This window comes from Haloferax larsenii (genome assembly GCF_024730625.1).
Lineage (GTDB): Archaea > Halobacteriota > Halobacteria > Halobacteriales > Haloferacaceae > Haloferax > Haloferax larsenii.
This window is the reverse complement of sequence record NZ_CP078063.1, coordinates 1,962,369-2,016,879: the sequence shown is the minus strand read 5'-3', so window position 1 is coordinate 2,016,879 and position 54,511 is coordinate 1,962,369. Positions and strand designations below refer to the sequence as shown.

The 54,511-nt window shown below is 64.2% G+C and carries 61 protein-coding genes and 2 tRNA genes (1 of these 63 running past the window's edge); 38 read left to right on the top strand and 25 right to left on the bottom strand.

What is annotated here, in order from left to right; genetic code table 11:
- Positions 1-255 precede the first annotated feature (255 nt).
- Positions 256-327, bottom strand: a tRNA-Ala gene (locus KU306_RS10510).
- A 293-nt stretch (positions 328-620) separates the two neighbouring features.
- Positions 621-692, bottom strand: a tRNA-Ala gene (locus KU306_RS10505).
- Between the two features lie 223 nt (positions 693-915).
- On the opposite strand from KU306_RS10505, the gene KU306_RS10500 reads away from it, so the two are divergent.
- The 4 genes from KU306_RS10500 to KU306_RS10485 are packed head-to-tail and all read left to right on the top strand — an operon-like array spanning position 916 to position 3,385.
- Positions 916-1,383 carry a 30S ribosomal protein S15 gene (locus tag KU306_RS10500; RefSeq protein WP_007539461.1) on the top strand — a complete coding sequence of 156 codons (468 nt, stop codon included), beginning with the start codon at positions 916-918 and terminating at the stop codon, positions 1,381-1,383.
- A gap of 4 nt (positions 1,384-1,387) precedes the next feature.
- The gene (locus tag KU306_RS10495; RefSeq protein ID WP_258301903.1) at positions 1,388-2,509 is read left to right on the top strand and encodes an exonuclease; all 1,122 of its coding nucleotides are present in this window, start codon (positions 1,388-1,390) and stop codon (positions 2,507-2,509) included.
- Positions 2,506-2,748 (top strand): KEOPS complex subunit Pcc1, encoded by a 243-nt coding sequence (locus KU306_RS10490; protein WP_007539457.1) that lies wholly within the window; start codon positions 2,506-2,508, stop codon positions 2,746-2,748. The genes KU306_RS10495 and KU306_RS10490 overlap by 4 nt, the downstream gene beginning before the upstream one ends.
- Positions 2,741-3,385 carry a 30S ribosomal protein S3ae gene (locus KU306_RS10485; protein WP_007539455.1) on the top strand — a complete coding sequence of 215 codons (645 nt, stop codon included), beginning with the start codon at positions 2,741-2,743 and terminating at the stop codon, positions 3,383-3,385. The genes KU306_RS10490 and KU306_RS10485 overlap by 8 nt, the downstream gene beginning before the upstream one ends.
- An 87-nt stretch (positions 3,386-3,472) precedes the next feature.
- Here the strand turns inward: KU306_RS10485 and KU306_RS10480 are convergent, their stop codons facing one another.
- Positions 3,473-3,919 (bottom strand): cupredoxin domain-containing protein, encoded by a 447-nt coding sequence (locus KU306_RS10480; RefSeq protein ID WP_258301902.1) that lies wholly within the window; start codon positions 3,917-3,919, stop codon positions 3,473-3,475.
- A gap of 132 nt (positions 3,920-4,051) precedes the next feature.
- On the opposite strand from KU306_RS10480, the gene KU306_RS10475 reads away from it, so the two are divergent.
- Positions 4,052-4,723: a protein sorting system archaetidylserine synthase gene (locus tag KU306_RS10475; protein WP_049918557.1), complete on the top strand. Its 672-nt coding sequence runs from the start codon at positions 4,052-4,054 to the stop codon at positions 4,721-4,723.
- 21 nt (positions 4,724-4,744) lie between these two features.
- Here KU306_RS10475 and KU306_RS10470 read toward each other — a convergent pair whose 3' ends face one another.
- On the bottom strand, positions 4,745-5,020 hold the full coding sequence (locus KU306_RS10470) for a DUF7111 family protein (protein WP_007539450.1): 276 nt from the start codon (positions 5,018-5,020) through the stop codon (positions 4,745-4,747).
- Positions 5,021-5,145: 125 nt separating this feature from the next.
- On the opposite strand from KU306_RS10470, the gene KU306_RS10465 reads away from it, so the two are divergent.
- On the top strand, positions 5,146-5,460 hold the full coding sequence (locus KU306_RS10465; RefSeq protein WP_258301901.1) for a DNA-binding protein: 315 nt from the start codon (positions 5,146-5,148) through the stop codon (positions 5,458-5,460).
- 6 nt (positions 5,461-5,466) lie between these two features.
- Here KU306_RS10465 and KU306_RS10460 read toward each other — a convergent pair whose 3' ends face one another.
- Positions 5,467-6,609: an acyl-CoA dehydrogenase gene (locus tag KU306_RS10460; protein WP_007539445.1), complete on the bottom strand. Its 1,143-nt coding sequence runs from the start codon at positions 6,607-6,609 to the stop codon at positions 5,467-5,469.
- Positions 6,610-6,712: 103 nt separating this feature from the next.
- On the opposite strand from KU306_RS10460, the gene KU306_RS10455 reads away from it, so the two are divergent.
- From KU306_RS10455 to KU306_RS10445, 3 genes are all read left to right on the top strand, one after another.
- Positions 6,713-7,789 carry a phytoene/squalene synthase family protein gene (locus KU306_RS10455; RefSeq protein ID WP_007539442.1) on the top strand — a complete coding sequence of 359 codons (1,077 nt, stop codon included), beginning with the start codon at positions 6,713-6,715 and terminating at the stop codon, positions 7,787-7,789.
- A gap of 239 nt (positions 7,790-8,028) precedes the next feature.
- Positions 8,029-8,865 carry a cytochrome c oxidase subunit 3 gene (locus KU306_RS10450; protein ID WP_007539440.1) on the top strand — a complete coding sequence of 279 codons (837 nt, stop codon included), beginning with the start codon at positions 8,029-8,031 and terminating at the stop codon, positions 8,863-8,865.
- 142 nt (positions 8,866-9,007) lie between these two features.
- Positions 9,008-9,622: a class I SAM-dependent methyltransferase gene (locus KU306_RS10445; protein ID WP_258301900.1), complete on the top strand. Its 615-nt coding sequence runs from the start codon at positions 9,008-9,010 to the stop codon at positions 9,620-9,622.
- 62 nt (positions 9,623-9,684) lie between these two features.
- Here KU306_RS10445 and KU306_RS10440 read toward each other — a convergent pair whose 3' ends face one another.
- Positions 9,685-11,343, bottom strand: coding sequence for a potassium channel family protein (locus KU306_RS10440; protein ID WP_007539435.1), 1,659 nt, complete (start codon positions 11,341-11,343; stop codon positions 9,685-9,687).
- A gap of 53 nt (positions 11,344-11,396) precedes the next feature.
- On the opposite strand from KU306_RS10440, the gene KU306_RS10435 reads away from it, so the two are divergent.
- From KU306_RS10435 to KU306_RS10420, 4 genes are all read left to right on the top strand, one after another.
- Positions 11,397-11,732: a hypothetical protein gene (locus tag KU306_RS10435; protein WP_258301899.1), complete on the top strand. Its 336-nt coding sequence runs from the start codon at positions 11,397-11,399 to the stop codon at positions 11,730-11,732.
- Between the two features lie 73 nt (positions 11,733-11,805).
- A complete protein-coding gene (locus KU306_RS10430; protein WP_258301898.1) occupies positions 11,806-14,226 on the top strand; it encodes a penicillin acylase family protein in 2,421 nt (806 codons plus the stop codon).
- The gene (locus KU306_RS10425; RefSeq protein ID WP_258301897.1) at positions 14,223-14,564 is read left to right on the top strand and encodes a hypothetical protein; all 342 of its coding nucleotides are present in this window, start codon (positions 14,223-14,225) and stop codon (positions 14,562-14,564) included. The genes KU306_RS10430 and KU306_RS10425 overlap by 4 nt, the downstream gene beginning before the upstream one ends.
- 53 nt (positions 14,565-14,617) lie before the next feature.
- Complete coding sequence (locus KU306_RS10420) at positions 14,618-15,520, top strand: CDP-alcohol phosphatidyltransferase family protein (protein WP_258301896.1); 903 nt, start codon at positions 14,618-14,620, stop codon at positions 15,518-15,520.
- 23 nt (positions 15,521-15,543) lie between these two features.
- Here the strand turns inward: KU306_RS10420 and KU306_RS10415 are convergent, their stop codons facing one another.
- Complete coding sequence (locus KU306_RS10415; RefSeq protein WP_258301895.1) at positions 15,544-16,449, bottom strand: SAM-dependent methyltransferase; 906 nt, start codon at positions 16,447-16,449, stop codon at positions 15,544-15,546.
- Positions 16,450-16,525: 76 nt separating this feature from the next.
- Positions 16,526-17,254 (bottom strand): DUF547 domain-containing protein, encoded by a 729-nt coding sequence (locus tag KU306_RS10410; RefSeq protein WP_258301894.1) that lies wholly within the window; start codon positions 17,252-17,254, stop codon positions 16,526-16,528.
- A 108-nt stretch (positions 17,255-17,362) separates the two neighbouring features.
- Here KU306_RS10410 and KU306_RS10405 point away from each other — a divergent pair, with 108 nt between their 5' ends.
- Positions 17,363-19,564, top strand: a complete 2,202-nt coding sequence (locus tag KU306_RS10405; protein WP_258301893.1) for a DUF7527 domain-containing protein — start codon at positions 17,363-17,365, stop codon at positions 19,562-19,564.
- A gap of 246 nt (positions 19,565-19,810) precedes the next feature.
- On the opposite strand, the gene KU306_RS10400 is transcribed toward KU306_RS10405, so the two are convergent.
- Complete coding sequence (locus KU306_RS10400) at positions 19,811-20,116, bottom strand: hypothetical protein (protein WP_007539411.1); 306 nt, start codon at positions 20,114-20,116, stop codon at positions 19,811-19,813.
- 255 nt (positions 20,117-20,371) lie between these two features.
- Here KU306_RS10400 and KU306_RS10395 point away from each other — a divergent pair, with 255 nt between their 5' ends.
- The 3 genes from KU306_RS10395 to KU306_RS10385 all read left to right on the top strand — a co-directional run bounded on the left by KU306_RS10395 (position 20,372) and on the right by KU306_RS10385 (position 22,668).
- Positions 20,372-21,703, top strand: a complete 1,332-nt coding sequence (locus tag KU306_RS10395; protein ID WP_007539409.1) for an adenylosuccinate synthase — start codon at positions 20,372-20,374, stop codon at positions 21,701-21,703.
- A gap of 136 nt (positions 21,704-21,839) precedes the next feature.
- Positions 21,840-22,025, top strand: a complete 186-nt coding sequence (locus tag KU306_RS10390; RefSeq protein WP_013035425.1) for a methytransferase partner Trm112 — start codon at positions 21,840-21,842, stop codon at positions 22,023-22,025.
- Between the two features lie 61 nt (positions 22,026-22,086).
- Positions 22,087-22,668, top strand: coding sequence for a DUF7524 family protein (locus KU306_RS10385; RefSeq protein ID WP_007539407.1), 582 nt, complete (start codon positions 22,087-22,089; stop codon positions 22,666-22,668).
- 22 nt (positions 22,669-22,690) lie between these two features.
- On the opposite strand, the gene KU306_RS10380 is transcribed toward KU306_RS10385, so the two are convergent.
- Both KU306_RS10380 and KU306_RS10375 read right to left on the bottom strand, forming a co-directional pair.
- Complete coding sequence (locus KU306_RS10380) at positions 22,691-23,788, bottom strand: DR2241 family protein (protein WP_258301892.1); 1,098 nt, start codon at positions 23,786-23,788, stop codon at positions 22,691-22,693.
- Positions 23,789-23,790: 2 nt separating this feature from the next.
- Positions 23,791-24,669 carry a CbiX/SirB N-terminal domain-containing protein gene (locus KU306_RS10375; RefSeq protein ID WP_258301891.1) on the bottom strand — a complete coding sequence of 293 codons (879 nt, stop codon included), beginning with the start codon at positions 24,667-24,669 and terminating at the stop codon, positions 23,791-23,793.
- A 166-nt stretch (positions 24,670-24,835) separates the two neighbouring features.
- Here KU306_RS10375 and KU306_RS10370 point away from each other — a divergent pair, with 166 nt between their 5' ends.
- The 3 genes from KU306_RS10370 (at position 24,836) to cysS (ending at position 28,714) form a co-directional block, all read left to right on the top strand.
- The gene (locus tag KU306_RS10370; protein ID WP_007539401.1) at positions 24,836-25,330 is read left to right on the top strand and encodes a DUF7523 family protein; all 495 of its coding nucleotides are present in this window, start codon (positions 24,836-24,838) and stop codon (positions 25,328-25,330) included.
- 66 nt (positions 25,331-25,396) lie between these two features.
- Positions 25,397-27,166 carry a globin-coupled sensor protein gene (locus KU306_RS10365; RefSeq protein ID WP_007539399.1) on the top strand — a complete coding sequence of 590 codons (1,770 nt, stop codon included), beginning with the start codon at positions 25,397-25,399 and terminating at the stop codon, positions 27,164-27,166.
- A gap of 63 nt (positions 27,167-27,229) precedes the next feature.
- Positions 27,230-28,714: a cysteine--tRNA ligase gene (cysS, locus tag KU306_RS10360; RefSeq protein ID WP_258301890.1), complete on the top strand. Its 1,485-nt coding sequence runs from the start codon at positions 27,230-27,232 to the stop codon at positions 28,712-28,714.
- Between the two features lie 82 nt (positions 28,715-28,796).
- On the opposite strand, the gene KU306_RS10355 is transcribed toward cysS, so the two are convergent.
- Together KU306_RS10355 and KU306_RS10350 are read right to left on the bottom strand one after the other, a co-directional pair.
- On the bottom strand, positions 28,797-30,839 hold the full coding sequence (locus tag KU306_RS10355; RefSeq protein WP_258301889.1) for a histidine kinase N-terminal 7TM domain-containing protein: 2,043 nt from the start codon (positions 30,837-30,839) through the stop codon (positions 28,797-28,799).
- Between the two features lie 59 nt (positions 30,840-30,898).
- Entirely contained in the window at positions 30,899-31,183 is a 285-nt protein-coding gene (locus KU306_RS10350; RefSeq protein ID WP_007539392.1) for a DUF357 domain-containing protein, read from the bottom strand.
- Positions 31,184-31,327: 144 nt separating this feature from the next.
- Here KU306_RS10350 and KU306_RS10345 point away from each other — a divergent pair, with 144 nt between their 5' ends.
- Positions 31,328-32,377 carry an NAD(P)/FAD-dependent oxidoreductase gene (locus KU306_RS10345; RefSeq protein ID WP_007539390.1) on the top strand — a complete coding sequence of 350 codons (1,050 nt, stop codon included), beginning with the start codon at positions 31,328-31,330 and terminating at the stop codon, positions 32,375-32,377.
- Positions 32,378-32,391: 14 nt separating this feature from the next.
- Here KU306_RS10345 and KU306_RS10340 read toward each other — a convergent pair whose 3' ends face one another.
- From KU306_RS10340 to KU306_RS10330, 3 genes are read right to left on the bottom strand one after another with little or no spacing between them, the layout of a single operon-like run.
- The gene (locus tag KU306_RS10340) at positions 32,392-32,637 is read right to left on the bottom strand and encodes a hypothetical protein (protein WP_007539389.1); all 246 of its coding nucleotides are present in this window, start codon (positions 32,635-32,637) and stop codon (positions 32,392-32,394) included.
- A gap of 57 nt (positions 32,638-32,694) precedes the next feature.
- A complete protein-coding gene (locus tag KU306_RS10335; protein WP_258301888.1) occupies positions 32,695-33,891 on the bottom strand; it encodes a TIGR04347 family pseudo-SAM/SPASM protein in 1,197 nt (398 codons plus the stop codon).
- Complete coding sequence (locus KU306_RS10330; RefSeq protein WP_258301887.1) at positions 33,888-34,175, bottom strand: Htur_1727 family rSAM-partnered candidate RiPP; 288 nt, start codon at positions 34,173-34,175, stop codon at positions 33,888-33,890. The genes KU306_RS10335 and KU306_RS10330 overlap by 4 nt, the downstream gene beginning before the upstream one ends.
- Positions 34,176-34,275: 100 nt before the next feature.
- Between KU306_RS10330 and KU306_RS10325 the strand changes: the two genes are divergently transcribed.
- The gene (locus KU306_RS10325) at positions 34,276-34,800 is read left to right on the top strand and encodes a halocyanin domain-containing protein (RefSeq protein ID WP_258301886.1); all 525 of its coding nucleotides are present in this window, start codon (positions 34,276-34,278) and stop codon (positions 34,798-34,800) included.
- 4 nt (positions 34,801-34,804) lie between these two features.
- On the opposite strand, the gene KU306_RS19055 is transcribed toward KU306_RS10325, so the two are convergent.
- Entirely contained in the window at positions 34,805-34,939 is a 135-nt protein-coding gene (locus KU306_RS19055; RefSeq protein WP_425499523.1) for a DUF7560 family zinc ribbon protein, read from the bottom strand.
- Positions 34,940-35,011: 72 nt separating this feature from the next.
- Positions 35,012-35,653, bottom strand: coding sequence for a helix-turn-helix domain-containing protein (locus KU306_RS10320; RefSeq protein WP_007539380.1), 642 nt, complete (start codon positions 35,651-35,653; stop codon positions 35,012-35,014).
- A gap of 164 nt (positions 35,654-35,817) precedes the next feature.
- Between KU306_RS10320 and KU306_RS10315 the strand changes: the two genes are divergently transcribed.
- Positions 35,818-36,165, top strand: a complete 348-nt coding sequence (locus KU306_RS10315; protein WP_258301885.1) for an ArsR/SmtB family transcription factor — start codon at positions 35,818-35,820, stop codon at positions 36,163-36,165.
- Positions 36,165-36,365, top strand: coding sequence for a DUF7511 domain-containing protein (locus KU306_RS10310; protein WP_258301884.1), 201 nt, complete (start codon positions 36,165-36,167; stop codon positions 36,363-36,365). Before KU306_RS10315 ends, KU306_RS10310 begins: the two co-directional genes overlap by 1 nt.
- 12 nt (positions 36,366-36,377) lie before the next feature.
- On the opposite strand, the gene KU306_RS10305 is transcribed toward KU306_RS10310, so the two are convergent.
- The 4 genes from KU306_RS10305 to btuC all read right to left on the bottom strand — a co-directional run bounded on the left by KU306_RS10305 (position 36,378) and on the right by btuC (position 40,926).
- On the bottom strand, positions 36,378-37,055 hold the full coding sequence (locus tag KU306_RS10305) for an RNA ligase partner protein (protein ID WP_007539374.1): 678 nt from the start codon (positions 37,053-37,055) through the stop codon (positions 36,378-36,380).
- Positions 37,056-37,097: 42 nt separating this feature from the next.
- Positions 37,098-38,267: a tubulin/FtsZ family protein gene (locus tag KU306_RS10300; RefSeq protein ID WP_007539372.1), complete on the bottom strand. Its 1,170-nt coding sequence runs from the start codon at positions 38,265-38,267 to the stop codon at positions 37,098-37,100.
- A gap of 134 nt (positions 38,268-38,401) precedes the next feature.
- A complete protein-coding gene (locus tag KU306_RS10295; protein WP_258301883.1) occupies positions 38,402-39,835 on the bottom strand; it encodes a heme ABC transporter ATP-binding protein in 1,434 nt (477 codons plus the stop codon).
- Entirely contained in the window at positions 39,832-40,926 is a 1,095-nt protein-coding gene (gene btuC, locus KU306_RS10290; protein WP_007539369.1) for a vitamin B12 ABC transporter permease BtuC, read from the bottom strand. The genes KU306_RS10295 and btuC overlap by 4 nt, the downstream gene beginning before the upstream one ends.
- Positions 40,927-40,986: 60 nt before the next feature.
- Between btuC and KU306_RS10285 the strand changes: the two genes are divergently transcribed.
- Positions 40,987-42,087 (top strand): PGF-CTERM-anchored ABC transporter substrate-binding protein, encoded by a 1,101-nt coding sequence (locus KU306_RS10285; protein ID WP_007539367.1) that lies wholly within the window; start codon positions 40,987-40,989, stop codon positions 42,085-42,087.
- A 57-nt stretch (positions 42,088-42,144) separates the two neighbouring features.
- On the opposite strand, the gene KU306_RS10280 is transcribed toward KU306_RS10285, so the two are convergent.
- Positions 42,145-43,206 (bottom strand): hypothetical protein, encoded by a 1,062-nt coding sequence (locus KU306_RS10280; protein ID WP_258301882.1) that lies wholly within the window; start codon positions 43,204-43,206, stop codon positions 42,145-42,147.
- A 115-nt stretch (positions 43,207-43,321) separates the two neighbouring features.
- Between KU306_RS10280 and srp19 the strand changes: the two genes are divergently transcribed.
- From srp19 to KU306_RS10265, 3 genes are all read left to right on the top strand, one after another.
- Complete coding sequence (srp19, locus tag KU306_RS10275) at positions 43,322-43,600, top strand: signal recognition particle subunit SRP19 (RefSeq protein ID WP_007539360.1); 279 nt, start codon at positions 43,322-43,324, stop codon at positions 43,598-43,600.
- Positions 43,600-43,824: an H/ACA ribonucleoprotein complex subunit GAR1 gene (locus KU306_RS10270; RefSeq protein WP_007539359.1), complete on the top strand. Its 225-nt coding sequence runs from the start codon at positions 43,600-43,602 to the stop codon at positions 43,822-43,824. Before srp19 ends, KU306_RS10270 begins: the two co-directional genes overlap by 1 nt.
- A gap of 100 nt (positions 43,825-43,924) precedes the next feature.
- Entirely contained in the window at positions 43,925-44,932 is a 1,008-nt protein-coding gene (locus KU306_RS10265) for a presenilin family intramembrane aspartyl protease PSH (RefSeq protein WP_007539356.1), read from the top strand.
- A 29-nt stretch (positions 44,933-44,961) separates the two neighbouring features.
- Here the strand turns inward: KU306_RS10265 and KU306_RS10260 are convergent, their stop codons facing one another.
- Entirely contained in the window at positions 44,962-45,444 is a 483-nt protein-coding gene (locus KU306_RS10260) for a PUA domain-containing protein (protein ID WP_007539354.1), read from the bottom strand.
- Positions 45,445-45,563: 119 nt separating this feature from the next.
- On the opposite strand from KU306_RS10260, the gene KU306_RS10255 reads away from it, so the two are divergent.
- Together KU306_RS10255 and KU306_RS10250 are read left to right on the top strand one after the other, a co-directional pair.
- Entirely contained in the window at positions 45,564-45,731 is a 168-nt protein-coding gene (locus KU306_RS10255; protein WP_169317595.1) for a hypothetical protein, read from the top strand.
- 110 nt (positions 45,732-45,841) lie between these two features.
- Entirely contained in the window at positions 45,842-46,735 is an 894-nt protein-coding gene (locus KU306_RS10250; RefSeq protein ID WP_258301881.1) for a DUF7847 domain-containing protein, read from the top strand.
- Here the strand turns inward: KU306_RS10250 and KU306_RS10245 are convergent, their stop codons facing one another.
- On the bottom strand, positions 46,736-47,233 hold the full coding sequence (locus tag KU306_RS10245; RefSeq protein ID WP_007539350.1) for a LabA-like NYN domain-containing protein: 498 nt from the start codon (positions 47,231-47,233) through the stop codon (positions 46,736-46,738).
- 417 nt (positions 47,234-47,650) lie between these two features.
- Here KU306_RS10245 and dapA point away from each other — a divergent pair, with 417 nt between their 5' ends.
- The 8 genes from dapA to KU306_RS10205 all read left to right on the top strand — a co-directional run.
- Complete coding sequence (gene dapA / locus KU306_RS10240; protein WP_258301880.1) at positions 47,651-48,568, top strand: 4-hydroxy-tetrahydrodipicolinate synthase; 918 nt, start codon at positions 47,651-47,653, stop codon at positions 48,566-48,568.
- Entirely contained in the window at positions 48,565-49,326 is a 762-nt protein-coding gene (gene dapB, locus KU306_RS10235) for a 4-hydroxy-tetrahydrodipicolinate reductase (protein ID WP_258301879.1), read from the top strand. The genes dapA and dapB overlap by 4 nt, the downstream gene beginning before the upstream one ends.
- Entirely contained in the window at positions 49,323-50,165 is an 843-nt protein-coding gene (locus tag KU306_RS10230; RefSeq protein ID WP_258301878.1) for a 2,3,4,5-tetrahydropyridine-2,6-dicarboxylate N-succinyltransferase, read from the top strand. The genes dapB and KU306_RS10230 overlap by 4 nt, the downstream gene beginning before the upstream one ends.
- Positions 50,162-51,409 (top strand): diaminopimelate decarboxylase, encoded by a 1,248-nt coding sequence (lysA, locus tag KU306_RS10225; RefSeq protein ID WP_258301877.1) that lies wholly within the window; start codon positions 50,162-50,164, stop codon positions 51,407-51,409. Before KU306_RS10230 ends, lysA begins: the two co-directional genes overlap by 4 nt.
- A 16-nt stretch (positions 51,410-51,425) precedes the next feature.
- Positions 51,426-52,292: a diaminopimelate epimerase gene (gene dapF, locus KU306_RS10220; protein WP_007539324.1), complete on the top strand. Its 867-nt coding sequence runs from the start codon at positions 51,426-51,428 to the stop codon at positions 52,290-52,292.
- The gene (locus tag KU306_RS10215; RefSeq protein WP_258301876.1) at positions 52,289-53,380 is read left to right on the top strand and encodes a M20 family metallopeptidase; all 1,092 of its coding nucleotides are present in this window, start codon (positions 52,289-52,291) and stop codon (positions 53,378-53,380) included. Before dapF ends, KU306_RS10215 begins: the two co-directional genes overlap by 4 nt.
- 50 nt (positions 53,381-53,430) lie before the next feature.
- The gene (locus KU306_RS10210) at positions 53,431-54,000 is read left to right on the top strand and encodes a BGTF surface domain-containing protein (protein ID WP_258301875.1); all 570 of its coding nucleotides are present in this window, start codon (positions 53,431-53,433) and stop codon (positions 53,998-54,000) included.
- A gap of 104 nt (positions 54,001-54,104) precedes the next feature.
- On the top strand, positions 54,105-54,511 hold the 5' portion of the coding sequence (locus tag KU306_RS10205) for an RNase P subunit p30 family protein (protein ID WP_007539318.1). It continues 289 nt past the right edge of the window; the window shows 407 of its 696 coding nt (coding positions 1-407); the start codon lies at positions 54,105-54,107; its stop codon lies off the right edge, out of view.

Sequence of the window (54,511 nt, the reverse complement as noted above, 5' to 3'; positions counted from 1 at the left end):
CAGACGCAGCGAACGTGACGTCGGCGAGTCCACGAACGACTGAAGGGAGTGAAACGACCGAAAGGAAGTGAGTGGACTCGCCGGGACTGAGCAAACCGTCGGTTTGCGAAGGTCGTGAACGGAGTTCACGGGATTTGAACCCGGAGAAAGACGTGCTCGCTCACTTCGTTCGCTGTGCGCGACTTTCAGGGCTTCAAATCCACGCGTCCGCAAAGCGGACGCTCGGCTCGTCAATTTCTTCACTTTGTTCAGAAATGGACTCGCCGGGATTTGAACCCGGGGCCTCTCCCATGCCAAGGGAGTGATCTACCCCTGATCTACGAGCCCGCTAACGCATCTTCTCATTTCCCGGTCGAATAAATAAGGGCTTCGAATCGTCGGACGGCTGCGAGACACTGGCGTAGTCGCAACCGAACCACCGAACCACAGACACACGCCGCTGCGGCGTGTGTTTCGGGAGAACCGGACTGGGCAATGCCCAGTCGGAGCGAGTGAGACTACGGCGACCACTCGTCTCTCGCTCAAAATGGACTCGCCGGGAGTCCCGCGAGCGGACGCGAGTGGGACGTCGGCGAGTCCACGAACGACTGGAGGGAGTGAAACGACCGAAAGGAAGTGAGTGGACTCGCCGGGATTTGAACCCGGGGCCTCTCCCATGCCAAGGGAGTGATCTACCCCTGATCTACGAGCCCGCACTCCCTCGTAGCCGCCACCTGTTTAGAAGCCCTTCGATTCGGTCGCGCAGCGAGTCGAAACCGTTTAAGTCTCGGCACGAGGAGTGGCGCATGGGAATCCAGCACGGCCGTAAATCTGACTCGCCCGATTTGGGCTTGGGATTGCGGTAGTGCCCCAGCAGTCGCGAGTGCGACTGCGGGGTACTCGTTTCTGCGGTCAGTGCGGTTCCAACCCGCAACAATGGCACGAATGCACACCCGCCGACGCGGCTCGTCCGGTTCGGACAAGCCCGTGGCAGACGAAGCACCGGAGTGGAGTGACGTCGACGCAGCAGACATCGAAGCACGCGTCGTCGAACTTGCCGAACAGGGGAAGGACCCGAGCCAGATTGGTCTCGCCCTTCGTGACGAAGGCGTCAAGGGCGTCCCGATTCCGGACGTCAAACTCGCCACCGGCAAGAAAGTAACCACCATCCTCGAGGAGAACGACGCCGACCCCGAACTCCCCGAGGACCTCAAGAACCTGATGGAGCGCGCCGTCCGTCTCCGTGACCACATGGAGACCAACCGTCAGGACAAGTCCAACCGTCGCGCACTCCAGAACACGGAGTCCAAGATTCGCCGTCTGGTCGACTACTACCGCGGCAACAAGCTCGACGAGGACTTCACGTACAACTACGACGTCGCCGTCGAACTCCTCGAGAAGTAACTAGATGTCCATGAGTCCCGCCGAACAGACGCCTGCTGCCGACGCTGCCGCAGCACTCCGCGAGGCGACGTTCGTTCGCCTCCGGACCCATGCCAGCGGTGCTGCCGTCGCCGCCGCGGGCGTCCTCGGGCGGGCACTCAGGACACTCGACGTCCCCTTCCGTATCCGGGCGACCGACACCCCCGAACCGACCGCAAACGACGACGTTGCGGTTGCAGTGGGGCTGTCGGCACCCAATCGTGACTTCGAACTCGACCCGCGAGACGCCGTCGCCGTCACTCGCGAACTCGGCGTCGACCCCGACCCGGTGGTCGCGCTGGCTGGCTTCCACGCCGCCGGTGTGTCCCCGGAGGACGATTCCGAGCTCGCAGACGCGGCGGCCGACGCGGGCATCGAGTCGCGCCCCGGCGTGGCCGTCCCGACGGGCGACCTCGCAAACGGGCTCGCGCACTCGACGCTGGTTCACGCACCATTCTCGGCCGACCGAGAGGCAGCACAGGCGATGCTCGCCGAACTGTCGCTTCCGGCCGAACTCGACGCGGACGCCCACCGCCGGGTCGCTTCCCTCGTCGCTCTCGAAGCGACGGATGGCGAGGCGACACCGCGCGCGACGACCGCCGTCGAGCGCATCCTACAGCCGCGTGCAACTCCAGACGGGCCATTCGAAACTGTCGGCGGCTTCGCCGACGTGCTCGATGCGACCGTCAAGGAAGCACCGGGTGTCGCCGTCGCACTCGCACTCGGACACGACGTGCACGACGCGGCGCTGGATGCGTGGCGTGACCACGCGCAAGCGACCCACGCGGCGCTCCGCGAGACATCCACAGGGCGCTACGAGAGCCTCTACGTGCTCTCGTGTGACCTATCGTCTCCGGGGCGACTCGCAACCGTCGCACGCCTCGCCCGCGACTTCCGGTCACCGGAACCCACCGTGCTTGCGGTCGGAACCGGTGCTGCGGCGCTCGTCTCGACCAGTCCAGCCGGACTGGCCGACGAACTCGCTGCGGCAGCGACCGAACTGGGCGATGCGTCCGCGACAGGGTCGAAGCAGGAAGCAACGATGACAGTCGACCCTTCGGTCGACCCCGCGGATGTCGTCGCGGCCGTCAGGGAGGTGCGCCGATGACCCGGCGTGCGACCCTGCGGACCAGCCACGACGACCCCGCGGTCATCGCCGCGGCGCTCGACCCCGATAACACGGATTCGATGCACACGACAGTCGAAGGGGACGAACTCGTCACGACAATCGAACGCGACTCGACCGGCGGACTCCAGTCCACGGTCGACGATTACGTCGTCAACGTAACGGTCGCAGAGACCGTTATCGACGCTACACGAACGCACACAGACACTAACCATGAGTGAACGATCAGTCTCCAAGCAGAAGCGCGGAAAGCGATGGTACACCGTCATCGCTCCCGAGAATTTCGACCGTAAGGAACTCGGCGAGACGATGGCCGACGAACCCGAGAAGGTCTACGGACGCACCGTCGAAGTCACCCTCGGCGAACTCAACAACGACCAGGGTGCGAACAACGTCAAGCTCACCTTCCAGGTGAGCGATGTCGGCAGCGACGCTGCCTACACCGAGTTCACGCAGCAGGAACTCACCCGAGACTACCTCCGTAGTCTCGTCCGCCGTGGTGCCTCGAAAATCGAGGCCAACGTCACGGCCCTGACGAAGGACGACTACCGCGTGCAGGTCCAGCCTGTCGCCTTCACCACGAAGAAGGCAGACCGCAGTCAGGAACACGAGATTCGTCGCATCATGACGAAGCTCACGCGCGAGGCCATCACCGAGCGCACCTTCGACGACCTCATCGACGGCGTCACCGGTGGCCGTCTCTCGTCCGCCATCTACGGCGAGGCGAAGCAGATTTACCCGCTGCGCCGCGTCGAGGTCAAGAAGACCTCCCTCGAAGCCCACCCCGAAGAGGTCGAGGCCGAGGAGGAAGCCGCTGTCAGCGTCGACGAAGAAGACATCGCCGTCGACGAAGAGTAAGCAGCGCGACTCAATTTCGACTTTTTCAGGACGCTCGTCGTCAGAGAGCGGCGCGACCGGGGAAAATCAGGCAGAACGTTCGAGTGGTTACTCTTCGACGACGACAGTCCCAACCATCCCGGCTTGTTCGTGCGGGATACAGAGATACTCGTACTCGCCGGGGACGTCGAAGGTGTAGGCGTACTCGTCGCCGCTGTCGATGAGGCCGCCGAGCGAGTTCGAGTACGCCGTGCGCGCCGTCTCCTCGTCCTCGAAGCCACCGCTGGCGAAGAAATCGGCTCCGTCGGGGAGGACGGACTCGTAGGCAGTGACCGTGTGGCCGCGCGAACTCGTGTTTCGCCACACGACTTCGTCGCCGACTTCGATGGTCACCGTCGGCGGGTCGAACGCGACAGCGGTCATTCCGACGTCGAAGTCGCCGTCAGACGCCAGCGACGTCGCGCACCCGGCGAGGCTGGTCGTCGTTGCCGCGCCGACCGCAGCGAGAAACCCGCGTCGCGTCCGCAACCCGGTCGAAGACCCTTCGTCTGGCATGGCCGAGTCTCGGGACGCGACGGATAAATGTCGCATGGTTCGGCTCGCGAACGACGCGGCGAAGAAAGCAAACTCGGGCGGGGCCGCGAGAGGAACGTAAAAGGGAAAGGCCCGGTCCGCAATCGCAACGGTATGAAACCCCGATTCGTCGGCCGGTTGGGTGCTGCCGACGTAGTTACCGCCGGCAACGCGGCGCTCGGGTTCGTCGCGGCGGTGTTGACCGCCGTGGACGTCCGTCTCGCCGCCAAGGCCATCCTCTTGGCCGCGATGGCCGACGGTCTCGATGGGGTCGTCGCCCGACGATATGGGGGAACTGACGCGGGTCCGTACCTCGACTCGCTCGCCGACGTGGCCTCCTTCGGCGTCGCTCCGGCATTGCTCGTCGTCTCCGTCGTGCGCGAGATGTGGGGGTTCGACCGCCTCCGTGTCGTCGCCGGAGTCGCCATCGCCGCGCTGTTCGTCGCGGCCGCGGTGATTCGGCTGGCGCTCTACACAGCCTACGACAGCGACAGTGACGAGACAGTAGGCGTACCGACGACGCTCGCGGCGACCATCCTCTCTGCCGGTGTGCTCGTCGGCTTCGTCGACCCGATGTTGCTCGTCGCGCTCTCGGCAATCATGGCGGCGCTCATGCTCTCCGATGTGGTGTACCCCGACCTGCACGCACAAGACGCCCTCGTGATGGGTATCGTGCAGGGGCTCGCAATCGTTCTCACTGGACGGCTGGGAGAAGGGTTCGCGTTCGGGTTGTTGTTCTTGGCGCTCGGCTATCTGTTCTTGGGACCGCGGTTTTACTGGGGCTGAAGCGGGTCGCGTTCGCCCTGATTACATTCCCATGCTGGCTGCGTCCTCGGGAACTGGGAGGTCGTGTGGTGAGACGCCGAGGAGTTCTGCGGCGTGGTCGAGCGCCATATCGAATCCGTAGTAGCGTTCTAATTCGTCGCCATCGACGGTCGGCCGCACTTTGAGCATGGCGTAGCCGTCGATGTTTTGTGCGATTGCGGCGGTTCGCCCGTCGCGGTCGAATTCGAGGACGCGTTCGGAGTCGGTGACGTAGTACCGCGCGGAGATGCCGTTTGCCGTAGCCTCCTGTTCGCTCATAGTCGCCGCTAGGAAGCGGGTGGTGTCTAAAGTACCGATTCTCTCGGAGGCGACGTACACCGAAGCCCGACGAGCCGCGTGGTGTGGAACGAAAGTGACGTGTGTCTCTTCTTCGTGGAGTGGATATGTGGTTTCAGAGCGGCCGCCGCCGTGACCTCTGTGCGATTCTCTACGACGCGGGGGAACTCAGAGGCCAGAAGCTCAAGACGCGGTTGGAGCGCTACTACGACGTCCGAATCGACCCGCAATCGTTCTACGGGACGCTCCAGGCGCTCGTCGATGCCGGGCATCTCGAACGGCGGACCGAGGGGATATACGACGTGTACGGACTCACCGACGCGGGAGCGAGTCGCGTCGAATCGTACTACGCGTGGCTCACCGAGCGCGTAGAAAGCCGTGAAGATTCGACGGCCGACCCGGGTGAGCGAATCGCCGACTGACGACGACTACTTTTGGAGCCAGTCGCCGATGGTGTTGCGGAGGATTTCGCTCGTGCCCTCGTAGATTTCGTTCAGTTTGGCGTCGCGGTAGTAGCGCTCTGCCGCGAAGTCCTTCGTGTAGCCGTAGCCGCCGTGAATCTGGATGCCCTCGTTCGCGACTTCACGGCTAATCTCGCTGGCGTAGAGCTTCGCCTGCGCGGCCTCCTTGATGAACGTCTCGTCGCGCATCTTCAGGTCGGCCGCCTTGTGCATGAGGAGCTTCGCCGCCTGCACTTTCGTGTCCATGTCGGCGAGCTTGTGCTTGATTGCCTGGAAGTCGCCAATCGGCTGGTCGAACTGCTCGCGCTCGCCGGCGTACTTCACGGCGTCGTCGAGCGCGGCGCGCGCGATACCGATAGAACGGGCTGCGATGGTGATGCGCCCGCCGTTGAGCGTCTTCAGCGCGTGGACGAAGCCGTCGCCCTCGTCGCCGAGGAGTCGGTCTTCGGGGATGCGCATGTCGTCGAATCTGAGTTCGGCGGTCGGACAGCCTTTGTCGCCGAGTTTGTGCTCGGTGCCTTCGACGACGAAGCCGTCGTCTTCCTCGGGTCGGACGACGAACGAGGAGATGCCTTTGTTGCCCGCGTCGGGGTCGGTCTTGGCGAACAGGATGACGGTGTCGGCGACGGAACCGTTCGAAATCCAGAGCTTCCCGCCGTTGACGACGTACTCGTCGCCGTCTTTCTCAGCCGTCGTCTCCATCGCGGGCACGTCGCTGCCCGCACCCGGTTCGGAGAGTGCGAACGCGCCGATGTCGGTGCCCTCGTTGACGGGGGTCAGGTACTCCTGCTTCTGTGCTTCGTTACCGAACTCGTAGAGCATGTTGCCCGCGAGGCTCGTGTGCGCGGCGACGATGGTTCCGAGGCCGCCGGAGCCGCGGGAAATCTCTTCGAGACCGATGGCGTAGGAGTGGTAGTCGAGGCCCGCACCACCGTACTCTTCCGGGAACGGCATTCCCATCAGGCCGAGTTCGCCCATCTCCTTGACGAGGTCCGCGGGGAACTCGTCTGTCTCGTCGATTTCCGCCGCACGAGGCTTGACCTCCTCGTCGACGAACTCTGAGACCATATCTTTGATTTGCTTCTGCTCGGCAGTGAGCGCAAAGTCCATGCCTGATTCTTTCATTGACTATGCTTATGATTTTCTGCTACGGCCTGTACGGTACGCCCCACGACACTTTTTATCCCCCCTTCCCTATAACGGGACACTTCGAATGTCTCGACACGCCGATGCCCGGCCACCGGCAACCGATGACGACCTCAATTGGTGTCACGATGCAGTCCAGGGCGTCTCACGAACCTTCGCCCTCACCGTGGACGTTCTCGACGAACCGATGTCCTCGTACATCTGTATCGGATATCTACTCTGTCGAATCCCCGACACTATCGAGGACTCGTCGTCGATTGCGCCGGACGAGCAGGCACACCTCCTCAGACTCTACGACAGCGCGCTCGACCCCGACGACGACACCTCTATCGACGAGTTCGTCGTCGCCGTCGAGCCGCACCTCCCGCCCGCAGCCGACCGTTCTGACGACTGGGACGTCGTCGCCAACGCGCCGCGCGTGCTCCGCACGTTCGAGGCGCTTCCGGTCGACGTTCGCGAGGCGGTGACGCCGCCCGTTCGCGAACTCGTCTCCGGTATGGCGATGTTCGTCGAGCGGTACTCACACACCGGTGGACTCCGCATTCAGTCGCGCGAGGAACTCGAAGAGTACTGTTACTACGCCGCGGGGACCGTCGGCAACCTCATCACGAATCTCGTGACGCGCGGGAACATCGACCGCGAACGCCACTCGCTTCTGTACGACACCGCCGAGGAGTTCGGCTTGCTCCTCCAACTCGTCAACATCGCGAAGGACGTTCACGACGACTACGACTCCGAGAACAACGTCTACCTGCCGGCAGAGTGGCTCGAAGACGCTGGCGTCCCCCAAGAGGAAGTCACTGCGCCCCAGCACGAAGCGCAAACCGCGTCGGTCGTCCGCCGGACTGCCACCCACGCCAAGTCGTTCCTCGACGACGCGCAGACCTATCTGGAGACGGTTCCGCTCCGCGACGGCAACACGCTCGCCGCGTGGGGCATCCCGTTCCTGCTCGCCGTCGGCACGCTCCGCGAACTCGTCGCCAACCCCGAGCGAGCGGTGACCGGAGAGGGAGTCAAGATTTCGCGCCAAGAGGTGTTCGCCGTCGTCGCCGCGTTGAACGGCACGAGCGCTGATACACTCGCCGAGATGCGCGAAGTCATCTCCCAACAGCCGTTCCACCGCGCAACGACCAACATCGACTGAAATCGATTAAAACCGACTGCAATCGACTGAGGAGTTTCAGCCGGGCACGCGTTCATCTGCGGTCCGTTCTCTCCGCTTTCCGACTCACTACGGGTTCTTTCCGTCTGGTTCACACTCAGGTAGCCACGCCAGTGACTCGAACGTCGTTCGCGGCGGCGACAGGTCGAGCGTGGTCGCGTGGGGCCGGGCCTCGAACGCGGTTGGGAGGATTTTTAGTAACCGAAGAATAACGGTGGCTTATGACTTCGGAAGAAGGACACGACGACCACGGACACCACTTACCCGCGGTGGAGGACTGGCCACGGGGCTTCGGTGAGGCGAGTTGGTGGCCGTTCGTCACAGCAGTCGGCGGCGCAGGCATCTACGTCGGCGCGGCGCTGTACATCATGGGTATCGGCCAAACGACTGCTCTCGGCGTGGCGGGCGGCAGCATCGCGCTCTTCGTCCTCGGTATCGTCGGCTGGCTCTATCACGCGTTCGTCAAGGGCTTCTGGGACCGCGACCGGAGCGAACACGACGAAAACAAACTCCGTTGGGGAATGATTGCCTTCCTCGGGTCCGAACTCGGTACCTTCGGTGCCCTCTTCGGCTACTACTTCTTCATCCGCGCAGGAACGTGGCCGCCACAGGAGCTTCCGCACCTCGTCGGGTCGCTCGTACTCGTCAACACCGGGCTGCTCGTCTTGTCGAGTTTCACGCTCCACTGGGCGGAAGGCGCGCTCCAGAAGGGTAACCGCAAGAACTTCATGCGCGGTCTCGCAGTGACCCTGCTCCTCGGTATCGTCTTCATCGGCGGGCAGGTCTACGAGTACTACGAGTTCATCGTCCACTCCGAGTTCACCTTCTCCTCCGGCATCTTCGGGTCGGCGTTCTACGGCCTCACCGGACTGCACGGACTGCACGTGAGTCTCGGTGCAGTCCTCCTCGGCATCGTCTTCGTCCGCGCACTCCGAGGTCAGTACTCCGCCGACCGCCACGTCTCGGTGAGCACGGCGTCCATGTACTGGCACTTCGTCGACGTCGTCTGGATCTTCCTCGTCATCGTCCTGTACGTCGGCGCGGAAGTCGGCGCGTAATCGGACGCTCCTCGACGACCCTTTTTCGACCGCTGTCCGGTGAGCCACAGGTCGCGGGACGGCGGCCCTGTCTCACCTGTCGTCCTCTGCTCGAATATCTTTCAACAGAACTATTAGTCGCGGTCGAATCGACTCTCGGTCCATGTCGGACCAGTCGGAGTCTGAAACCGCCGACCCAGCAGCGTGGTGGAACGAGGTCTACGAAAGCGAACCCGCCCCGCCGTGGGATATCGACGAACCACAACCGGCATTCGTCGAGGCCGCCCGGAAGACCGGGCTATCGGGTCGTGTCCTCGACGTTGGGTGCGGAACTGGAGCACACGCGCTCTGGGCAGCAGCGGCGGGACACACCGCGGTAGGCATCGACTTCTCCAGCGAGGCAATCGAGCACGCACGGGAGAAAGCCGAACGGCGAGGTCTCGACGCGACGTTCCGGGTGGCGGACGCGCTAGACCTCCCGGACGACATCGGCACGTTCGATACCGTGTTAGACAGCGGCCTGTTTCACGCGTTCGAGAGCGACGAACGCGAGCGATACGCCGACGAATTGGCTGGTATCGTCCCCGTGGGTGGGCGTGTGTTTCTCGTCGGGTTCGGCGACGATGCCCCCGAAGACGGCGGACCGAATCCGATTACCCCTGACGATGTCTCGTCGGCCTTCGCGACGGAGTGGACTGTCTCGAAAACGCGAGACGTGACGTTCGAAACGCTCGATACCACGTTCCCGGGACTGTTCGCACTTGTCGAGCGGGTCTGAGCGAAATGGGAACCCTCCCCGGAACGTGGGCCCGCTCAGTGTGGGGGGTCACCCGATGCGACTCACCCAAACTGCTCGTTGAACTGGTAGATGTCTTCGTCGATACCAGCGACGAGCACGTCGTCGTCCTTTTGGACGCGGAAGTCAGGGCCGAGTTCCGTGAGCAGGTCGCCGTTGCGCTCGACAGCGATAATCGTACAGTTGGTCCGGGCACGGACGTCCGCCTCGGCGAGCGTCCGCCCGACGAGTCCGGGCGCGTTGGTTCGGACGATTTCGATTTGTGATTCGGGTGCGATGACTTCCTCGTCGAGGACGCGCGACGCGAGCATTCGGCCAGCGACCGTCGAGAGCGCGAGGACGTAGTCTGCGCCAGCGCGGTAGAGTTTCGCGATGCTCTCGGTCTCGTTGGCGCGCGCGATGACCTCGGTCTCCTCGGAGACGCGTTCCGAGACGAGCGTGGTGAAGATAGCAGTCGTGTCGTCGTCGAGGGCGAGAAGGACGCTTCGGGCCTCGTCGACACCTGCTTCGAGCAAGGTCTGTGGCTTCGTCACGTCGCCGACGATATCGACGCCGGGTTTCTCCTGTTTGTCGACGACGCGGTGCGGGACGCCAGCGCTCGCCAGCGTCTCGGCGGCCGTCGACCCAACTTCGCCGTAGCCGGCGATGATGACCGTGCCCCGCCGGAAGCGGCGCGCGGACGAGAGCGTGAGTCCGTGGAGCTTTTCGAGTTGTCGCTCGCGGCCGACGACGAGCAAGACAGTATGCTCGTCGATGACGGCGTCGGGAGAGGGCGGCGAGACGAACTCACCGGTAAACCACGCACCGATGACGTTCGCACCGGTCAGGCGGCCGATACCGCTCTCCGCAATCGTCTCTCCCTCGACGGGACACCCACGCTGGACGAGCAGTTCAGCGACTTCGAAGTCCTCGCCGATTTCGATAGCGTCGCCCACAGCCGACGAGATGGCCGTCGTCGCCTTTCCTGCGAGACTCTCGCCCAAGAGTCGCCGGGGCGAGACGACCTCGTCGGCCCCGGCGAACCGGTGGTAGTCGCGGACGTGCGGGTCTTCGATGACGCTCACGACGCGCGAGTCGGGGGCTGCTTGCTTCGCTGCGAGGATGATACTCGCGTTCGTCTCGTCGTCGTCGTCGGCGACGATAGCAAAGGAGGACTCGGCGTTCACCGCTTCGAGGTCTTCGACCGACTCGGGGTCGCCGTGGACGACCGTGTACCCATCGGAATACAGTTCCTCTGCCAGTTCTCGATTCGATTCCAGGACGACGTACGGCATGCCCATCGCTTCGAGTTCGTCGACGAGCGCGTCCCCTCGCGGCGTGAACGTACAGACGATAACGTGGTCGGTTAGGTCCGACGTGGTCGGCGGGTCGGTTCGGAGCGCGTCTTCCACGAGCGGAACGAGGAACAGCGGCAGCGTGAGGAAGACGGTGGTGACGCCGGTGAGTTGCATCAAGATAGAGAGTGCGAGAAGCGGCGGCGTGTCCTCCCAGAACCCCGTCTGCTCGCCGTATCCGGTCGTCGTGAACGTCTCGACGACCACGTGGAGCGCTTGGATGAACGTGACGTCCTCGCCGGCGTACTGGCCCGCAGCCCACTGGTAGATGAATGCGTAGGTGACGATGAGCACAGCTGCACCCGTGAGATAGCGACCGAGGCGACGCTTCGCCTTCGACAGTCCGGGGCCGTCACCCGTAATCGACATACACCCGCTTTCGCCTCCGGTGTCTAAAAGGAATCCCCCTCCCGAGACTCAGTATGGGACGACGTAGAGACGCCGTACTGACACTCCTCGTCGTGGTGCCGATAGCACTGTTGCTGGCGCTAACCCGACCGCCAATGCGGTTACAGACGGTCATTCTCGGCGTCGTCGGAGCCCTCGTGCTGGAGGCCGCGTCACTCGGAGCCAGAGACCGAGTCCGTGACTACTGGGAGCGACCGAAAGTACAGGCCCTCTCGGTGCTGGGTGTCGTCGGCGTCGCGGCCGTCAGCCTCCTCGTCGAACCCGAGGTGCTCGTCGTTCTCGGCGCTGGACTCGTCACCTATCTGGTCGTCCTCGTCGTCGCCGAGTCCGCCGCACGAATCAGTGGATAGCAGGACAACTCCCGAACCGTTCACAAACGTCACTTGAGGAATATTTATCCGACGCCCTCCCTCCAATGTGGGTATGAATACCACGACCCGCGCCGTCGTCGCAGTCGTCTGTACTGCGGCGCTGGTCGCAACCGCGGTGTTGGGTGGGTCGTATCTCGGACTCGCCGCACCACTGTCTGGAGACGTGTACGACTCCGTGACGGCTCGCGGGGCGACACAGGTCGAAAGTCCCTACGGACCGGCGAGCGTCTGGTACGACGAACACGGTGTCCCGCACGTCGAGGCCGAAAACGAGCGAGCGTTGTATTTCGCCGTCGGCTACGTGCAGGCCCGCGACCGCTTGTTCCAGATGGACCTCCAGCGCCGACTCGTCGGCGGGCGCCTCTCGGAAATCGTCGGCAACCAGACCGTCGAATCCGACCGCTTCTACCGCAGTCTCGACTTCGAGGCCGCCGCGGAGGCCTCGTGGAACTCCGTGCGCGACACCGAGGTCGGACCAGCCATCGAGGCGTACAGCGACGGGGTGAACCACTACGCCGACGCCGGGACACTCCCGCCCGAGTACGCGCTCCTCGACGCCGAGTTCGAGACGTGGACGCCGACCGACACGCTTCTGGTCGGCAAACTCATCTCGTGGCGACTCTCGGGGTCGTTCGCCGACCTCCGGCGGTCGACTGCGGTCTCTCGACTCGGCCCCAATGCGTCTGAACTCTATCCGGCGCAACTCGGCCACGACGCGCCTATCGTCCGTACCCCCGAGAACTCGGATGCGGCGTCGTTCTCGCCGGAGTCCGTCGTCGACGGGGCAGGACCAAATGCGACCGAGTCTGTCGCCGGCGACTTCGAAGCACTCGCCTCGTGGACCGACGCCTACGACAAGGACCCGGCGTTCGGGTCGAACAACTGGGTCGTCTCCGGCGAGCACACAGCCTCCGGCAAACCATTGCTCGCGAACGACCCACACCTCTCTCTCACCGCGCCGCCCGTCTGGTACGAGATGCACCTCTCGACCGCCGAGATGGACGTTCGCGGCGCTGCGTTCCCCGGAATCCCCATGGTCATCATCGGGCGCACAGCCGACGCCGCGTGGGGCGTGACGAACGTCGGCGGCGACTTCACCGACATCTACACCTACGAGCAACGGGACGGCGGCTACGTCTACGACGGCGAGGTTCGCGCCTTCGAGACGGAAGCCCAGACTATCGAAGTCGCGGACGGCGAGGACGTACAAATCACGGTCCGCAAGTCTGTCCACGGCGCGGTCATCGACCGCGGCGGGAAAACCGTCGGCGTCGCGTGGGCCGGCTTCTCGGCGACGAACGAATCGCTCGGCGTCTATCGGCTCAACCACGCCGATTCGGTCGCCGACGTTCGAAGCGCGCTCCGCATCTGGGACGTGCCCGCACAGAACTTCGTCGCCGCAGACCGCGCCGGAAACACGCTGTATTACCCCGCCGGTCGGTATCCACTCCGCGTGACAGACGGTGAGGTCGTCCGCGGCGACACCATCTTCAACGGGTCGCAGGGCGAAGGCGAGTGGCCCGGGTACGACCCGTACGGCGAGTCGTCGTGGGACGGGTTCGTCCCGTTCGAGTCGATTCCGCACGTGAACGACCCGTCGGTCCTCGCCACGGCGAACCAGCGGACCATCGACGACCCGGACTTCTACATGGGCACGTCGATGACCTACGCCGACCCCTACCGCGGCGAGCGAATCTACGACATGCTCGACGAGGCGGCCGCCGAGGGTGGGATGACCGCCGAGGATATGATGCGCGTCCAGCGAGACGTTCGGTCCGAGGCTGCGGTCGCACTGGCACCGTACGCGGTGGACGATGCCGCAGTCCGAAAGATGTCGCCCGAAGCGCAGTCGCTCGCATCCGCCCTCGACGGCTGGGACAACCGCATGCACGCCGAGTCGCGCGCGGCGCTCATCTACCGTATCTGGGTCGACGAGTTCCGCAACGCGACGTTCGCCGACGAGTTCGACGCCGCGGGACTCGACGAGTCGTACTATCCGGGGCTGTACGTCTTGCAGACGCTCGACGCCGACGCGACGTGGTACGACGACGGAACCACGCGCGATGTGACTGAAACCCGCGCTCACGTCGCTGCGTTGGCGATGAACCGAACCGCTGAGCGCATCGACCGCGAGGGCTGGGAGACCTACGGCGACTTCAACAGACTCGACGTCGACCACGCGTTCGACCGCGACTTCCTCAACTACCCCGAGCGCCCGATGGACGGGTCGCGATACACCGTGTTCAACTTCCGCGGGTCGCAATCGACGCAGACCGGGAGTAGTTGGCGGATGGTCGTCGACTTCTCCGCGGAGGACGAGTCAGTCGGAGTCATCCCCGGTGGCCAGCGCGGCGTCTTCTGGTCCGACCGCTACCACGACCAGCTCGACGAGTGGGCCGCTGGCGAGTATAAACCACTCACGTTGGAGCGACCGGCCGGAGAGCCCGACATCGTCTTCGGAGGTGCGCGATGAGCGTGCTCACTGAACTTCGGACGGGGCCACGAGCCGACCTCGCACTGCTCGTCGCAACCGTGGTCGGGATTGCCGCCACGTCGGTCCACTGGACGGGCCTCGTCGTCGGCGGCGTGTTGGTCGGTATCCTCGCCACCTCGGTGCCGCGTGCGGTCGTCCAGGGACTCACGTTCGGGGGCGTGGTCCTCGCGATTCACGTCGCCTTCGTGTGGTGGAACGGCGCGCTCGACGCCCAGTTCGCGACCGGTATCCTGTTCGTGCTCACCGTCGGTGCCGGATTCGCGCTTCCGACCCTCGCTGCTGTAGGGGCACGGGCCGTAACGGAGTTCACCGGGTAGCAAGACCGACGACGTGACCGACTCAGCTACAATATGATTGACTCACCCACGACATGACCGACTCACCCGCGATAACACGTTCCACTCGACAGACACGACAGAGCGTCCGCACGAGCGGCGGGGTCGCGGTCGCACTGGTCGCCAGTGGGGGTGCCCTCCTCGCGTCGTCCGGGGCCGCGACGGCGACAGACGCCGCACTGTGGACTGCTGTGTCGATGCTCGTGGTCGCGGGCGTATGGACATACACAGCTCGCTATGCCGCAGAGAACGCGACACGGACAGCACAGAGCGACACGCACACGACAGAGGTATCGCCAGAGGACTCGGGGAATTCGCCTCACCGGTACACCTCGCTTGGACTTCCAACCGCAGTGACGCTCTTTCGCGCCATTCTCGTGGCTGGCGTGGGTGGTGTGGGCGCTGTCAGTGCCGTCATGTGGGTCGAATCGGGGACACCGCCAGTCGCGTGGGCGTGGGCCGCAGCAGTCGGGTACGGGGTCGCCGCTGCACTCGACTCACTCGACGGGACGCTCGCTCGACGACTCGGGCGCGTCACTGTACTCGGCTCCCGACTCGACACCACAGTCGACGCACTCGGCCTGCTTTTGGCACCGCTGGCTGGTGTCTTCCTCGGTCAACTCCCGTGGTGGTACCTCTCTGCCGGGGCTGCCAGATACGTGTTCGTCGCGGGGCTGTGGTGGCGAACCCGGACCGGCCGACCGACGTACGACTTGCCGCCACGGTCGTCCCGACGAGTTCTCGCCGGGATTCAGATGGCGTTCGTCCCGTTCGCGCTGGTACCCGGCGTCGCCGACTCGTGGGTCCCGACGCTGGCTGGCGTCGCCGCTGGAGCGTTGCTTCTGGGATTCGCCCGCGATTGGCTGTACGTTTCGGGCCGTCTCGAATCCGACTCGACGACGCGCCGCTCTCGGTCGTCGAGGTCCGGAGAGTCCTGAGTCGCGTGGAAAATCGCTCCGGCTCAGTCGAGTTTCGCCAAGACGTCGAGGTTGTGCGCGACGTAACTGAGTTCTTCGGCCTCCAACTGCTTGTGCCGAGTATCGAGCCACCCGCGCAGTGTGGTTTCGCCGACGCCACCGTGGGCGCTGACCGACTCCTCGACGAACTGGAGAATGCGCGAGATAAAGAAGCGCTCACCGTCGTCGTACGGGGGGGTGACGACCCAGTCGGACCCGCCCGCAGAGACGATTGAGGCGTCGGCCTGCGGGAGCGCCGACAGCAGGTTCGAGCCGGTCTCCGGTCCCGAGGCGTTGTCGTCTCCCATCGTCTCGTGGAACGCATCGAGCACCTCGTTGTCGGCGTTGTGAGTCGGACGGAAGGCCGTCCGACCGTCGAACGTTATCGGCGCGTAGAAGAGTCCGCCGTCAGTGAGCCGAGTAACCAGCGCATCGAGTGCTCGTTGTAACGGAAGCACGTCGAGGACCGCGTGGGCGACCACGAGGTCGATTGCCTGCGGGATTTCGACCGTCGCGTCGAACAGGTCGCCGGTCACGTACGTCAGCGCGACGCGCCGACCGTGCCGTTCGATTTGGAAGCCGTCGACGGTCGGCGACGCCTCCCAGCCGGCCCCGTGTGACCACTCCGCGAACGCCGCCGAGGCTTGGTCGGACATCCCCGACCGGCGGTCTATCATGATGTACTTGATATCGTCGTACGCGTCGAAAACCCCCCAAGAGAGGAGCCGTCGGCACATCGAACCGGTCCCCGCTCCGACCGAGACGACGCGAAGCGGCTCTCCGGGTCGTGCCTCCGCTCGGTCCGAAAGCTCGTCGACGAGCGTCGAAAGCGTCGGCCGGTGGAGTGCACGGTCGTCGACGGCCTCCTTCGATTCGAGGTACCGGACGAACCGCTCGTCGTGTCTTGTCACGGACACATAATCGAGGCGAGAAACTATAACCGTTCTCCCGAAGCGACCAGTCTCGACCCGAGACGTTCGTCGGAGGTTACGTTCTGGTCGCAAACTCGCCGAGCGAGAGCGACCAGTCGTAGTCGTCGTACGAAACGGAGGGAGACGCATTCTCTGGGACGATGCCGTACTGCTGGAGCAGTTCCCGGATGCCCGACCGCCCACCGAAGTCGCCGCGGAACCACAAGAACAGTCTCGGAATGACCGCGTGCTCGGTGTCGAAGTCGTACGCGACTTCCTGTTCGAGATGGTTCGCGGTCGCCACGTCGAGTTGCTCGTCCAGTCGTTCGTGGTCGTACACAGCGATTGGTGGGCAACTCGCCGCGCCGCAGTTCAACGCGAAGTGGATTCGCGGGTCGAGTTCGTCGACGCGATGGGTTCGTTCGAACGACCCGGGAAACGGATTCGGGATGTAGCCGAATCCCCACCCGAGCATCGAGCGCCGGAGGATGCCGTGTTCGATGTCGTCCGGACTGAGCGGTTCGCCCGCGATGACGATGATATGCTTTCGAAAGAAGCTGTATCGACCGTCGTACATCGAGGGGTCAGACGAGAGCGTCTCTTGGATGGCGGCGTTGTAGATATTGATCCAGAACGCCCGGCGACGCGAGTCGGAGTCGAGTTCAGACGCGAGGGCATCGCTGTCGAGGTCGGCAAGGGTGGTTCGAATCGCGTCAGTCTCGTCGCCGCGGCGGACCCGTCGGAGGTACTCCGCGGCGACTTCGGGCGCACTCTCGTGTTGTGGGTGGCCAGAACGGGCGCTCACGGGGACGAAGTGGGTCGCTGGTCGGATAAGCGACGGGGTGTCGTGCGTGAAACATGCCAATGAATCGCCCGGAAAGTATTTGATTCGCTTCCCGTGATTTACCTCCAAATGGATAGCGAGATTATCGACGCGGTGACTGGGTGGGACTCAGCACCCGCTGAGAGCGGGTACGGAGGTCTCCGGTCGCTCGCGAACGACGACTTCACGGGCGCGGTCGTTGCGGGCATGACGTGGGGGTTCATGCTCAACGGGCGTCTGCTCGGGGTCTTCGACGGACAAATCGAGGACTTCGAGGACGAATCGTTCGAATCGTACCGCGCACCCGACCCGTCTCTCCCGTTGTTGTATACGATGCAAGAGACCGGCGGCGACGTCCGCGCGCAGTATTACACCGAAGAGACGCCGCTGGAAGACGCAGACGGAACGCTCTCTGCGGGGGGCTTCACCGGCTACGTCGAACTCTCCGAGAACGTTCTCTCTGGTGACTACTACGTCGTCTACCACGGCGGCAAGTCGATGAGCGCCGCATACGTCGGCAACAGCAAGCGTCTCATCACGGGCGACGATGCCTTCGAGCGGGCGAGCGACGAGGTTGGCATCTACAAAGTCTACGACGTCGACATCGAACTCGTCGAAATCCCTGAGGGGGACGACGAAGACGAGGCTGCCGCGTCCGCAGGCGCGTCTGCGACTGACGACGCCCAGGACGAGTCCTCCGGCGGCGACGCTGCACCGTCGTCTGCTGCTGAGCCCGACGATGCCGACGAGTCGCAAACAGAGCCGGGCGACACGACACCGAGCCGTGATACCGAGACGAAATCCGATACCGAGACGCCAGCCACAGACGAGCCCGCATCCTCCAGCGAGTCACCGTCTACGGCTGACACCTCGACCACGGACACCACACAGACACCGGCAGCGGACTCGGAGCCTCAGCCGACCGAAGCGTCCTCCACCCCGGCCCAAAAGAAGGAGTCGGGCGATGCGTCGAAGACTGGCTCAGCCTCACCCTCGACGTCGGCAGGAGCACACGGCTCGTCGGCGACGACTGCGGACAATTCCTCGGCGAAAAACGGCGTCAGCGGCGGCACGGAAGCGTCCGGGTCGGCAGCCGAACCGAGTGGCTCCGGCGACGACGTCTTCTCGGCCGAGGCGCAGTGGCGCAACGCGCGGTCGATTCCCTCACTCGACCCCGGAAAGTCGAAGTACGAGACCGCACCGAAGCGGACCCCACCGCAGAGTAAAGAGCGCTCCCGAAAGGCACAGAGTCGCGCTGCGAAGTCCAAGCGGAGCAAACAGGCGTCGAAGAAGCGAGCTTCGTCGTCGTCGAAATCGGCACCGCAGTCGGCACCACAGTCGGCACCGAAGCAGTCGACGGCCGACGCGGGGGCCGTCGAGTCGCTCAAGGCGAAGGTCTCCGAGCTCGAATCGGAGCGCGACCAACTCGCCTCGGAGCGTGACTCGCTGAAGGAAGAACGCGACGAGTACCAAAACCGGGCGGAAGAACTCGACGCGCGCGTCGAGGAACTCGAAGCCGAGGTCGACCGCCTGCAGTCCAAATTAGACGACGTCGGCGTCCACGACACCGACCACTCGATGTCGCCCGACGAGGCGCTCCGCGGGACGAACCTCTTCGTCCGCTACGCCAGAAAGGGTGAAGCGACGCTCGAAAAGGCCCACGCCGGACAAGCAAAGCGAGAAGACGTCGTCGACAACCTCCGACTCGAACACCACACGACGTTCGACACCGACGGCCTCGGCGTCGAGGGACGACCCTACGAGGAGTACCTCGAAGACACGCCGGAGTACGGATTCGCCACCTGGGTCGTCACCGAACTCCTCTACGAAATCGGCGAGACCGGCAACCGGTCGAGCCTCGCGGGCGTCTTCGACGCGATTCCAGAAATCGACCGCATCGAGCTCTACGGGACCGTCTCGGTCCCCATCGGAGAGGGCGAGACCGAACCCCGGAACTTCGACATCATCTTCCGCGACCAGATGGGCGACCCACTGTTCGTCGCCAACCTGAACGACTCGCGGGACCCCGCGACCAAGCCGATGGTCGCGCAACTCGCCAAGGACTCCAAAGCCATTGCGGAGGCGAACGAGACCCTCGGCTCTGCGTTCGTCGTCACGGCCAGCTTCTTCGAGCCCGAAGCCCTCGAAGTCGCGGCCGAAAAGACCGGCGGCGGACTCCTCAGTCGCTCCAAGCGCAAGAGCTACGTGAAGCTCTCGCGCAAAAACGGCTATCACCTCTGTCTGGTCGAAGGCCGCAGCGGTGACTTCCACCTGAACGTTCCGGACATCTGAGGTTCGTCCGGGCGACACTCTCCCGGCATTCTTTCGTCTGCTGACGTGGGGAGCGACAGCGCTGTGACGGACGTCGCCAGCGCTCAACACACGAGTCAGAGAGAAAACGAGGACCAACCGGCATCGACCGGAGGGCAGTGACGCCAGATGGTACTCAAACTATCGAGAACGCTCCGTCAATCCACGTTTCTGTAGAAACTGATTCGTTTCTTCGGAAACAGGACAAAACGACTGTGTGAACGGAGGTTAGTTCTCGACTTCGGCCGCTTCTTCGATTTTCATCGATTCGAGCTTCGTGACGATCTCGTCGAGCTTGTCGTCGAGTTCGTCGACGAATTCCTGTGTGCGCTCGGTCGTGATTGCGCCTTGGCTGGAGGGCTCGATAAGGTTCTCTTCTTCGAGAACACGGAGCGAGTAGCGAACCTTGTGGTGCGGGTAGCCCGTCTCGTTCGACATCTTGACGATGCCGATGGGTTCGCTCTCGATGACCATCTTCAGGACCTGGAGATGGCGTTCCAACATATCGACTTCCTTCTCAAGTCGGTCTATCATGCCATTTGTTAACTCTTCTTGGGAGACTTTAAGCCTTACCCTCCGCGGCGGGCAGAATAAGATGGAACCGACAGATTGCCAGCTATTATCAGAACTAACCGAGGGCACTAGTTAACGGTTGTGTTCTCGATTGGCACGATAATGCGTATTCGTGGCATTCACCGGAAGTGTAATCGAAGTAAATATACACGATTGTGTATCCGTCTCCGAACAGTACCGTAATGTGTTTAGTGCGTCGCGGGGAACGGCCGACGTATGACTGTTACCATCGTCGGTTCGCAACTCGGCGACGAGGGCAAGGGCGCTCTCGTCGACCTGTGGGGCGGCGACGCTGACATCGTCGTCCGATATCAGGGCGGCGACAACGCCGGCCACACCGTCGTCGAAGACGGTGAGGAGTACAAGCTCTCGCTCGTGCCCAGCGGGGCCGTCCGCGACAAAGTGGGCGTGCTCGGAAACGGCTGTGTAATCAACCCCCGGACGCTCTTTTCGGAACTCGACGACCTCCGAGAACGCGGTCTGGAACCCGACGTGCGCCTCGCGAAGCGCGCGCACGTCATCATGCCGTATCACCGTCGCCTCGACAACATCGAAGAAGAGGCGAAGGCCGACTCCGACCTGACGGTCGGCACGACCGGGCGCGGCATCGGCCCGACCTACGAGGACAAGGCCGGCCGTCGCGGTATCCGCGTCGGCGACCTCCTCGACCCCGAGGTCCTCCGGCAGCGACTGGAGTACGTCGTCCCGCAGAAACGCGCCGTCATCGAGGACGTCTACGGCCTCGAAGCGGGCGAGGAGTGCGACATCGAAGCGCTCGTCGAGGAGTTCACCGAGTTCGGTCGCCGACTCAGCGAGGAAGACATGGTCGTCAACTGTGGCGACTTCCTCGCCGAGCGACGCGACGCCGGCGAGAACGTGATGTTCGAAGGCGCACAGGGGACGCTCATCGACATCGACCACGGGAGCTACCCGTACGTGACCTCCTCGAACCCGACCGCCGGCGGCGCGGCCACCGGCACCGGCCTCGGCCCGACCGTCGTCGGACAGGGTGAAGTCGTCGGCATCGTCAAGGCGTACCTCTCGCGCGTCGGCGAAGGCCCGATGCCGACCGAACTGAAAGACGACGACCGCGACGAGGAACTCGCAGACTACATCCGCGAGAAGGGTGGCGAGTTCGGTACCGTCACCGGTCGCCCGCGTCGTATCGGCTGGCTCGACCTCCCGATGCTCCGTCACGCAGCACGTGTGAGCGGTTTCACCGGCATCGCCGTCAACCACCTCGACGTGCTCGCCGGACTGGACGAAGTGAAGGTCGGCCATGCCTACGAACTGGAGGGCGAAGAGCGACTCACCATGCCCGCGACGACCGAGCGGTGGGCCGAGTGCGAACCCGTCCTCAAGGAGTTCGAGACGTGGCCCGAGGTCGACTGGACCGAAGTCGCAGAGAAGGGCTACGAGGCGCTTCCTGATGCGGCACAGGACTACCTTGAGTACATCTCCGACGAACTCGACGTGCCCGTCTACGCGGTCGGCATCGGCCCGGACCGCGAGCAGACGGTCCACCTCGAAAACCCGTTCGACAAGTAGACTGAGAATCTCTGTTTCGTCGGCCGATATTCGCCGACGGCTCGTTTTTCTCGTCGCTCGGAGAGACGGAAACCACGGGACCGCTCCCGGCGACGAACCCGTACGCTTTTACTTCGCGCAACCGACGGTCACGTCAATGAAAGAATCCCTGATGGACATCCTCTGTGACCCACTCGACAAGAGCGAACTCGAACTCGAAGTCGACGAACGGGACGGCGACGAGATCATCGAAGGGAGACTCATCGGCACGGTCACCGGCGAGGTGTATCCCATCGAAGACGGCATTCCGAACCTCCTGCCGCCGGACATGCGCGACGACTGAGACTGTCTCACAAGCTCGGTGGAACTGAACGCTTTTCTGTTTTCGTGCAGACCCTGCGACCATGTCGAGCGAGTCGCTTTCCGTCGAGCTAAACGAGGAGCGCCCCCACGACCTGTCGGTCGCGCCGTCGTTTTCGGCGGATGGCCCGTTCGAAATCGAACTCGACAACCTCGGTCAGGCGATTCACGTCCACCTCAACATCGACGACGAACTCTCCCGAGTCGCGCGACTCTCGGGTGGGAACCACTACGTCGACGGCGGGCAGACGCTCGGCGTCGAGGTGTTCGTCACTCCGAACGACGAGCCGGTGACGGGAAAGCTGAAGATTGTAACCGGATACGGGTCTGAGACGGCCTACGTCGACGTGACTATCAACCCGGCACCAGAGACGCGCCAAGTCGACGTCGACGACACGCTCTCGAAACCCACACAAAAGGAGGCGGAACCGTCGGTCAGCGAGGGACTCTCCGACGTGTTTCCCGACGTCGACCCGAGTTCGATTCCGCTGTTTCTCCTCGGTGTCTTCGCGCTCGCGCTCGCGGTGGGCATCGCCACGGTGTTCGATAGCTTCGCCATCACGCTCGGCGCGGGCGTCGTCGTCGGCGGCGTCATCGTCGCGCTGGGTATCTCCGTACTGGGATAGAAGAGACGGGAGACGGGGCTGATTACGACTCGTTTTCGGTGGGAACGCCACAGAGGTTCCCATCGTCGTCGAACAACTTCGCACGCAGGAACCGCGCCCGGTAGCGATTCGCTCCCTCGTACACGTCGGCCTCGCGAATCTCGTCGGTGCGGTCGTCCGCGACGGCGTCGACGATGGCTTCGAGTTGTTCTTTCTCCGACGGCGTGAGTTCGAACTCGTAGGTCTGGGCGTTTTCGCCCTCTAGACGCGTCCACTTCCGAGAGGCCGCGATGACGAGCGAACAGGGTTCCCGGCAGGGGAACGCGCCGTCGCCGCCGTCCACGTCGAGGTCGGTCTCGTCGTCGTACTGCCACTCGCGGCGTTTGACACACTGCGAGTCGTCACAGCACGACTCCGCGACCCAGTTCACGTGTTCGTGGCCGTCGCCGCGGTTCCACGTCTCGACGACGCTGTACATCCCGGTCTGGCGACCGATGGTGTCTACCCAGTGTTCCACGTCGAGCGTGCCCTCGCGCTCGCGGTACCAGTTCGGCACCGACGCCGGGTAGAACGTCTCGACCGTCTCCACGAGGTCACGGCCGTCGAGGTCCGGGAAGACCCATCCTCCGGCGAGGTTGGTGCCGGATTTGAGCGGTCGGTACCGACCCTTCTCGTCGTAGGTCGCCAGTTGCCGGGCGGCGAGTGGTTCGTGGTACGTGTCGAGGTCGTCGCCCTCTCGGTCGGCCTCGTCGACGTGACGGAGTTCGTAGCGTCGTTGGCCATCGTCGCCGAGGGTTGCAGTGACGAGGAGTTGTCCCCACTCGCGCTCGATACCGTCTCGGAGTGCGTCGTATCGCGCCGGAACTGACTGGTCTTCGGCGTCCGCGCCTTCGACCCACCGGAGGAACGCCCGCCGCTGCGGGCTGGATTCACCGACCGCTCGGCTCCAGAAGTACCAGTTCGTGACGTACTCGTCGTAGTCGGAAAGCACGTCGCGGAGAGTGGCCTCCGAGAGGCTGTCGCGGCTTTTGTCGGGGGTTTCCAGTCGGTAGCCGTTGTCCCGACTGGTTACGTAAAGGCCGTCGAGCGAGACGTCGTCGTCTTCGGCAGCCTCGACGAGCGCGTCGATGTAGTCTGCCACAGTCAGTCACCCGCCAGTGGCGTCTTTCGAGTTCGTTCACGGACGACTTCGAGCGCGTCGCCGATGTCGGCCCCGGCGTCGGCGGCACGTTCGAGCACCACGTCGGCCATCAGGCCCTCGGTTCCGACAGCGCCAGCGTACCAGATATGGTGGCCGTCTACCTCGGTGGGCACGTCGTACCCCGTTCGGTAGTCGTCGGTGAGGCCCATGTCCTCGGGGATGTCTTCCTGCGTGTGGAAGCCGTCGGCGACGAAGAGTGGAACGACGACGATGTCGTCGGCGTCGAAGTAGTCGGTCACGTCGTCGACCTCCGGTTCCTCGTCCATGTACAACGCCTGTACCTCGTCGAAGCGGTCCATGTCGCGGACGCGCTGGGCGTGGTACTCGATTGCTTTCGCGGAGTTCTCGTTGCGCTCGGTCCCGTGGCCGACGACGGCCAGACCGAATCCGTCGCCGACGTTCGGGTCCTCGGTCACGGACTCGGCGCGGCGGACGATGACGTCGGTCATCGCCTCGTGTGTGCCGACCGGACCGCAGTAGTGGACCGTCTTCTCGGGGACGTCTTCGGCGGGGAGCGTGACGTGCGTCGCAGAGAGACCGTCGGAGTCCCAGTCGGCGACGTCCCACCCGTCGAGGCGGAGTTCCCGCGGGATGACCTGTTCCGTGAAGTAGCCCTCGCTGATAAACAGCGGGACGACGTACACCTCGTCCGATTCGACGGTTCGAAGGACCTCACGGATGGACGGCTCTTCCTTCCAGAAGCCGGTTCGAACCTCGTCGAACGCACCCACCTCGCGGATAGTGTCCGCGTGGTCGTAGGTCGGCGTGCTCGAATCCGGGTTCAGGTGTGACCCGTGCGCCACGATGACCAGCGCTTGCATGTCCGGGGGTTACGACGGGGCTGACTTATGGACTTCGCATCTACGAAAGGAATCTTCGCGTTCCGGTAACTCCCGTTTGCGTCACGTTCGAAGTGTCGGGACGGACGAACGTCGTGGCTCGACGACTGGCGGCGGATTTTTCCTCGCCGCCCGCGACGCCTCAGGTATGTCTCTCGCTGCCGACGCCCGCGACGCCGTCCGCGACCGACCGTTCCTCCTCGACGCACTCCGTGCCGGGGTGGTCAACTACGCCGCCGCCGCTGCCTTCCTCGACCTCGGTGACGACGAGGCGGTCGCGGCCGCGCTTCGTCGGTTCGCCGACGACCTCCCCGAGTTCGACCCCGAATCGCGTGACGTGACCGTCACGATGCGAAGCGGCGTCGGACTCGTCGGGGAAGATATCGACGAGTCTGACGACGACCCGGTTCTTTCGGTCGCCGGTGTCGAACTCGCGTCGGGTGGGCCGCTCACGGCTATCATCGCTGAGGGTGAGGTCGATACGACCGCGCTCACCACAGTTCTCGGCCGACTCGACGCCGAATCCGTCGTCGTCGACGCCGCCGGTGTCGCGGGCGACACGCTCGCAGTCGTCGTTCCGCGGCGGCAGGGTGCGGCCGCGCTCCAAGTCGTCGAATCGGCCGTCAGCACTATATACGCCTAATTTCTGGCTATCACCCGTGATAGTGGGGTACTCGGCCTTAATATCGAAGCCCCCATGAGATTGTCAATGCCATCGGACAGCCCACGGGACGATAGCGCAATCTCTCTTTCAGCAACTGAACTGCTGGCCGAACTCGACTTGGACGCCGACGAACTCGCGTGGCGACAGCAGTTTGTCGACTTCGACGACGACGACGCGGCCCGTCTCGCCGGTTTACGAGACGTGGTCGAGGCGGAGCAAACGGCGCTGGTCGATGGGTTCGTCGACCCGATTTTGGACAACGAGCGGACGACCGACGTGGTCAATCGCTCCGACATGGACCTCGACGGTCTGCGCGCCGTCGTTTCCGGTTACTACCGCTCGTTCACCGATGGCTCGTACGACGAGGGCCACTACGCCGCCCGCACTCGAATCGGGCTGTTGCACGACAAACTCGACATGCCGCTTCACTACTTCGGCGGGATGTTCGCGAACGTCACTGGTATCTTCGCGGACGCGCTTCGCGAGCGTGCCGTCTCGGAGGCGACGAGCGGTCTGTCCGACGCCGAGACGGACCGAGTCGAAGACGCAATCGACGAGAGCTTCGCCGACATGATGGCCGTCGTTCGGGGGCTGAACCTCGACATGCAGGTCGTCAACGACACCTACCTTTACTCGTACTCGAAAGACGTGCGCGAAGAAGTTCGCCGAGCGCGCCAGAGTCGAGGGAACCTAGAAGACGTGGCAAAACAGCTCCACGGAGAGACAGCCGACACCGCGCGGAGCGTCTCCGAAATCGAATCCCTTGCGAGCGAGCAAGTATCTGTGACCGAGGAGATTGCGTCCGAACTCTCGAACCTGAGTGCGACAGTGCAGGAAGTTGCCGCCACGGCCGACGACGTCTCGAAGCAGAGCACGGAGGCCAGCGACCGCGCACAGCAGGGTCGCCAAGAGGCCGGTGAAGCAATCGACGCGATTCACGAAGTCGGGTCGGCCCGCGACGACATCACGGTGAACGTCGAGGCGCTCGTCGGGGCGATAGACGAAATCGAAGACATCGTCGAGGTCATCGACGAGGTGGCCGACCGGACGAACCTGCTCGCGCTCAACGCGTCTATCGAGGCCGCTCGCGCGGGCGAAGCCGGTTCTGGGTTCGCGGTCGTCGCGGACGAGGTGAAGTCGCTCGCCAACGAGTCGAAGTCGCAGGGCGAGCGCATCGGACAGATGATAGACGAGGTGACAGACCACATCGAAGACACCGCCTCGGCGCTCTCTGCTGCAGACGAGAACATCGACGACGGCATCGAACGCGTCGAATCGACCGTCAAGAGCCTCGACGAGATTACGACCACGGTCGGCGAGGTAAACGACGGTATCGAGGAGGTGGCCCGCGCGACCGACGAACAGGCCGAACTCACCACCGATATCGCGTCGTTCGTCGACGATGCGACCAACCGCGTCGACGAGGTGACGAAGGAAATCGACAGCATCTCCGAGAGCGTCTCCGAGCAGGCCAACCGCGCTGCCGACCTCGACAAGGCGGTCGACGACTTAGACGCCGAAGCGGACCTCGAAGCCTTCCGCAAGCGTGCGACGCCGACCACCGACGGCGGCATCGTGACCAGCGGGCCGTCCGGGTCGCTCGCAAACGCAGCGAACGCCAGCCAAATCCCGTCTGAACGCCGGACGACATCGGTCGAGACGGCCGAGACGGCCGAGACGGACACCGGTGCTGTCGCGGATGCAACCGACGACCCGCTCGATGGGATTCCGGCGTTCGTCAAGCGAATGCTCCCCCAGAAGACCCTCGACAAGATTCGCCGCGGCGATGCCGACCGTCCCGAGTGGACGAAGTAATCGCTCGCCGCGACGACACCCGTTCCGACGGGTTGAAAATGGTGCCACGAGTAGCCCGTGTCGATGACACTGACCGTGACCAACACGCTGACGGGAGAGCGCGAGGACTTCGAGGCGCGAGGCGACGACGTGCTGCTCTACGTCTGTGGACTCACGGTCTCGGACGACGCGCACCTCGGCCACGCTCGCCTGTGGATGCACGCAGACATCATGCACCGCTGGCTGGCGTACGAGGGCTACGACGTCCATCACGTCGAGAACTTCACCGACGTGAACGAGAAGATTGCCGCCCGCATCGGCGAGGACGACCTCGGCGACGACGAGGCTGACGTCGCCGAGCATTTCGTCGGCGACGTAATCCGAGACATGCGCGGGCTGAACCTCAAACGCGCCGAGGTGTACCCCCGCGTCTCGGAACACCTGCCCGAGATTATCGACCTGATTGAGACGCTCGTCGACCGCGGCCACGCCTACGAATCGAACGGCTCGGTCTACTTCGACGTCTCGACGTTCGACGACTACGGCAAACTCTCGAACCAGCAGGTCGAGGAACTCGAAGCACAGGGGAACGAATCGGAGCGCTCCGAGAAGCGCAACCCCGCGGACTTCGCGCTCTGGAAGGCCGGGGCAGTCGCCCCCGAGACGGCCGCCGAACACCGCGACCCGGACCTCGAACCCCTCACGGAACCGTGCGGCCAGACGTGGGAGTCGCCGTGGGGCGAGGGTCGACCCGGCTGGCACATCGAGTGCTCGGCGATGTCGATGACCCACCTCGACGACACCATCGACATCCACGTCGGCGGCCGCGACCTCGTGTTCCCGCACCACGAAAACGAAATCGCCCAGTCGGAGGCGGCGACCGGCGAGCAGTTCGCCCGCTACTGGCTCCACGTCGGACTGCTCCAAACCGAAGGCGACAAGATGAGTTCCAGCCTCGGAAACTTCTTCACCGTCACGGACGCGCTCGACGAGTTCGGCGTCGACGTGATTCGGACGTTCTACCTCTCGACGGCTTACGGGTCCGAACAGACGTTCTCCGAAGAGACCATCTCGGAGGCCGAAGAGCGCTGGAACCGTCTCGAACGGGCCTACGAGGCCGCCGTCGATGCCTGCGACAGCCCGGACGCGCGGACGAAGGTCGAAGCCGGTGGACTCCGCGAGACGACGGACGAGATATACGAGAACGTCCGTGCCGCGATGAACGACGACTTCAACGTCCGCGAGGCGATGGCCGAACTGCTCGGTCTCGCCAGCGCCGTCAACAAACACCTCGACGAGGCCGACGAGTACGACTACCGCGCCCTCCGCGAGGCAATCGAGGCGTTCGAAGCAATCGGCGGTGAGGTGTTCGGTCTCTCGTTCGGTGACTCCGGCGAGGGCGGCGACGTGTCGGTCGCCGAAGACCTCGTGCAACTCGTCTTGGACGTCCGCGAAGCAGAGCGCGAGGCTGGCAACTACGACCGCGCCGACGCGCTCCGCGACGACCTCGCTGCACTCGGCGTCGAAGTCGAAGATAGCGGCGACGGTGCGACATTCAGATTCGAGTAAGTGGTGGCGACCGACCGGGACGACGGCCCGACGACTGGAGGTTGCGGGCTGCTGACCGGTGGACTGCGGGCTGCCGACTGACTTACGACTGCGATATCTGTTCTTCGTCGACGCCGACCGAGACGCCGCTCACGACGAAGCGAGCACCGCCGTCTTGACCGTTTTCGACGTGGATGTCCCAGCCGTGAGCATCGACGATTTCCGAGACGATGACCAACCCCAGTCCGGTTCCACCGTCGTTGGTCGAAACGCCCGCTTCGAACACCTCGTCGCGTCGGTCCGGTTCGATTCCTAGGCCAGTGTCTTCGAGGTAGAATCCGTCGTCGGTCGTGCCGACGCGGACGGTCACGTCGTCACCGCCGTGTTCGAGCGCGTTCCGAACGAGGTTTTCGAAGAGTCGCTGGAGTCGGTCGGCGTCGGCGGCGAGCGTGCCGTCGGATTCGATAGTGAGTTCCGCGTCGTCGGTCACGACGGCGTCCCACGCCAGCGAGACGACGGTTCCGAGGCGGATGACCTCGGTGTCCTCGACGAGTCGGCCGTTTCGGGCCAATTGCAGCGCGTCCTGAATGATGACGTCCATCCGTGAGAGTGCGCGCTGTGCGTTCTGCGTGTACTTCTGGTCGCCAGTCTCCTGTGCCAACTCGACGTTTCCGACGGCCACGTTCAGCGGATTCCGAAGGTCGTGCGAGACGACGCTCGCGAAGCGCTCCAGCCGTTCGTTCGTCCGGGTCAGCCGTCGTTCGCGGCGCTTCCGCGTGGTGATGTCTCGGAAGTTGACGACGACACCCTCGACGAACGGTTCGTCCAAGAGGTTCCGCCCAATCCCTTCGAGGACGACGGTTTCGTCGTCCGGGGGACTGACACACACTTCGAACCGCTCTACAGAGTCGGGATGCTCACAGAGCTCTTGGAACGTGTCTTTGACCACCGGCCGGTCCGCGCTGTCGACGAGGTTGAAGCAGTACTCTCCGACGAGTTCGTCCGCGGAGGTCCCAGTCAGTCCCTCGACAGGTGGGCTCACGTACTCGATTTCTCCCGTATCGTCGAGAATCATCACGATGTCCGACGCGTGCTCGATAGAGGACTGAAACCGCCGCCTGGCCCGCTGTCGATCGGTCGCGTCACGGACCGTCACGACGGTCCCACCGTCACCGTTCTCCAGTGGAGACGCCCTGACTTCGAGATACTGGTGTCTCACCCCGTCGTCGGACTCGATGACAACCGACGTGTCGTGTCTCTCGCTGTCACCGAAGTCGTCGAGCTCCGCAGCGACGGCCGGAACGACGGCCGAGAACTGGCGACCAATCGCGTCGCCAGGTGGCGAAAACAGGCGACGAGCTGCCGGGTTGAGGTCGACGATTCGCTGTTCGCTGTCGAGAACGACGTAGGCCTCTCGCATCTCTTCGACGACGGTGTCGCGGGCAATCGGAACGAGGTCCAAAAGCTGGTATCGAAAGAGCGCGACCGCGAAGAGGGAACTGGAGACAGCGAAGACGATAGAGGTGTAGTCTATCACTGAATCGCCGAATACCCAGTAGACGTTGGAAGCAAACGAGATACTGACGCCGACGAAGATGGCGAGACTCTGGAGTCGAAGGATTCGGCGCGACCGGACGACCTGTCGCAGCAGTAACCCGATTCCGCCGATTACGATGAGGTACGAGTATACGACGAGCGCGTAGTAGCCGATGTGGAAGTCGCGTTGAATGAGGATCAACGGTGTCTCTCTGAGACCGGTTATCGTCCACATAAGTTCGTGTAGTGGATTCGTCACCGCGAGAGCCGTGAGACCAATTATCGGCAGACTGATGATTCCAACCAGTTTGGGCGTGATTTCGATGCGCGCGTCGACGTATTTGGCAGCGAATACGAACAACGACGGGGCGAGAAAGCTCGTCCCGACGTACGCAAACCGGAGCCACAAGAGTTGCCACTCCAGAGTGGTCCCGACGAGTTGGAGTAAATACGCTGCGGACCACACCCCCGAGGATGCAGAGAGGAATCCGAGCGCAGTCGCCCCTTTCGTCGACCGGTTTCGGAACGAATACGCGGCAATCCCACTCGATAATACGATAGATATCAATAGGATTATGAATACGGGGTGGAACTGCCACGCACCTTCCATCGTGAAGACACAGTCGGACCCGTGTTATAATGGTTATCCGTGCTGTCACCCGTGACACACTACATTGTAAAGAGATGTGAGTCGTCAGGAACGTCGAAGAGACCCATCCGAACGCCCGCATCCAACCACCCGTAGCCGTAGGAGAACGACGCCAGCGCGTTGACCCAGTCGTCGGCGTCTTTGAAGTGACGGCCGTCGTCGAGGTACGACTCGGCCATCTCTAAGCAGTCGGCGGCGGCGTGGCCGAGATGGGTGTCGTCGGGGACGGCTTGGACCGCTTCGTCGAGCGCGTCGGCGAGCATTCCTTCGTAGCGATTCGTCTTCTCGTGGAGGTCGGCAGACATACCGTGTCCTGCGTCACCGACGGATACTGGTCTTTCGCTCTCTGTTTTCACCTGGTCCCCTTGTCATGCAACACCATGGCAGTAGTGTAGTACTGCTCGCAATACAGCGCAACCTTAAGGCACGGGTACAGCGAAAGACGAGATATGACAGAAGACGCCGATTCGTTCGTGGAGCACAGGAAGCTCATCATCGCCGGTTCTGGTATCTCTGGGCTCTCTGCTGCCATCTACGCCGCCCGTTCTAACAACGACCCACTCGTCCTCGAAGGCGACGAACCGGGTGGCCAACTCACCCTCACGACGGAGGTCGAAAACTACCCCGGCTTCCCCGAAGGCATCTCGGGCCCCGAACTCATCAACAACATGAAAGAGCAGGCCAAGCGCTTCGGGACCGAGGTTCGCCACGGTATCATCGAGGACGTGGATGCTTCCGAACGACCCTTCACGGTGACGCTGCAGAACGGCGACGTGTACACCGCCGACGCCATCATCTCCGCCTCCGGCGCGTCTGCGCGGACGCTCGGCATCCCCGGCGAAGACGAACTCATGGGCTACGGACTCTCCACGTGTGCGACCTGTGACGGCGCGTTCTTCCGCGACGAGAAGATTATGGTCATCGGTGGCGGCGACGCCGCCGTCGAGGAAGCGAACTTCCTCACCAAGTTCGCCTCGAAGGTCTACCTCGTCCACCGCCGCGAGGAGTTCCGCGCCGAGGACTACTGGGTCGACCGCCTGATGGAGAAAGTCGACGAGGACGAAATCGAACTCATGCTCAACACCGAAGCGACGGAACTCCACGGGACGCCCGAGGAGGGCGTCGACCACGTGACGCTCGTCGAACACCCCGAGGGTCACCCGACGGCCAAGCTCGACGACCCCGAGACCGAAGAGTACGACTTCGACGTTGGCGCGGTGTTCTACGCCATCGGCCACACGCCGAACGCCGACTACCTCGAAGGCACGGCCGTCCAGCGCGACGACGAGGGCTACATCATCGCCAAGGGCGGGTCCGGCGGCAACCAGACCGCGACCGACGAACCCGGCATCTTCGCAGCGGGCGACGTCGTAGACTACCACTACCAGCAGGCCGCGACCGCCGGCGGCATGGGCGTGAAGGCCGCACTCGACGCCGACGAGTACCTCGAAGAACTCGAACGCGAAGAGAAGCAGGCCGCGGCGAGCGCGGCAGAATAACGCGAATCGGCGTCTCAGGAGTCGCTTTCTTCTCGGTGTGGAGTCTTTTCGTCGGCAGGCGGGGTCAGAACGCCGGACTGGTGTACAACGCTCGCGAGGAGGTACAACACTGCACCCAACACGAGCGGGAGCGTGACGAACGTCGCAATCGTCTCGTCTGTCCGTTGAATACTGAAGAGTTGTTCAGACATCACGCCGAGTTGGAGGATAACGAGTGCGAATCCGCGGCGCACCGTTCGCTGGAGGGCTGGAATCGACATACGCCGTCGTCTCCCAGCAGTTCCAAGAAGGCTGTGGCGGAGACGAACTCGGCTTCGTCAGTCGGCCGGTTCCGGAGTGACACCGCGCTCTTCGGCCGTCAGGTAACACTGCGGGTCAGGACCGAACAGGTCGCCTGACCCGGCGAGGGCGCGCAGCCGCGACGACCCGCGGCACACGTCCTGATACTGGCACGAAGCACACTTGCCAGTCAAGTGCTCCTCGCGCTCGCGGAGGCGGGCGAGAAGCGGGTTCGACTCGTCGTCCCAGATGTCGCCGAACGACCGGTCCCGAACGTTGCCGAGGCTGTAACTCTGCCAGAACTGCGTCAGGTGCACGTCGCCGCGGTAGTCCACGTCGGCGACGCGCTCGCCGGTCGGGTCGCCACCGTTGACGCGGAGGTACTGGTGAATCTCCTCGGCGTGTTCTTCGCCGAGTTCTTCGTCGGCGTACTCGACGACGTACGCCGAGTCGGCGTAGTTCCCGACGAGCAGCGTCTCGATTTCTTCGCCTTCGGCGTGGTACTCGCGGGTCATATCGAAGAGGCGGTTGACCGCGCGGCGCTGGGCCTCGTCGTCGAGGTCGGCGTCGGCGATGTCGCCGCCGCGGCCGCCGTAATCGAGGTGATAGAAACAGAATCTATCGACGCCGACGTCGTACAGGAGGTCGACCACGTCCTCCATGTCGGCGGCGTTGTGCTCGGTAATCGTGTACCGAAGGCCGGTCTTGAGGTCCACCGAGAGGCAATTTTCGATACCGCGCACGGCAGCCTCGAACGCACCGTCTTTCCCGCGGAATCTGTCGTTTCGCTCCTGCAAGCCGTCTACCGAGACCCCGGCGTAGGAGAGTCCGGCGTCCTTGAGCGCCTGCGCTTTCTCCTCGGTGATGAGCGTCCCGTTGGTTGAGAGGACTGCTCGGACGCCCCGGTCGGTACAGTAATCGACGAGTTCGACGAGGTCCTCGCGAACGAGTGGCTCGCCCCCCGAAAACAGGAGGACGGGAACGTCGTAGTCGGCGAGGTCGTCGATGAGCCCCTTCGCTTCCGCCGTGCTGAGTTCGCCCTGCGCCGGGTCGAGGTCGGCACCCGCATAGCAGTGCTCGCAGTAGAGGTTGCACCGGCGGGTCGTGTTCCAGACGACGACCGGACGCTTCTGTTTTTCTTCTCGAATCTGTTCGATGTCGGCGTCGGGGTCGTCGTATCGGAGTCCGTCGCCCTCGGCAGTCTGCCCGCAAAGCAGTTTGCTGATAGAAATCATCGTTGTGGGACTCCCGTCTTCGAGTCAGCAGTCGATTCGACTCGCCCCTTCTCGGCGAGGTCGTTGCCGCCGAGTCGTCGGACTTCGTCGGCCGGACAGAGCCACAGGGCCGACGCGGCGTACTCGAAGAGCGTCGTCGCCTGTTCGGTCGCGATGTCGGCCGATGGAGCGGTCACGCTACCGACGTGACGCATCGGCTCTGCGCTACGCTCGCGGAGGAATACCTCCCACTGTCGGCTCCCGTCGATTCTCGGTTTCCGTCGCGGGTCGTCGTCCGAGGCCATGCGAGCGTCTTTGGAACACAGAGATACGCTCGTTTCGCACGTTTTCACCGCGTGGGAATCGAAGGGTTAGACATGTCCCCCGGCGTACTACGAAGGCAACATGGTTGAGATGTTCTCTCGACGGACGTTCCTCCGTTCGACCGCGGCTACCGCGACGATTTCCCTCCTTGCTGGCTGTTCAGGCTCCGGTGGAGACGCCGGAGGCGACGGCGGGAGTGAAAACGGCGGCGACACCGAGTCGACGACCGAATCGACACCGACCGCAGAACAGGAGACAGCCAGCTTCGACGGCTGGTTCGACCGAACCGACAACTACGACGGCGTCCACGACAAGACCGGCGAGGACTCGGTAACGGTCACCGTCGGCGCTGAAGGCAACGGCGGCGGGTTCGCGTTCGGCCCGGCCGCAGTCAAGGTGTCGCCGGGAACCACCGTCGTCTGGGAGTGGACCGGCCAGGGCGGCACCCACAACGTCGTCGAACGCGAAAACGGACTGTTCGAGTCGGAACTCACCGCAGAAGAGGGCTTCACCTTCGAGTATACCTTCGAGGAAGCGGGCGAGTACAAGTACGTCTGTGTCCCCCACGAGACGCTCGGAATGGTCGGCGTCGTCGTCGTCGAATAGATACTCAGGCCTGTTTCATCCCTTCCGAAATGGGAGCCTGACACAGCACACACCCCGTTTTTCGGAGGGTCTGAAGCATTTGCTGATTGACCCGGAAACGCTCGCCACACTCGGGACAGGTTACGTCGATTTCGCGCATCGTACACTCACCGCATAGTCGTACGTCGGCGATACCCGAGGGAATCCACCCTTAATTCGGCGGGTGCTCACGTCAGTCCTGTAGGATGGCACCCATGAGCTTCTTCTGTGCCATCGCGAGGTGTTCGGAGAACGTCGACGTGGTGATGTCGAGTTCGGTCGCCACTTCTCCCTTGTTGGCACGGCGCGGGTGGTCGAAGTAACCCATCTCGTGGGCGGTCTCCAGCACCTCGCGCTGTCTGTCTGTGAGTTGGCCGCGCTCGACCAACACGAGGTCGCGCGACTCGTCGGACGACGACTGAAGGAGGCGGCGAACGTCGACCGACCCCGACGATTCTCGGAGAGCAGCGACCACGTCGCGGAGCGTCTCGACGTCCGGCGCGTGGAACGTCAAGAAGAGTGCTCCGTCTCGCGTCTGTACGTCGACGACCGGGCAGTCGAACGCCTCGACGCGCTCGCACGGGCAGCCGATACCGCCCTCGCGTTCGAATCGGTAGACGCTCCCGTCACCGTAGTCGAACAGTTGCTCCATGTCGTCGGTGATTCCCTCGCTGGCGTCGAAGACGAACTCCTCTGTCACAGCGCCGTTTTCGTTCGGGGACATGCTCCGCGACAGTGCGTACCCGCTTGTGTCGTTCTCCGAGACGGAGGCGACGGGACATCCGTCTGGTCCTGTCACCTTCAACTCTGCTCTGATACCCGCTGCGCTCGTCATATCTGTAGACAGCGCCTCCAGCCCCTGATATAAACACCCCCGATAGCCTGGGCCTTTATATTGTGGGTGGTATCATGCGACGCCCAGCGGCCACTGAGGGGGTATAGCCCCACCATATTCTGGGTGCAGTTCGAGGGCCGCCCCGGACAAACAGACGACTGCGCATGCAGACCGGCCTTTCACGGACGCCGTCCGACACGTCGCCGCCTGAGACGTTGGCACCGCTCGTCCTCGACGCACTCGCAGACCGGACGTCCCGTCGGATGCTCACGACGCTTCGGGAGTCTCGCGACCCGATGACTGCACAGGAGCTTTCGGCCGTCTGCGATGTCCCGCTGTCGACGACGTACCGGAAACTCGAACGGTTGACGGACGCCCGACTCGTCGAAGAGACGCTCCAGTTACGAGCAACTGGCACACACACCCACCAGTATCGAGCCAAAGTCGAATCCGTCATACTGCAGTTAGACGGCGACGAAGCGGTCGAACTCACTGCACTGGGAGGCGACTGATGGGAAGCGAGTCCGCACACACGCCGGGGGCCGAACGCGACCCAGAACCCGCCCCGCGTCTCACGGCCCACATCGTCGTTGGCGACAACGGCGAATCCGAGTGTACCATCCATCCCGCCGATGCAACGTCCGAAGAACTCCTGACGACGTGGATAACAGCCGTCGGCGACTCGTTCGTCGAACTCGCGGCGATGCGGTAGTCGAGACTGCTCTCAGTAGTCGTCTCGGTTTTGGGGCCGCGGTTCGTCGAGCGCGACGAGATACTCGTCGAGAAGCGTGGGGAACGCCCGTCCGCGGAGGTTCCGCAGGCCGAAATCGGCCGCCCAACTGATGATACCCGTATCTTCGGTCACGACGCCAGCGTCCAGTTCGCGGGCGAGGATGAGGAGGTCGAAGTCCTCGCGCGAGTCGAGGACGCCCTGGCGGAGTGCGCCCCGGTAGTCCTCGCGGAGGTCCGAGATGACTTTGTCCACGTCGGACATCTCGGACCCGCCATCGGAGCGCCGTCTCGACTCCTCTGCTTTTCGGACCGCCTTCTCGGAGACGCGAAGCCCGCGATTGACCCGGTCGGACATCTCGTCGATGAATCGGTAGACGATTTCCGCGGGGATGTACACCTCGTAGCGGTCGGGGTGTTTCTTAATGACCCACGTGTCGAGTTTGCCGAGGACGTCCTCCGAGACGCCGCGGTCACGGAGGATGTGCTCTAATTCGGACGCGATTGACGGCGGCATGTAACAGGAGATGTTCAAGTCGAGACGCGCGGCGGCAATCGTGTCGAGCAGGCGTTCGACACCCTCTTCGAACGTCTCGTCCTCGTCTCGAATCTCCTCTGACAGAAACAGCGAGGTATCGAGCACGAATCGTTGCTTGAGCGGGTACTCGGCCATCGTTCGACAGTTCGCACCCACAGACTATGACGTTTCCCCGTCTCAGAACAGCGACTCAAGCGAGTCCGAGCCACTGTCGGCCAGGAGGTCGTCGAGCGCCGTCGAACTCGACTCGCGCTTGGCTAACATGTCTTTCTGGGCTTCGATTGCGACCGCTTGCAGTTCTTTGACCCGAGGCACGTCGTAGACGCCCGAGAGCAACACCACCGCGGCGACGAAGTTGGACTCGACTGGGTAGTCGCCACCCCGAATCTCCATCGTTCCAGTCTCGTCTTCGAGCCAGGCCCTCCCTCGCTCGATTCCGCGCCGAGAGAGCACGTCTTGTGGACCGGCGAAGACGACGAGGCCGCGCTCGGTCCCGCCAATCTCACACGGGAGCGTGAGTCGGCCGAGTGCGGCGCGCCTGACGAGGCTGGTGAGTCGGTTCATCGCGTCGCCATCGTCTTCCGTGGCGGCGCTCCCGCCGAGTCGTGACAGGAGTCCGCGCTTCGGTCGGTCGAGTTCGACCGAAGCGTACCCAATGGTGGAGATACCGCCGGAGCCGAGGGTGTTGATTATCTCCGATGCGTCGACGACCGATTCGGCCACGGCCCCGGACCCGTCGGTCTCCCCGGCTCCGAAGAGGACGCCGAGTCGGCGCGCGATTTCGGTGTTGATGGACTCGTAGCCGGATTCGACGGACTCGCCGCTGTTGCGCCACGCCTCGTTGTCGAAGAGAATCAGGTTGTCCACTTCGCGGACGAACGTCTGGAGCGACCGCGCGGCGTTGAGCGTGTAGATTCCGCCTTCGTCTTTCGCCGGGAGGATGCCCAGCCCGTAGACTGGTTCGGTGTAGAGATGCCCGAGTTCGTGGGCGAGCACCGGCGCGCCACCGGACCCGGTGCCACCGCCTAACCCCGCGACGATGAGGAAGGCATCGACTTCGTGGACTGCCATATCGTCGATGACCGAAAGGACCTCGCCGACGTCTTCGGCGGTCACCTCTGCACCGAGGTCGTTGTCGGCACCGACGCCGTGGCCTTTGACGCGCGAAAGCCCGATGAGTACCTGCCGCGACTTCGGCACGTGTTTCAGGCCCATCAGGTCGGCACGGGCGGTGTTGACGGCGAGCGCGTCGACGGTGAAGTCGGTCTGCGTCAGCCGGTCGTATTGGACGAGGGCGTCGACGACTTTGCCGCCTGCCTGTCCGACGCCGATGAGTGCGAGTTTCATCTGTTCCTCCAGAAATCAGCCTACTAGACGCGCGCTCGCGGCTTCAATATGTCTCCCATAGTGACCGTATTCTCGCGCTTAAAATTCTCCTAATCGGACCACTGCCGCCGCGCGAAGACTGCCGGCCGAAGCGACTACGAGTGGTTCGACTGTGCCGGCCCGCTGGGTTTGGCAGTCGAATCGTTGGACTCGATAACCGAGCCGTTGGATTCGGCAGCCGCCCCCTCGACTTCGGCGGTCGGGTCGCCGTCACTGGCCGCGTCCTCGCTGTCGGTCGAGTCACCGAACGACTCGCACGCTAACTCGCCGACTACGGAGAGGAGTTCACTTGGTTCGACGACCCGTGCACGCGCTTTGAGTCGCTCGTAGATAGCGCGGCCATCGTCACCTGCGTAGTTTCGCTCCGAGAAGGACCGTTCCTCGACGAGGACGAGATACTCCGCGGCGAGCGCCGCTTCCAAGTTCGCGAGGTTCCCGTCGCCGATTTCCACGTCGGCGACGACAGTCACGTCGGCGGCTTCGACCCGCGACTCGACCGCGGACTGTGCTGCGTCGTCGACCGGGGCGTACGGCGGAACCGTCACGAGGTCCGCACCAACACGGCGGGCCGCTTCGGCGTCGGTGTCGCCCTCGTTGAGCGCACCCGCAGAGAGGGCGTACCCGGCGGCGGAAAGCACGTGGAGTGCTCGCGCACCGGTTCCACCTCCGCCGACGACGTGAACGCGCCCGCTCGCGTCGTCGGAGGGGGTGGGGAGCGCCGTGACGTACACCGACCCGGTGACTGGGTGGCGGGACACTACGGCTTCGGCGTCGAACGCGGACTTGAGATTCGACTCGGTGAGGACAGCGGTGGGGTCGCCAGCGGCGAGAACCCGCCCCTCCGAGAGGAGCACGAGCGCGTCGCAGTAGTGCGCCGCGAGGTTGAGGTCGTGAATCGCCGCGACGGCGGTCGTCCCGTCGCCGACGAGGTCGCTGACGAGTTCGAGCGTCCGAACCTGGTGGTTGATGTCGAGGCTGGCGGTCGGTTCGTCGAGGAGGAGGACGGGCGTCTCCTGTGCGATGGCCCGGGCGATGAGGACGCGCTGGCGCTCGCCGCCGCTCACTTCCGTGACGGAGCGCTCGGCGAGGTCCGTGACAGTCGTCCGCTCCATCGCCGCATCGACAGCCTGCTCGTCGGCGTCGCTCCACCCGTCGAACCGGCCACGGTGGGGGGTTCGCCCCATCCGTACGACCTCTCGAACCGGGAAGTCGAACGAGACCTGTGTCGTCTGTGGAACCGTCGCGACGAGTCTACTCGCCGCTTTCGACGAGAGGGTGTGAACGTCCTCGCCCGCGACGTGGACCGTCCCCCGGTCGGGTGAGAGCGCCCCGTTGAGCGTCCGCAGGAGCGTCGTCTTCCCGGCCCCGTTCGGGCCGATGAGCCCGACGAACGTCCCCGAATCGACGTCCACAGAGAGACCGTCGAGGATAGTGTGTCCGCCGAGCGAGACTGCCACGTCGTCGAGTGAAATTGCGGGATTCGTCTCGAAGGGCTCTTCCGACGTGGAGATGGCAAAGGGGTCGCTCACGGCGAATGCACCTCCCGGGTTCGGAGGAGATACAGGAAGAAGGGCGCGCCGAGCGCCGCGGTCACGACGCCGACGGGTATCTCCGCCGCACCGTTTCGGGCGATGGTGTCGGTGACGACGAGAAACGACGCGCCGGCCAGTGCCGACGCCGGGAGGAGAACCCGGTGGTCTGGGCCGACGACCAGCCGGAGCATGTGCGGGACGACCAGCCCGACGAATCCGATAACGCCGGAGACGGAGACGGCCGCCGCGGTGACGACACTCGCCGTCGCGAGCAGGAGACGCTTGGTTCGCTCTACTTCGATGCCGAGCGACTGCGCGTCGTCCTCGCCGAGCAAGAGGACGTTCAGGTCCCGAGCGTACGCGAGGAGGATGCCAACCGGAATCGGAAGCACGAGCGCGAGCAGTGCGACTTCGTCCCACGTCGCGCCCGCGAGATGGCCCATCAGCCAGAAGACGACCTGTCGGAGGCTCTCGCCTGCCTGCAAGAGCAGAAACGAGATGACCGCGCCGAGGAACGTCTGAACCGCCACGCCAGCGAGCAGGAGGGTCGCAACCGGCGTCCGACCGTTCTCAGTTGCGAGTAGGTAGACCACGAACGCGGTGATGACTGCTGACGCGAACGCGGCCCCGTGGAGACCGAACGGAACCGAAAGCGAGAGTGCAATCGTCGCGACAGCGCCGACGGCCGCGCCGGAGGAGACGCCGATGATAGACGGGTCGGCCATGGGATTTCGGAAGAATCCCTGCATCACGACGCCGGCAGTCGCCAGCGCGAACCCCACGAGCGACGCGAGGAGGATGCGCGGCAGTCGCACCGAGAGCACGATGATACGTGCAGTGTCCGGCACGGAGAAGTGAAACGGGGAGGCGAACGAGAGACTCGGCGTCGGCACCGTCCCCACGAGCGGGAGAGACATGCCCCCGCCGAGCGAGACGCCGACCGGGACGGAGAGCGCATCGAGAAGGATGCGCGCCACGGTCCGCGGCGGTATCGAGACGTGGCCGATGCCCGCGCTCACGACCACGACGAACGCCAAGAGGACAGAGAGACCGAGCGCCCACGTGGTCGCCCGTGTTCGAACGTTCATCTAACACAATCTCGCTTGCATTAGGTAAATATATATTGGGGTATCGCCGAGGCCACGAACGTGATTCAGCGTATCTTCGTCGCACTGCTAGTTCTCGCGACTGTGTTCGCCGGTGTTCCGGCACCCGTCGCGGCAGCAGACCACGCCGAACAGTGTACGTTCCCGATGACGGTGACAGACGCCACGGGAACCGAAGTCACCATCTCCGAAGACCCCGAGCGCGTCGTCACGACGAACCCGAGCGCCGCCCAGACGATGTGGGAAATCGGCGCGAAAGCGGAAGTCGTCGGCGTCTCGCAGTACGCGATGTACCTCGACGGCGCGAGCGAGAAGGCCAACGTCTCCGGGTCCGGCGGCCTGAACGTCGAGGCCGTCATCGGACTCGAACCCGACCTCGTCCTCGTTCCGAACTCGTCGTACACGGCCGAGCCAGACCGAGTTCGACAACTCCGCGATGCGGGACTTTCTGTCGTCGTCTTCGAGACGGGGAACTCCCTCGACGACGTGGTGAACAAGACCGAACGAATCGGGACGATGACCGGCAACTGTGAAGCCGGTGAGACGCGCGCCGACGAGATGCGCACCTCCATCGAGAACATGGAGCGCGCGCTCGAAGACGCCGAGCGCCCGGTCGGACTCAACTCCTTCTTCGGCTACACCTCCGGTGCGAACACCTTCATCTCCGACGTGATGGTCACTGGCGGGCTCCGAAACGGGGCTGCCGAGGCCAACCTCACCGGCTTCGCGCAGATTAACGACGAGGCGGTCGTCAAGATGAATCCCGAGTACATCGTCATTCCTTCGCACGCCCCACATCCGAGCAGCCCGGCGTACAACAGCACCACTGCAGTGAAGGAAGGAAACGTCATCGTGGTCGAGGCGAACAAACTCCAGCAGCCCGCCCCGCGCGCTATCGAGGCAAGTGAGGCCATCATGAAGGCCGTCCACCCCGACGCCTACGAGCGCTATCTGGAACTCGAAAACGAGTCGGCCGCGACTGCGACCGAAGAACCGCAGACTGCGACCGAGACGACCGCCACGGACGCACCCGAAACGACCGCAACGTCCGAGCAAACGACTGAAACCAGCGCCCCCGGATTCGGCGCTGTCGTGAGTCTCGTCGCGCTCGCCGGCGCAGCACTGCTCGCCCGTCGCGCGTAACTGACGGCATCTCGGTATCGGCACCGGTATCGTCGTTTTGTCTTTTTCTACGTCGGCTCAGACCAGCGGGAGGAGGTCCATCACCGCGGAGACGAACTCCACGAACAGGACCACGATGTCCTCGACGAGGAGCACGAGGCTGGCCGACGAGAACCAAAACGACACGAACTGTCCGACGAGAATCAGCGCGATACCGAGCCGACCGAGCCAGTAGACGCGCTGGTGCAGTGCGGTTCTCGCTTCGTCGGGATTCCCGCGAATCAAGACTGCTTCGGGCTTCCCATCTGCCCGTTGGGAGTTATCGCCGTGGGTCCCAAGCAGCGCATCGACTGGCGCGCTGTCGATTCTGGCGACGTCGGGGTCGTCCGACTGCACCACGGAGCCGACGACAGTGACGACTTCGTCGGACGGGACGTACTCCTCGACGATTCTGAGCGTGTCGTCCGACGACCCCGGCGACGGGAGTTCAGGGTGCGCTTCGAGATACGTCGCCGCCGGTTCGGGCACGTGCCCGTCGAGGTCGACGGTAAACGTGTGTTCTCTCGTGTTGAACACTCGGTGTCGGCCCGGCGTGACCCGAACGACGCCGCCCCCGAGTTCGAACTCGGCGCTTCGGGTCCCCTCGAAACTGTTCCGCCAGACGTCGCGGAAGCCCAGTGTCTCTCGGCGCTGAATCAGCCACCTCGTGTGGACTGCGGGACGGCCGGTAAACGGCGTCTGAAACTCGGTTATCTGTTCGTTCGTCAGCGGCGTCGGCACGCCCGCAGTCGCGACGAGTGGGTTCGGTCCGCTCGTGCGAACCTCTTCGGGCGAGACGTAGGGGACGCGTTCGAGGAGTCGATACTCGTCCCACGAACTCACCGCAACCGTGGCGAGATAGAATCCAGCACACGCGACTGCTCCCCCGAACACCCACGCGAGCGCTTCGCTGATGGCTGCCCCGGCGAGGATGGGGAGGAATACCCACAGCAGGGCGACGAGTGCAATTGCCCACCCTTTCCGACTGGCCAACCCGATTCGTCGAGACAGATGCGACAGTGCCGGTGGGTCGACCCACCGCACTGAGGCGGCGATACCGACCGAGACGGCGACGAACCCAACGTACCCAATGACGTTCATTCCCGTTTCGGGTACACCTATCGTGATAATAATGTTTCTCCAACACGATTCGCGCCGAGTTCGATGCGTCCGAGAGACCACAACCGTATTACCGTCGGGTGGCAGACACAGGGGTATGGTCGAGAACGTCATCTACCCCGCTTACCTCGACGCCTCTCTCTCGCGCAGCGAGGGTCGGCGGGTCGCCGAGTCGGCCGCGGTCGAAGACCCGACCGTGGACGAGATTGCGAAGGCCGTCCAGCAGGTCGGCTACGACGCGGTTATCGAACGCGACAAACGCTACTCCCGCGAGTTCGAGACGCGTGGCCGCGTCCTCGTGAACAACGCTGACGACGCCACGAAAAACGACATCGTGCAGGCGGTCGCCGCCTACGTCGGCATCCTCCGCGACTGATGCGCCGCATCGGCACCGTGTCGCGGACGGCACAGGGACTCGCTATCGTTCGCCTCGACGACGACGACCACCCGGACATCGGGACGATGGTCGTCGACGAATCGCTCTCGACGGTCGGCCGCATCGTGGACGTGTTCGGCCCCGTCGAGCGCCCCTACGTCGCCATCACGGCGGACGACGACAACCCGGCGCGACTCGTCGGGAACAAGCTGTACGCCCGCTGACGGGCGGTTCGATTTCTCCGCACCGGGCGACGACAGAGCGCAACCCCCAAGGCGACGACAGAGCGCAACCCCCATAGCCCTCGGGTGGGAACGCCCGCCCATGACACGTCGCGCCTACTGGGGTGTCGCCCTCGCCGCCCTCATCTTCCTCGTCGTGCAGGTCGGGGCGCTCGCCCTCGTCCCCACGTTCTACGAACAGGGCTACCAAACGGTCGAAGACCCGACGGACCCGACGAACAGCCTCCTCTACATCGGTGCCATCATCGGCATGACGGCGTTCATGCTCGCGGCGTTCAAATACGACCTCGACAAGGTCGTCCGACTCATCATCGTCTTTACGAGCGGCGTCCTCTCGTGGTACGTCTTCGCCGCCGTCATCCCCATCGAACTCGTGGCCGTCGGTCTCTCCGCGGCGGTTGCGCTCGCCCTCCTCGTCTATCCCGAGTGGTACGTCATCGACGCCGCTGGAGCGCTCATGGGTGCAGGCGCTGCTGGCCTCTTCGGTATCAGTTTCGGACTCTTACCGGCGCTCGTCCTCCTGTCGGTGCTCGCCATCTACGACGCCATCAGCGTCTACAAGACCAAACACATGCTCGACCTCGCGGAGGGCGTCATGGACCTCCGTATTCCGGTCGTGTTGGTCATCCCGACGACGCTCTCGTACTCGCTTCTCGACGACGATTTCGCGAGCGACGCGAACGATATCGGCGACGAGGAGAGCGAACCCTCGCCTGATGGGGACTCCGACCACGCCGACCCCGCCGACCCAGACGACGATTCTGACCACGCCGACCCCGCCGACCGCGACGCGTTCTTCATCGGTCTCGGCGACGCCGTCATGCCGACCGTGATGGTCGCGTCCGCGGCGTTCTTCTCCGAGGCGTCGTCGCTGGGCGTCGCTGTGCTTCCGGCGCTCAACCTCCCGGCGCTCCTCGCGATGGTCGGGACGTTCCTCGGGTTCGCTGGACTGATGTGGGCCGTGATGAAGGGTCGTGCGCACGCCGGACTCCCGCTACTCAACGGCGGCGCTATCGGTGGCTACCTCGTCGGGTCGGTGCTGGCGGGCGTCCCGCTGGTCTCTGCGCTCGGCCTCGCACCGTACCTGTAAACTCCGTCTCGTTCTCGTTTTCTCGGCCGTTATTCGACGTCGCCGACGCCCTCGCGGACGCGAACCGCCATGCCGGTCTGGAAGTCGAGCATCGCATCCGCCGAGAGTTCGGCACGGCCGACGCCGAGGAGTTCGCCGTCGGGACCGACGATAGACACCTCGTCGCCGGAGCGAACGTCCGGGTCCACGTCGGTGACGAACTTCGCGAAGGCGTTCTTCCCGTCGCTGACGAACGGAATCGACTCGTCGCCGACCTGCACCCGATAGACAGCGTCGCCGAGGCTGTCGCGGAGTCGCCGCCCGCCGGCGACGCCGAGTGTGAATCGGCCGTCTGTTCCGTAGGTGACGACGCGCTCGCCCTCGACAGACACTTGTCGCGGACGCCCGCTGCGCGAGCGAGAGATGGTTATCTCCGCGTCGGTGGGGAACAGCGCGTCGCCCGCACCGGCCCCGAACTGGTAGTCGGCGACGACCCGAAGGTCCTTCAGGTCGGCCGCGTCGGAATCGCTCATACCCCTCCTATTTCCTGCCGCGTAAAGTGGCTCGCGGTCCCCGTCCGCGACCTTGTGCTCCGCTAGCACGCACAGTCTCGACAGAAAGTCCTAAATGCCGGAACGACCCCCGTCGGAGTATGACTGCGGATATTCGACTGGCCGGTGCTGGGACTGCGCTCCTCCTCGTCAGTAGCGCGCTCCTCATGCAGACGGCCATCGACAGCCGTCTGCCGGTCCTTCTCGCCGCCCTCGCGACACTCGGTGCGATTGCGGCGGTGCTCCGTGTGGCCGAGCCGACGGCCTGACGTCACTCGCGCTCCTCTCGTCGCGTCCCACGCTGCGCGACACACCGTTCTCTTTCGATTGCGTGAAAATCCGTCCAATTTACATATGTCCACTTACACACCTGAGTCGTATGGCCGCCATCAGTTCCCTCAAAACAGCCCTCCACGGACTCAGGCGAAATCCGGTCTTGTTCCTCGGTGGACTCATTCTCGGACTTATCGCGCTGCCCCAACTCGCGACGCAGTTAGCACAGATACCACTCCTCCCGTTCGGACTCCAAGTTGTGACGTTCTTCGTCATGCCGTTCTTCGCGGCCGGGCTCTACGCCATGGCCGACGAAGCCACCGGAGAGAGGAGTCGAACGTCGCTCTCGACGCTGACAGCCGCCGGTCGTGAGAAGTACGTCCCCTTCTTGCTGGCGAAAATCGTCGCACTCGGCATCATGATTCCCTTCGGTATCGCCCTCGGTATCTTGGGAGTCGTGGGTGTCTTCGCCATCGGTCTCAGTGCAGCTACCGCCGGCGGTGGACCCGCGATGGGTGTTGGAGTGTTGAGCCTGCTGGGCGTTGGCGCGCTCATCGTTCTCGCGTACATCATCGTCTTGTTCCTGATTCAGTTCTTCCCGGTCGCCGTCGTCGTCAACGACGCCGACGCTATCGAGTCGTTCAAACAGAGCTATCGACTCGTCCGGTCGAACATCGTCCCGACGCTCGGCTACTCGGTCATCGTCCTCGTTGCGAACCTCATCGCCATGGCTCCCATCTTCGGGTTCATCATCTTCCGGTCGATTCAGAACGTCCAACAGATGCAGCAGGCTGGCAGTACAGCAGCACCAGCGACGATGCAGGCAGGTGCCGGCTTCTCGATTCCCGAAATTGCGGCGCTCTCGGCAATCTCGCTCGCGGTGCAGATGTTCGTCACGACGTTCCTGTCCACCTACGCCGTGGCGTTCTTCAAAGCGCACCAGTCCGGCGCGTCGGGGCCTGACATCGACGGCGACTCGGTAATCCCCGAGTTCGAATAGCTACAGAAGAAACGTCTCTTTTCGCTCGGAAAGGTCGATAAACGCGTCTGACGCGTCGACGAGCTCTTCGGCAGTCGATTCTTTGAACGACATCACCTCGACGCGGACGCCCTCGTGACGCAGGTGCGTACAGAGACGTTCGAAGTCGCCGTCGCCCGAACAGAGAACGACGGTATCGACGTGGTTCGCCAGACTGACGGCGTCGAGGGCGATGCCGAGGTCCCAGTCGGCTTTCTTCGACCCGTCGCCGAAGGTCTTGATGTCCTTTATCTTCGTCTCGAAGCCGATATCGACGAGCGCGTCGAAAAAGCGCTCTTCGTCGGGAGAGTCCGCACGGATGACGTACGCGATTGCGCGCGTGAGCGCTCGTCCCGCGGTCCCCTTCTCCAGCAGCGAGGAGTAGTCGATATTTCGAGAGTAGAGACTCTGAGCAGTATGGTAGAGGTTCTGCGCGTCGGCGAGAATCGCGACGCGTTGGTCGGGGTGAATCTCTGTCATTGTCCGTCGGTTGCACGCCGCCGGATATTAACCGTGGGGGCACGGGCAGCGAACGAGGTGCTATAGCACCATCCGAAACGCAGAGCGCGGGAGCATCCGAAACGCGAGTATGGTCGCATCCGAAGCGAAGACGAGCAGGTATGAGAGTCGACGCCTATCGGTGGCAGGTCCTGCAGGCGACACAAGCTATATTATGTCTCCAGTGCCTCCTACTGGTGTGAACAGCGCGACGCAGTACTGGGCGACCACTACACGGTCGACAGCGTCGCGTGCCGCTTTCTTTTCGAAAAAACGCGTCTTTTGAATCGCTCGTCGCGGGGGTAGCGACCCCGTTTCGGGTGGCCTTCGACTGACGCACTGTTGGTCACACGACCAGTTCCACAGCACCACACATCACGCCACATCAACCCACGACCCATGACAACATTCGACTTGCGCGGCGTCTATCCCGCGATGACGACACCGTTCCACGAGGACGGCAGTATCGACTTCGACCAACTCCAATCCGACGTTCGACGCCTCGAATCGGCAGGCGTGGACGGTCTCGTCCCGGTCGGTTCGACCGGTGAATCGGCGACCCTGACCCACGACGAACACATCGAAGTCGTGGAAGCTGTCGTCGAGGCCGTCGAGGACGTGCCGGTCATCGCCGGGTCCGGGTCGAACTCGACCCACGAGGCCCTCGAACTCTCACAACGCTCTGCCGACGCCGGCGCCGACGCACTCCTTCTCATCTCGCCGTACTACAACAAGCCCGAACAGGCGGGACTCGTCGAACATTACGAGACCATCGCCGACGAGGTCGACGTTCCGCAAATCGTCTACAACGTCCCCAGTCGAACCGGGAGCAACATCTCGCCCGAGACGGCGGCGACGCTCGCCGAGCACCCGAACATCGCCGGATACAAGGCCGCGAGCGGCGACCTCGGGCAGATTTCGCAGGTCGTCGAGTACACCCGCGACGAGGACTTCGCCGTCCTCTCGGGCGACGACGGGCTCACCCTGCCGGTGCTCTCTGTCGGAGGCGTCGGCACCATCTCGGTCGTCGCCAACATCGAACCGGCGCGCACGGGCGCGATGGTTCACTCGGCGCTGCAAGGCGACTACGAACGCGCCCGCGACCTCCACCACGAACTCGGGCCGCTGTGCCGCCACCTCTTCGTCGAGACGAACCCCATCCCGGTCAAGGAAGCCATGGAAATTCGGGGCTACGGTCCGGCGACGCTCCGCCCGCCGCTGACCCGACTCACGGAGGAGAACGCCGACGAGATGCGACGCATCCTCGACGACCTCGCCACCGAAGAGGCAGTCGCAGACGGAGGGAATACGGCGTGACGGTCCGCGTCGCAGTCACCGGTGCCACCGGCAGGATGGGCGGCGAGGTCCTCGCGGCCGCCGCCGACCGCGACGACGTGGACGTCGTTCTCGCGGTCAGTCGCTCGGCCGGTGAGACGGTCGAAGGGGTCGCGGTCGAAGCCGCCGCCGACCTCCCGGAACTCCTCGCGGAACGCGACCCGGACGTGCTCGTGGACTTCACGGGACCGGAATCCTGTATCGAGTACGCGGCCGCCTGCGCCGAAGCGGGTGTCGCCGTCGTCTCCGGGACGACCGGCCTCGGCGACGACGGGTTCGACGCTCTCCGCGAGGTTGCGGCGGACGTGCCCGTCCTCTACGCCTCGAACTTCTCGCGCGGCATCGCGGCGCTCCGCCGGGCCGTCCGCGAGGCCGTCCCCGCACTGGATGGCTACGACATCGAACTGACCGAAACGCACCACAACGCCAAGCGCGACGCCCCGAGCGGGACCGCACTCACCATCCTCGAAGATATCGACGACGTGCGCGGTGCGGCCGAGCGCGTCCACGGGCGCGAGGGCGAGGCACCCCGAACCGAAGGGGAGGTCGGCGTCCACGCTCGCCGGGCGGGGGATATTGCCGGTGAGCACGAGGTATTACTGGCTGGAAATCACGAGTCACTATCACTCACACACCGCGCGGGGTCGCGAGGTGTCTTCGCCGCCGGCGCGCTGGACGCCGCGGCGTGGCTCTCGGGCCGCGACGCCGGGTGGTACGACTTCACCGAGGTACTCGAATGAGCCTGGAATCCGACGTACGAGAACTGTGGCAGCGATACGACGACGGCGACCTCGACGCCGAGTCGGCGACCGTCGACGAACTCGACCAGTTAGACGCGTTCCTCGACGCCCTCGAAGCGGGCGAGGTTCGCGCGGCCGAGAAGACCGGCCCCGACGTGACCTCGTGGGAAGCAAACGAGTGGGTCAAGCGCGGTATCCTCCTCAACTTCGGTCTGCGCGAGACCCTGGCGCGCGAGTACGGCGACGTGCGCTACCACGACGTGCTTCCCCTCCGCGACACCGACGACCTCGGCGAGCGCGGCACCCGCAACACGCCCGACGGGACTGTCATCCGCCGCGGGGCGCACCTCGGCTCCGACTGCATCATGATGAGTCCCTCGTTCGTCAACATCGGCGCGTCCGTCGGCGACGGCACGCTCGTCGACTCCTGTGACACCGTCGGTTCCTGCGCCCAAATCGGCGCGGACGTCAAGCTTGGCGCGAACACCCTCATCGGCGGTGTCCTCGAACCCGTCGAGGACGCCCCGGTCGTCGTCGAAGACGGGGCCGCACTCGGCGCTGGCTGTCGCGTCACCTCGGGCTTCGTCGTCGGCGAGAACTCCATCGTCGGCGAGAACACGCTTCTCACGCCGCGTATCCCCGTCTACGACCTCGTCGACGAGGAGATTTACTACGGCCACCTGCCCGCGAACCGCCGGGCGTTCACCCGCTTCGTGGAGTCCTCGCTCGGCGACCACGACCTGTTCGCCGGTGGCGCGTACAAGCCCGCGGTCGTCGCCCTCGACATCGAAGACGACACCCTCGATGCGACCCGTCGGGAGGAGGCACTCCGCGAATGAGCGATGGAGGCCCGGCCGTTCGGCGACTGGCCGACTGGGACCGCGAGCACCTCCTGTCGCTCGCCGACGAGTTCGGCTCGCCGCTGTACGTGACGGACCTCCAGCGCGTCCGCGAGAACTGTTCTCGTCTCCACTCGGCGTTCCCCGACGCCCACGTTAGCTACGCCGTCAAGGCGCACACCGGGCGCGCCGTCCTCGAAGCCGTCCGTGAGACCGGCATCGACGCCGAATGCGCCGCTGCGGGCGAGGTCGAACGCGCCCTCGACGCCGGATTCCCCGGCGACCGCATCCGATACACCGCGGTCAACCCGCCAGCGGCCGACCTCGACCACGTCATCTCGCGCTGGGAAGAAAACCCCGAGATGACCGTCACGGTCGGCGCGGCGGACACTATCGACCGTCTCCGAGAACGCGGCTTCGACGGACGGCTCTGCCTTCGCGCGAACCCCGGCGTCGGCGCGGGCCACCACGAGAAGGTCACGACCGGCGGCCACGCGAAGTTCGGCATCCCAATCGACCGCGTGCCGGACATCGCCGACGACGTGCGCGACGAGTTCGACCTCGTCGGCGTCCACGCCCACGCGGGCAGCGGTATCTCGGGCGACGACCTCTCGGCGCACCGCGAACTGGTCCGCCGCATGGGCGACCTCGCCCGCGAGGTCGGAGACCTCGAATTCGTGGACGTGGGCGGCGGCTTCGGCGTCCCCTACCGCGACGACGAACCGCCGCTCGACCTCGATGCCGTCGCCGACGCCACCCGCGAGGCACTCGGTGAGACCGACGCCCGACTGGCCATCGAACCCGGCCGGTACGTCGTCGCCGACGCTGGCGTACTTCTCTCGCGGGTCAACACCGTGAAGGAGACGCCCGAGACGACCGTCGTCGGCATCGACGCTGGTATGACGACTTTGCTCCGACCGGCGATGTACGACGCGTACCACGCGATTTCGAACCTCTCTCGGCCCGACGCCGAGGCGGTTCCGACCATCGTCTCCGGCCCCGTCTGCGAGACGAGCGACGTGTTCGCAGACGGCCGCTCGCTCGCCCGGTCCGAGCGCGGCGACGTCCTCGCAATCGGAAACGCGGGGGCGTACGGCTACGAGATGGCGAGTACCTACAACTCCCGCCCGCGACCCGCAGAAGTCGTCCTCGACGGCAGCGACACCCGCGTCGCCCGCCGCCGCGAAACGCTCGACGACGTGACCCTCCTCGAACGCACCGCTTCAGAAACCATCCCCAACTGACCAAGCACACACAACTATGAGCGCACTCAACACCGTCCCATTCGAAAAGTTCCACGGCACCGGAAACGACTTCGTCGTCGTCGACGCCGAAGACCCGGTACCCGACCGACCAGAATTCGCACGAACGCACTGTGACCGAGAGGCAGGCGTCTCGCTCACCGAGAGCGACCGCCGCGGCGCTGACGGCGTCCTGTTTCTCGCCCTCGAAGACCGCTACGACCCGCCGCGGGTCGTGATGACTCTCGTCCAGCCAGACGGCTCCGTCGCCGCGATGTGCGGCAACGGCGCTCGCGTCGCTGCCGCGTGGGCCGCCGAGCGCGCCGAGACGACTGAGGTCATGATAGACACACCCGCAGGGACTCGGCGCGCAACCGTCGAAGACGACTACGTCTCCGTCGAGATGGGTGTCCCGTCGTTCGCGCCGCGAGATGTCCCGCTCGACAGCGGCGAGGAACTCGTCGAGGCCGAGGTCGGCGACCTGACGGTCACGGCCGTCAACACCGGCGTTCCGCACGCGGTCGCAATCGTCGACGACGTTGACGACGTCGACCTCGAATCGGTCGCCCCGTCGATTCGGCACGCACCGCTGTTCCCCGAGGGAGCGAACGTCACCATCGCGTCCCCGGACGGCGACGGTGGCTTCCGGCAACGGACCTTCGAACGCGGTGTCGAAGGTGAAACGCAGTCCTGCGGAACCGGCGCTGTCGCGGTCGTCGCCGTCGCCAAGCGCCTCGGACTCGTCGAGGGCGACGCCCCGGTGTCGGTGTCGCCCCCGGGTGGCGAACTCTCCGTAACGGTCCCCGACGAAGGGACCGCACTGCTGGGCGGCCCGGCCGTCCACGAGGGCGACGGCGAGGCGGACGTCGTCTTCCGCCAGCGATGAGCGGCGAGGGGTTCGACCCCGTCGCGTTCCTCGAACAAGCCGTTCCCATCGCGTCGAACGACGACGTGAGCGAGATGCGGGCGTTCCTCGTCGAGACGCTCGAAGCCAACGGCGTCGAAGCCACTGTGGACGATGCGGGCAACACCCTCGCGTCGAAGGGCGCAACCGACCCGGAGCGACATCTCGTTCTGAACACGCACATCGACACTGTCTCACCGCACGTGCCCTACAAACGCGAGGACGGCGTCATCCACGGCCGTGGGTCCTGCGACGCGAAGGGACCGCTTGCAGCGTTGCTCGCGGCGTTTTTCGCTGCCGACCCCGGTCCGGAGACTCGGGTCACGCTCGCGGTCACGCCCGACGAGGAGGTGCTTTCGACCGGCGCTGACGCCCTCGACCTCGACGGCGACCTGTACATCGTCGGCGAGCCGACGGACCTCGACGTGTGCACGGCGGCCAAGGGTCGCTTCGAAGGGACAATCACGCTCCGCGGCGTCGCGGCCCACGCGGCAGAGCCGGATTCCGGCGTCAACGCAATCGACGCACTCGCGCCCGTGCTCGACGCGATTCGGTCGTTCGACGACGATAGGGGCGCCCACCCGGACCTCGGTGCGGCGACGTTGACGCCGACGCTGGTCGACGGCGGAGCCAACTCCAATCAAGTCCCGGCGGAGTGCGAACTGGTTGTCGACCGTCGGAGCGTCCCGCCCGAGACGGCAGACGACTTTCGCTCGACGCTCGAAGCCGCGCTCGAAGCCGCCGTACCTGACGACGTCGACGTCGAGTTCTCCCTTACCGAGCGTCCGACACCCTTCCTCGAAGCGTTCGCGACCGACCCCGACCACGAACTCGTGACGACGGTCGCCGACGCGTCGAAGAATGCTGGTGGAAACGGGGCGATTCGACCGTTCACCGCGGCGACTGAAGCCTCCTACTTCTCGCCGGCACCGGTCGTCGTCTTCGGCCCCGGCGTTCTCGCGGACGAAGTCGGTGCGGTCGCACACGCAGAACGCGAGTACGTGCGGACCGCCGACGTTCGGAACGCGGCGGCGGCGCTCACCGAAGCCGTCGCCTCACTCGTCCGCTAAGTGTCGGGGAATCAAAACGTACTTGTTTGTTGGCGGAAATAATTTGTCCGATGCACCCGCTACGACAGTTTACTGTCGTCTTTGTCCTCCTCTTTCTCGTGACTGCCGGTGCCGCGACGGCAGCGAACGGGACCGTCATCGAATACTCTGGTGACGAACTCGTCCTCGATGCGGCGGCTGACCAGCAGATACACGGGACGACACCGTTTGAAGAAGGAACCGTCGTCGGCATTCGTGTCAAGTCTATCGGAGACACACATCCGTTTCTCGTCTCGAAGGCCATCCGCGTCGGTGAAAACGGTACCTTCGTGGTGTCGTTCGACCTCGACGAGTTGGCCCCACTTCGTGGCGGCCCCGTAGAAGTATCGATAAGACACAATGAATCCGAAATTCACGCGATAGAAGGAGTACTCGTCACCAACAACATGCCCGACGGGTCGACGCTATCGCCACCGACGACGTCGACGGACCGGCCTTCGACGGAGCCCTCGACTGAGACGACGATCACGACCACGACGAGGACTTCATCGTCTGGCTTCGAAATTCCTGGATTCGGAGTCCTCGCGGCTGTTGGGTCCATACTCGCGCTGGCGGTTACCATCCGAACGACGCGCGACTGAGCGGGTGCGGCCGCGCAGCGAGCGTCCTCGGACGTGCTGTTCAGCAGACCCGTCCCGGCGACAGGAACGCAACGCCCTTTTTCCACCACCTCGTTCGGTCGCCTATGTACGAGGCGGTCTACGCCCACCCGGACGGCGAGAGCACGGCCAGTCGCGTCGCGAGCGCTGCCCGTCGCTACGACTACGATGGCATCGTCGTCCGGGGTGTGGACGCAACGCCTGACTACGACCGCCTTCGAGACGAACTCGACGTAGACATCGTTGAGGGCATCGAAATCGTCGCTCCCGACCCCGAACACGCAAGCGGCGCGGTCGGAAACTACCGACCGCAACGAGAACTGGTCCTCGTTCGCGGCGGTACGAACGGGCTGAACCGGTTCGCCGTCGAACAGCCGCGCGTCGACGTGCTCACACAACCGATGGCCGACGACGGGAACTTCAATCACGTTCTCGCGAAGGCCGCCCGCGACAACGGCGTTCGCGTCGAATTCGACCTCGCCCCGGTGTTGCG

Coding starts and splice junctions, on each gene's coding strand:
- KU306_RS10260 (WP_007539354.1), bottom strand. CDS start 45,444: ATGAGCGATTCCGACGCGGCCGACCTGAAGGACCTTCGGGTCGTCGCC.
- dapA (WP_258301880.1), top strand. CDS start 47,651: ATGACAACATTCGACTTGCGCGGCGTCTATCCCGCGATGACGACACCG.
- srp19 (WP_007539360.1), top strand. CDS start 43,322: ATGGTCGAGAACGTCATCTACCCCGCTTACCTCGACGCCTCTCTCTCG.
- KU306_RS10450 (WP_007539440.1), top strand. CDS start 8,029: ATGACTTCGGAAGAAGGACACGACGACCACGGACACCACTTACCCGCG.
- KU306_RS10265 (WP_007539356.1), top strand. CDS start 43,925: ATGACACGTCGCGCCTACTGGGGTGTCGCCCTCGCCGCCCTCATCTTC.
- KU306_RS10330 (WP_258301887.1), bottom strand. CDS start 34,175: ATGGCCTCGGACGACGACCCGCGACGGAAACCGAGAATCGACGGGAGC.
- btuC (WP_007539369.1), bottom strand. CDS start 40,926: ATGAACGTTCGAACACGGGCGACCACGTGGGCGCTCGGTCTCTCTGTC.
- KU306_RS10335 (WP_258301888.1), bottom strand. CDS start 33,891: ATGATTTCTATCAGCAAACTGCTTTGCGGGCAGACTGCCGAGGGCGAC.
- KU306_RS10305 (WP_007539374.1), bottom strand. CDS start 37,055: ATGGCCGAGTACCCGCTCAAGCAACGATTCGTGCTCGATACCTCGCTG.
- KU306_RS10430 (WP_258301898.1), top strand. CDS start 11,806: ATGAATACCACGACCCGCGCCGTCGTCGCAGTCGTCTGTACTGCGGCG.
- KU306_RS10435 (WP_258301899.1), top strand. CDS start 11,397: ATGGGACGACGTAGAGACGCCGTACTGACACTCCTCGTCGTGGTGCCG.
- dapF (WP_007539324.1), top strand. CDS start 51,426: ATGAGCGCACTCAACACCGTCCCATTCGAAAAGTTCCACGGCACCGGA.
- KU306_RS10215 (WP_258301876.1), top strand. CDS start 52,289: ATGAGCGGCGAGGGGTTCGACCCCGTCGCGTTCCTCGAACAAGCCGTT.
- KU306_RS10395 (WP_007539409.1), top strand. CDS start 20,372: ATGACTGTTACCATCGTCGGTTCGCAACTCGGCGACGAGGGCAAGGGC.
- KU306_RS10325 (WP_258301886.1), top strand. CDS start 34,276: ATGGTTGAGATGTTCTCTCGACGGACGTTCCTCCGTTCGACCGCGGCT.
- KU306_RS10255 (WP_169317595.1), top strand. CDS start 45,564: ATGACTGCGGATATTCGACTGGCCGGTGCTGGGACTGCGCTCCTCCTC.
- KU306_RS10320 (WP_007539380.1), bottom strand. CDS start 35,653: ATGACGAGCGCAGCGGGTATCAGAGCAGAGTTGAAGGTGACAGGACCA.
- KU306_RS10345 (WP_007539390.1), top strand. CDS start 31,328: ATGACAGAAGACGCCGATTCGTTCGTGGAGCACAGGAAGCTCATCATC.
- KU306_RS10315 (WP_258301885.1), top strand. CDS start 35,818: ATGCAGACCGGCCTTTCACGGACGCCGTCCGACACGTCGCCGCCTGAG.
- KU306_RS10230 (WP_258301878.1), top strand. CDS start 49,323: ATGAGCCTGGAATCCGACGTACGAGAACTGTGGCAGCGATACGACGAC.
- KU306_RS10245 (WP_007539350.1), bottom strand. CDS start 47,233: ATGACAGAGATTCACCCCGACCAACGCGTCGCGATTCTCGCCGACGCG.
- KU306_RS10350 (WP_007539392.1), bottom strand. CDS start 31,183: ATGTCTGCCGACCTCCACGAGAAGACGAATCGCTACGAAGGAATGCTC.
- KU306_RS10460 (WP_007539445.1), bottom strand. CDS start 6,609: ATGGACTTTGCGCTCACTGCCGAGCAGAAGCAAATCAAAGATATGGTC.
- KU306_RS10365 (WP_007539399.1), top strand. CDS start 25,397: ATGCCATCGGACAGCCCACGGGACGATAGCGCAATCTCTCTTTCAGCA.
- KU306_RS10300 (WP_007539372.1), bottom strand. CDS start 38,267: ATGAAACTCGCACTCATCGGCGTCGGACAGGCAGGCGGCAAAGTCGTC.
- KU306_RS10490 (WP_007539457.1), top strand. CDS start 2,506: ATGACCCGGCGTGCGACCCTGCGGACCAGCCACGACGACCCCGCGGTC.
- KU306_RS10340 (WP_007539389.1), bottom strand. CDS start 32,637: ATGTCGATTCCAGCCCTCCAGCGAACGGTGCGCCGCGGATTCGCACTC.
- KU306_RS10420 (WP_258301896.1), top strand. CDS start 14,618: ATGACCGACTCACCCGCGATAACACGTTCCACTCGACAGACACGACAG.
- KU306_RS10485 (WP_007539455.1), top strand. CDS start 2,741: ATGAGTGAACGATCAGTCTCCAAGCAGAAGCGCGGAAAGCGATGGTAC.
- KU306_RS10270 (WP_007539359.1), top strand. CDS start 43,600: ATGCGCCGCATCGGCACCGTGTCGCGGACGGCACAGGGACTCGCTATC.
- KU306_RS10390 (WP_013035425.1), top strand. CDS start 21,840: ATGAAAGAATCCCTGATGGACATCCTCTGTGACCCACTCGACAAGAGC.
- KU306_RS10480 (WP_258301902.1), bottom strand. CDS start 3,919: ATGCCAGACGAAGGGTCTTCGACCGGGTTGCGGACGCGACGCGGGTTT.
- KU306_RS10405 (WP_258301893.1), top strand. CDS start 17,363: ATGGATAGCGAGATTATCGACGCGGTGACTGGGTGGGACTCAGCACCC.
- KU306_RS10210 (WP_258301875.1), top strand. CDS start 53,431: ATGCACCCGCTACGACAGTTTACTGTCGTCTTTGTCCTCCTCTTTCTC.
- KU306_RS10445 (WP_258301900.1), top strand. CDS start 9,008: ATGTCGGACCAGTCGGAGTCTGAAACCGCCGACCCAGCAGCGTGGTGG.
- KU306_RS10280 (WP_258301882.1), bottom strand. CDS start 43,206: ATGAACGTCATTGGGTACGTTGGGTTCGTCGCCGTCTCGGTCGGTATC.
- KU306_RS10470 (WP_007539450.1), bottom strand. CDS start 5,020: ATGAGCGAACAGGAGGCTACGGCAAACGGCATCTCCGCGCGGTACTAC.
- KU306_RS10385 (WP_007539407.1), top strand. CDS start 22,087: ATGTCGAGCGAGTCGCTTTCCGTCGAGCTAAACGAGGAGCGCCCCCAC.
- KU306_RS19055 (WP_425499523.1), bottom strand. CDS start 34,939: ATGCGCGAAATCGACGTAACCTGTCCCGAGTGTGGCGAGCGTTTCCGG.
- KU306_RS10310 (WP_258301884.1), top strand. CDS start 36,165: ATGGGAAGCGAGTCCGCACACACGCCGGGGGCCGAACGCGACCCAGAA.
- cysS (WP_258301890.1), top strand. CDS start 27,230: ATGACACTGACCGTGACCAACACGCTGACGGGAGAGCGCGAGGACTTC.
- KU306_RS10355 (WP_258301889.1), bottom strand. CDS start 30,839: ATGGAAGGTGCGTGGCAGTTCCACCCCGTATTCATAATCCTATTGATA.
- KU306_RS10500 (WP_007539461.1), top strand. CDS start 916: ATGGCACGAATGCACACCCGCCGACGCGGCTCGTCCGGTTCGGACAAG.
- KU306_RS10375 (WP_258301891.1), bottom strand. CDS start 24,669: ATGCAAGCGCTGGTCATCGTGGCGCACGGGTCACACCTGAACCCGGAT.
- KU306_RS10250 (WP_258301881.1), top strand. CDS start 45,842: ATGGCCGCCATCAGTTCCCTCAAAACAGCCCTCCACGGACTCAGGCGA.
- KU306_RS10465 (WP_258301901.1), top strand. CDS start 5,146: ATGTGGTTTCAGAGCGGCCGCCGCCGTGACCTCTGTGCGATTCTCTAC.
- KU306_RS10400 (WP_007539411.1), bottom strand. CDS start 20,116: ATGATAGACCGACTTGAGAAGGAAGTCGATATGTTGGAACGCCATCTC.
- lysA (WP_258301877.1), top strand. CDS start 50,162: ATGAGCGATGGAGGCCCGGCCGTTCGGCGACTGGCCGACTGGGACCGC.
- KU306_RS10495 (WP_258301903.1), top strand. CDS start 1,388: ATGTCCATGAGTCCCGCCGAACAGACGCCTGCTGCCGACGCTGCCGCA.
- KU306_RS10425 (WP_258301897.1), top strand. CDS start 14,223: ATGAGCGTGCTCACTGAACTTCGGACGGGGCCACGAGCCGACCTCGCA.
- KU306_RS10440 (WP_007539435.1), bottom strand. CDS start 11,343: ATGTCGATTACGGGTGACGGCCCCGGACTGTCGAAGGCGAAGCGTCGC.
- KU306_RS10370 (WP_007539401.1), top strand. CDS start 24,836: ATGTCTCTCGCTGCCGACGCCCGCGACGCCGTCCGCGACCGACCGTTC.
- KU306_RS10455 (WP_007539442.1), top strand. CDS start 6,713: ATGTCTCGACACGCCGATGCCCGGCCACCGGCAACCGATGACGACCTC.
- KU306_RS10475 (WP_049918557.1), top strand. CDS start 4,052: ATGAAACCCCGATTCGTCGGCCGGTTGGGTGCTGCCGACGTAGTTACC.